Annotated in this window: 53 protein-coding genes and 1 pseudogene (1 of these 54 cut by a window edge); 27 read left to right on the top strand and 27 right to left on the bottom strand. The window is 70.6% G+C overall.

The genetic code is table 11. From position 1 onward, the window contains the following. Positions 1-124: 124 nt before the first annotated feature. The gene (locus QRN27_RS05280) at positions 125-1,696 is read left to right on the top strand and encodes a PucR family transcriptional regulator (RefSeq protein ID WP_285041004.1); all 1,572 of its coding nucleotides are present in this window, start codon (positions 125-127) and stop codon (positions 1,694-1,696) included. A gap of 18 nt (positions 1,697-1,714) precedes the next feature. On the opposite strand, the gene QRN27_RS05275 is transcribed toward QRN27_RS05280, so the two are convergent. Continuing rightward, positions 1,715-2,851, bottom strand: a complete 1,137-nt coding sequence (locus QRN27_RS05275) for an alpha/beta hydrolase (protein WP_285041003.1) — start codon at positions 2,849-2,851, stop codon at positions 1,715-1,717. A 189-nt stretch (positions 2,852-3,040) separates the two neighbouring features. Here QRN27_RS05275 and QRN27_RS05270 point away from each other — a divergent pair, with 189 nt between their 5' ends. Continuing rightward, a complete protein-coding gene (locus QRN27_RS05270) occupies positions 3,041-4,168 on the top strand; it encodes an alcohol dehydrogenase catalytic domain-containing protein (RefSeq protein WP_285041002.1) in 1,128 nt (375 codons plus the stop codon). A gap of 181 nt (positions 4,169-4,349) precedes the next feature. After that, positions 4,350-5,054 carry a hypothetical protein gene (locus tag QRN27_RS05265; protein ID WP_285041001.1) on the top strand — a complete coding sequence of 235 codons (705 nt, stop codon included), beginning with the start codon at positions 4,350-4,352 and terminating at the stop codon, positions 5,052-5,054. 2 nt (positions 5,055-5,056) lie between these two features. On the opposite strand, the gene QRN27_RS05260 is transcribed toward QRN27_RS05265, so the two are convergent. Then, complete coding sequence (locus QRN27_RS05260; protein WP_285041000.1) at positions 5,057-6,001, bottom strand: phosphoribosylaminoimidazolesuccinocarboxamide synthase; 945 nt, start codon at positions 5,999-6,001, stop codon at positions 5,057-5,059. Positions 6,002-6,094: 93 nt separating this feature from the next. Between QRN27_RS05260 and QRN27_RS05255 the strand changes: the two genes are divergently transcribed. Together QRN27_RS05255 and QRN27_RS05250 are read left to right on the top strand one after the other, a co-directional pair. Then, positions 6,095-6,748, top strand: coding sequence for a PadR family transcriptional regulator (locus QRN27_RS05255; protein WP_285040999.1), 654 nt, complete (start codon positions 6,095-6,097; stop codon positions 6,746-6,748). Positions 6,749-6,812: 64 nt separating this feature from the next. Then, the gene (locus QRN27_RS05250; protein WP_285040998.1) at positions 6,813-8,384 is read left to right on the top strand and encodes a DHA2 family efflux MFS transporter permease subunit; all 1,572 of its coding nucleotides are present in this window, start codon (positions 6,813-6,815) and stop codon (positions 8,382-8,384) included. A 27-nt stretch (positions 8,385-8,411) separates the two neighbouring features. Here the strand turns inward: QRN27_RS05250 and QRN27_RS05245 are convergent, their stop codons facing one another. From QRN27_RS05245 to purD, 4 genes are read right to left on the bottom strand one after another with little or no spacing between them, the layout of a single operon-like run. Further along, the gene (locus tag QRN27_RS05245; RefSeq protein WP_285040997.1) at positions 8,412-8,912 is read right to left on the bottom strand and encodes a 2'-5' RNA ligase family protein; all 501 of its coding nucleotides are present in this window, start codon (positions 8,910-8,912) and stop codon (positions 8,412-8,414) included. Beyond that, positions 8,912-9,361, bottom strand: coding sequence for an MSMEG_6728 family protein (locus tag QRN27_RS05240; RefSeq protein ID WP_285040996.1), 450 nt, complete (start codon positions 9,359-9,361; stop codon positions 8,912-8,914). The genes QRN27_RS05245 and QRN27_RS05240 overlap by 1 nt, the downstream gene beginning before the upstream one ends. Positions 9,362-9,413: 52 nt before the next feature. Further along, on the bottom strand, positions 9,414-10,265 hold the full coding sequence (locus QRN27_RS05235; protein WP_285040995.1) for an alpha/beta fold hydrolase: 852 nt from the start codon (positions 10,263-10,265) through the stop codon (positions 9,414-9,416). A gap of 19 nt (positions 10,266-10,284) precedes the next feature. Continuing rightward, entirely contained in the window at positions 10,285-11,550 is a 1,266-nt protein-coding gene (gene purD / locus QRN27_RS05230; protein ID WP_285040994.1) for a phosphoribosylamine--glycine ligase, read from the bottom strand. 38 nt (positions 11,551-11,588) lie between these two features. Between purD and QRN27_RS05225 the strand changes: the two genes are divergently transcribed. Continuing rightward, positions 11,589-11,954, top strand: coding sequence for a sterol carrier family protein (locus tag QRN27_RS05225; RefSeq protein WP_194669114.1), 366 nt, complete (start codon positions 11,589-11,591; stop codon positions 11,952-11,954). 74 nt (positions 11,955-12,028) lie between these two features. Then, a complete protein-coding gene (locus tag QRN27_RS05220; RefSeq protein WP_285040993.1) occupies positions 12,029-13,087 on the top strand; it encodes a glycosyltransferase family 2 protein in 1,059 nt (352 codons plus the stop codon). A gap of 33 nt (positions 13,088-13,120) precedes the next feature. Here the strand turns inward: QRN27_RS05220 and zapE are convergent, their stop codons facing one another. Then, a complete protein-coding gene (gene zapE, locus QRN27_RS05215) occupies positions 13,121-14,266 on the bottom strand; it encodes a cell division protein ZapE (RefSeq protein WP_285040992.1) in 1,146 nt (381 codons plus the stop codon). Between the two features lie 83 nt (positions 14,267-14,349). On the opposite strand from zapE, the gene QRN27_RS05210 reads away from it, so the two are divergent. The 3 genes from QRN27_RS05210 to purF all read left to right on the top strand — a co-directional run bounded on the left by QRN27_RS05210 (position 14,350) and on the right by purF (position 17,454). After that, positions 14,350-14,808 carry a hypothetical protein gene (locus tag QRN27_RS05210; protein ID WP_194669116.1) on the top strand — a complete coding sequence of 153 codons (459 nt, stop codon included), beginning with the start codon at positions 14,350-14,352 and terminating at the stop codon, positions 14,806-14,808. Further along, positions 14,805-15,923 carry a phosphoribosylformylglycinamidine cyclo-ligase gene (gene purM / locus QRN27_RS05205; protein WP_285040991.1) on the top strand — a complete coding sequence of 373 codons (1,119 nt, stop codon included), beginning with the start codon at positions 14,805-14,807 and terminating at the stop codon, positions 15,921-15,923. The genes QRN27_RS05210 and purM overlap by 4 nt, the downstream gene beginning before the upstream one ends. Before the next feature lie 73 nt (positions 15,924-15,996). Then, positions 15,997-17,454: an amidophosphoribosyltransferase gene (gene purF, locus QRN27_RS05200; RefSeq protein WP_056008709.1), complete on the top strand. Its 1,458-nt coding sequence runs from the start codon at positions 15,997-15,999 to the stop codon at positions 17,452-17,454. Positions 17,455-17,532: 78 nt separating this feature from the next. Here the strand turns inward: purF and QRN27_RS05195 are convergent, their stop codons facing one another. Continuing rightward, complete coding sequence (locus tag QRN27_RS05195; RefSeq protein ID WP_285040990.1) at positions 17,533-18,732, bottom strand: 2TM domain-containing protein; 1,200 nt, start codon at positions 18,730-18,732, stop codon at positions 17,533-17,535. 120 nt (positions 18,733-18,852) lie between these two features. Then, positions 18,853-19,068: a DUF3073 domain-containing protein gene (locus tag QRN27_RS05190; protein WP_056008702.1), complete on the bottom strand. Its 216-nt coding sequence runs from the start codon at positions 19,066-19,068 to the stop codon at positions 18,853-18,855. 207 nt (positions 19,069-19,275) lie between these two features. On the opposite strand from QRN27_RS05190, the gene QRN27_RS05185 reads away from it, so the two are divergent. From QRN27_RS05185 to crcB, 4 genes are read left to right on the top strand one after another with little or no spacing between them, the layout of a single operon-like run. Beyond that, complete coding sequence (locus QRN27_RS05185; RefSeq protein ID WP_285040989.1) at positions 19,276-19,860, top strand: HhH-GPD-type base excision DNA repair protein; 585 nt, start codon at positions 19,276-19,278, stop codon at positions 19,858-19,860. A gap of 4 nt (positions 19,861-19,864) precedes the next feature. After that, entirely contained in the window at positions 19,865-20,389 is a 525-nt protein-coding gene (locus QRN27_RS05180; protein ID WP_285040988.1) for a universal stress protein, read from the top strand. After that, positions 20,386-20,856 (top strand): fluoride efflux transporter FluC, encoded by a 471-nt coding sequence (locus QRN27_RS05175; protein ID WP_350224088.1) that lies wholly within the window; start codon positions 20,386-20,388, stop codon positions 20,854-20,856. Before QRN27_RS05180 ends, QRN27_RS05175 begins: the two co-directional genes overlap by 4 nt. Beyond that, entirely contained in the window at positions 20,853-21,233 is a 381-nt protein-coding gene (gene crcB, locus QRN27_RS05170; protein WP_285040987.1) for a fluoride efflux transporter CrcB, read from the top strand. The genes QRN27_RS05175 and crcB overlap by 4 nt, the downstream gene beginning before the upstream one ends. Positions 21,234-21,243: 10 nt before the next feature. On the opposite strand, the gene QRN27_RS05165 is transcribed toward crcB, so the two are convergent. Together QRN27_RS05165 and QRN27_RS05160 are read right to left on the bottom strand one after the other, a co-directional pair. Beyond that, positions 21,244-21,531 carry a hypothetical protein gene (locus QRN27_RS05165; RefSeq protein ID WP_285040986.1) on the bottom strand — a complete coding sequence of 96 codons (288 nt, stop codon included), beginning with the start codon at positions 21,529-21,531 and terminating at the stop codon, positions 21,244-21,246. A gap of 12 nt (positions 21,532-21,543) precedes the next feature. Beyond that, complete coding sequence (locus tag QRN27_RS05160; RefSeq protein WP_285040985.1) at positions 21,544-22,062, bottom strand: VOC family protein; 519 nt, start codon at positions 22,060-22,062, stop codon at positions 21,544-21,546. 60 nt (positions 22,063-22,122) lie between these two features. On the opposite strand from QRN27_RS05160, the gene QRN27_RS05155 reads away from it, so the two are divergent. Then, a complete protein-coding gene (locus QRN27_RS05155; protein WP_285040984.1) occupies positions 22,123-22,947 on the top strand; it encodes an AraC family transcriptional regulator in 825 nt (274 codons plus the stop codon). A 20-nt stretch (positions 22,948-22,967) separates the two neighbouring features. Here QRN27_RS05155 and QRN27_RS05150 read toward each other — a convergent pair whose 3' ends face one another. Then, complete coding sequence (locus QRN27_RS05150) at positions 22,968-24,971, bottom strand: APC family permease (RefSeq protein WP_502929469.1); 2,004 nt, start codon at positions 24,969-24,971, stop codon at positions 22,968-22,970. 261 nt (positions 24,972-25,232) lie between these two features. On the opposite strand from QRN27_RS05150, the gene QRN27_RS05145 reads away from it, so the two are divergent. Then, complete coding sequence (locus QRN27_RS05145; RefSeq protein ID WP_285040982.1) at positions 25,233-25,739, top strand: septum formation family protein; 507 nt, start codon at positions 25,233-25,235, stop codon at positions 25,737-25,739. A 63-nt stretch (positions 25,740-25,802) separates the two neighbouring features. On the opposite strand, the gene QRN27_RS05140 is transcribed toward QRN27_RS05145, so the two are convergent. Then, a complete protein-coding gene (locus QRN27_RS05140) occupies positions 25,803-26,435 on the bottom strand; it encodes a PadR family transcriptional regulator (RefSeq protein WP_285040981.1) in 633 nt (210 codons plus the stop codon). Continuing rightward, positions 26,432-27,283 carry a DUF4097 family beta strand repeat-containing protein gene (locus tag QRN27_RS05135; protein ID WP_285040980.1) on the bottom strand — a complete coding sequence of 284 codons (852 nt, stop codon included), beginning with the start codon at positions 27,281-27,283 and terminating at the stop codon, positions 26,432-26,434. The genes QRN27_RS05140 and QRN27_RS05135 overlap by 4 nt, the downstream gene beginning before the upstream one ends. A gap of 229 nt (positions 27,284-27,512) precedes the next feature. Here QRN27_RS05135 and QRN27_RS05130 point away from each other — a divergent pair, with 229 nt between their 5' ends. Together QRN27_RS05130 and QRN27_RS05125 are read left to right on the top strand one after the other, a co-directional pair. Continuing rightward, positions 27,513-27,917: a hypothetical protein gene (locus QRN27_RS05130; RefSeq protein ID WP_056008676.1), complete on the top strand. Its 405-nt coding sequence runs from the start codon at positions 27,513-27,515 to the stop codon at positions 27,915-27,917. Then, positions 27,914-28,123, top strand: a complete 210-nt coding sequence (locus tag QRN27_RS05125) for a helix-turn-helix transcriptional regulator (protein WP_056008674.1) — start codon at positions 27,914-27,916, stop codon at positions 28,121-28,123. The genes QRN27_RS05130 and QRN27_RS05125 overlap by 4 nt, the downstream gene beginning before the upstream one ends. Before the next feature lie 51 nt (positions 28,124-28,174). Here QRN27_RS05125 and QRN27_RS05120 read toward each other — a convergent pair whose 3' ends face one another. The 4 genes from QRN27_RS05120 to QRN27_RS05105 all read right to left on the bottom strand — a co-directional run bounded on the left by QRN27_RS05120 (position 28,175) and on the right by QRN27_RS05105 (position 31,574). Further along, positions 28,175-28,816 carry a hypothetical protein gene (locus tag QRN27_RS05120; protein ID WP_285040979.1) on the bottom strand — a complete coding sequence of 214 codons (642 nt, stop codon included), beginning with the start codon at positions 28,814-28,816 and terminating at the stop codon, positions 28,175-28,177. 70 nt (positions 28,817-28,886) lie between these two features. Further along, positions 28,887-29,123: a hypothetical protein gene (locus QRN27_RS05115; protein WP_285040978.1), complete on the bottom strand. Its 237-nt coding sequence runs from the start codon at positions 29,121-29,123 to the stop codon at positions 28,887-28,889. Positions 29,124-29,226: 103 nt separating this feature from the next. After that, positions 29,227-29,934, bottom strand: a complete 708-nt coding sequence (locus tag QRN27_RS05110) for a response regulator (protein WP_285040977.1) — start codon at positions 29,932-29,934, stop codon at positions 29,227-29,229. Continuing rightward, positions 29,931-31,574, bottom strand: a complete 1,644-nt coding sequence (locus tag QRN27_RS05105) for a sensor histidine kinase (RefSeq protein ID WP_285040976.1) — start codon at positions 31,572-31,574, stop codon at positions 29,931-29,933. The genes QRN27_RS05110 and QRN27_RS05105 overlap by 4 nt, the downstream gene beginning before the upstream one ends. Before the next feature lie 217 nt (positions 31,575-31,791). Here QRN27_RS05105 and QRN27_RS05100 point away from each other — a divergent pair, with 217 nt between their 5' ends. Then, complete coding sequence (locus QRN27_RS05100; RefSeq protein WP_285040975.1) at positions 31,792-33,114, top strand: cation:dicarboxylate symporter family transporter; 1,323 nt, start codon at positions 31,792-31,794, stop codon at positions 33,112-33,114. Between the two features lie 81 nt (positions 33,115-33,195). Here the strand turns inward: QRN27_RS05100 and yczE are convergent, their stop codons facing one another. Further along, the gene (gene yczE, locus QRN27_RS05095; protein ID WP_285040974.1) at positions 33,196-33,855 is read right to left on the bottom strand and encodes a membrane protein YczE; all 660 of its coding nucleotides are present in this window, start codon (positions 33,853-33,855) and stop codon (positions 33,196-33,198) included. Positions 33,856-33,918: 63 nt separating this feature from the next. On the opposite strand from yczE, the gene yczR reads away from it, so the two are divergent. Continuing rightward, positions 33,919-35,361, top strand: a complete 1,443-nt coding sequence (gene yczR, locus QRN27_RS05090; protein WP_285040973.1) for a MocR-like transcription factor YczR — start codon at positions 33,919-33,921, stop codon at positions 35,359-35,361. A 142-nt stretch (positions 35,362-35,503) separates the two neighbouring features. After that, a pseudogene (locus QRN27_RS05085) lies at positions 35,504-38,704 on the top strand (efflux RND transporter permease subunit); the annotation flags it as partial. Positions 38,705-39,655: 951 nt separating this feature from the next. On the opposite strand, the gene hutH reads toward QRN27_RS05085, so the two are convergent. Further along, complete coding sequence (hutH, locus tag QRN27_RS05080; protein ID WP_285040972.1) at positions 39,656-41,269, bottom strand: histidine ammonia-lyase; 1,614 nt, start codon at positions 41,267-41,269, stop codon at positions 39,656-39,658. Positions 41,270-41,398: 129 nt separating this feature from the next. On the opposite strand from hutH, the gene QRN27_RS05075 reads away from it, so the two are divergent. Continuing rightward, positions 41,399-42,151 (top strand): IclR family transcriptional regulator, encoded by a 753-nt coding sequence (locus tag QRN27_RS05075; RefSeq protein WP_285040971.1) that lies wholly within the window; start codon positions 41,399-41,401, stop codon positions 42,149-42,151. Between the two features lie 56 nt (positions 42,152-42,207). On the opposite strand, the gene QRN27_RS05070 is transcribed toward QRN27_RS05075, so the two are convergent. Further along, on the bottom strand, positions 42,208-42,690 hold the full coding sequence (locus QRN27_RS05070; protein WP_285040970.1) for a pilus assembly protein CpaE: 483 nt from the start codon (positions 42,688-42,690) through the stop codon (positions 42,208-42,210). 99 nt (positions 42,691-42,789) lie between these two features. On the opposite strand from QRN27_RS05070, the gene QRN27_RS05065 reads away from it, so the two are divergent. Then, positions 42,790-43,752 (top strand): helix-turn-helix domain-containing protein, encoded by a 963-nt coding sequence (locus QRN27_RS05065; RefSeq protein WP_285040969.1) that lies wholly within the window; start codon positions 42,790-42,792, stop codon positions 43,750-43,752. 35 nt (positions 43,753-43,787) lie between these two features. On the opposite strand, the gene QRN27_RS05060 is transcribed toward QRN27_RS05065, so the two are convergent. Beyond that, the gene (locus QRN27_RS05060; protein ID WP_285040968.1) at positions 43,788-44,402 is read right to left on the bottom strand and encodes a putative antibiotic biosynthesis monooxygenase; all 615 of its coding nucleotides are present in this window, start codon (positions 44,400-44,402) and stop codon (positions 43,788-43,790) included. Between the two features lie 64 nt (positions 44,403-44,466). On the opposite strand from QRN27_RS05060, the gene QRN27_RS05055 reads away from it, so the two are divergent. Then, on the top strand, positions 44,467-44,952 hold the full coding sequence (locus QRN27_RS05055; RefSeq protein WP_194669138.1) for an NUDIX hydrolase: 486 nt from the start codon (positions 44,467-44,469) through the stop codon (positions 44,950-44,952). Positions 44,953-44,967: 15 nt separating this feature from the next. Here the strand turns inward: QRN27_RS05055 and QRN27_RS05050 are convergent, their stop codons facing one another. Then, the gene (locus tag QRN27_RS05050; RefSeq protein WP_285041400.1) at positions 44,968-46,794 is read right to left on the bottom strand and encodes a glycoside hydrolase family 15 protein; all 1,827 of its coding nucleotides are present in this window, start codon (positions 46,792-46,794) and stop codon (positions 44,968-44,970) included. Positions 46,795-47,039: 245 nt separating this feature from the next. Here QRN27_RS05050 and QRN27_RS05045 point away from each other — a divergent pair, with 245 nt between their 5' ends. Next, positions 47,040-49,418, top strand: a complete 2,379-nt coding sequence (locus QRN27_RS05045) for a DEAD/DEAH box helicase (RefSeq protein ID WP_285040967.1) — start codon at positions 47,040-47,042, stop codon at positions 49,416-49,418. 97 nt (positions 49,419-49,515) lie between these two features. Here the strand turns inward: QRN27_RS05045 and QRN27_RS05040 are convergent, their stop codons facing one another. Beyond that, positions 49,516-51,045 carry a carboxylesterase/lipase family protein gene (locus QRN27_RS05040; protein ID WP_285040966.1) on the bottom strand — a complete coding sequence of 510 codons (1,530 nt, stop codon included), beginning with the start codon at positions 51,043-51,045 and terminating at the stop codon, positions 49,516-49,518. Between the two features lie 98 nt (positions 51,046-51,143). Between QRN27_RS05040 and QRN27_RS05035 the strand changes: the two genes are divergently transcribed. Beyond that, entirely contained in the window at positions 51,144-51,563 is a 420-nt protein-coding gene (locus QRN27_RS05035) for a GNAT family acetyltransferase (protein WP_285040965.1), read from the top strand. 68 nt (positions 51,564-51,631) lie between these two features. On the opposite strand, the gene QRN27_RS05030 is transcribed toward QRN27_RS05035, so the two are convergent. Continuing rightward, on the bottom strand, positions 51,632-52,723 hold the full coding sequence (locus QRN27_RS05030) for an Rv2578c family radical SAM protein (protein WP_285040964.1): 1,092 nt from the start codon (positions 52,721-52,723) through the stop codon (positions 51,632-51,634). A gap of 63 nt (positions 52,724-52,786) precedes the next feature. Between QRN27_RS05030 and QRN27_RS05025 the strand changes: the two genes are divergently transcribed. After that, positions 52,787-53,266 (top strand): GNAT family N-acetyltransferase, encoded by a 480-nt coding sequence (locus QRN27_RS05025; RefSeq protein WP_285040963.1) that lies wholly within the window; start codon positions 52,787-52,789, stop codon positions 53,264-53,266. 45 nt (positions 53,267-53,311) lie between these two features. On the opposite strand, the gene QRN27_RS05020 is transcribed toward QRN27_RS05025, so the two are convergent. After that, a complete protein-coding gene (locus QRN27_RS05020) occupies positions 53,312-54,145 on the bottom strand; it encodes an energy-coupling factor transporter transmembrane component T (RefSeq protein WP_285040962.1) in 834 nt (277 codons plus the stop codon). Then, positions 54,142-55,003: the 3' portion of an ABC transporter ATP-binding protein gene (locus QRN27_RS05015; RefSeq protein ID WP_350224087.1), read on the bottom strand. The gene runs 842 nt beyond the window's last position; the window shows 862 of its 1,704 coding nt (coding positions 843-1,704); its start codon lies off the right edge, out of view; it ends in the stop codon at positions 54,142-54,144. The genes QRN27_RS05020 and QRN27_RS05015 overlap by 4 nt, the downstream gene beginning before the upstream one ends.

The raw sequence follows: 55,003 nt of genomic DNA, 5'->3' as shown, positions 1-55,003 counted from the left end.
TCCTCGACGTCGGCCGCTCGTGATGCAGCCATGCTAGGCAGCGCGGGTCCGCCGGACACTCGACACTTCGTCGATGTTGAGCATCACCATTGGACAGATCGGCACCGCGACGTAGACTCGCGCCATGGCCCCGTCGCTGCAGCACCTCCTCGACCGTCACGCCCTCGGTCTCCGGCTCGTCGTCGCCGGAACGGCAGGATCGCTCGAGCGTCCGGTGGCCTGGGTGTCGAGCTCCGACCTCCCGGACCCGACCCCGTTCCTGATCGCGGACCAGGTCGTCCTGACGACCGGCACCCAGTTCGGCACGGCCGTCTCCGCCACGCAGGTGGAGGCGTACGTCGCCCGGCTCGCGGCGGCAGGGGTCGCCGGCCTCGGGTTCGGGACCGAGGTCATCACCGCCGGCCCGCCGTCGGAACTCGCCCAGGCCTGTGCCGAGCACGGCCTCCCGCTGTTCGAGGTGCCCTACCGCACGCCCTTCATCGCGGTCATCCGCTATGCCGCGGACCTCATCGCCGAAGCCGACCGGGAACGCGACGCCTGGGCCCTCGCCGCTCAGCGGTCCATCGCCTTCGCGGCGCTCCGCCCGGACGCCTCGCGCGCGGTCGTGACCGAGCTCGCCCGAGCGCTCGGTGCCTGGGTGGTGCTGCTCGACGCCCACGCCGCGACCATCGCCGACGCCGCTGCCGACGGAGGGCGGCTCCGCGGCCGAGACCGCCTCGTCGAGCGGGTCGCGGAGGAGGCGCAGGGGCTCCTCCGACGCGGCCAGCGATCCGGGGCGACGTTCACGAGCCCGAGCGGGACGGTCTCGCTGCAGACGCTCGGCCGCCGCGGCGACCTCCGCGGGGTGCTCGCGATCGGCGGCGCCGACGGCCCGCTCGACGCTGCGGCCCAGGGCGTCGTGACCTCCGTCGTCGCGATCACCGGCCTCACGCTGGAACAGGGCGGCGCGCTCGGACGCGCCGGTCGGTCGTTGCGGGTCGGCGTCTGGCGATTGCTGCTCGCCGGTGAGCCCGACGCCGCCAGGGCCGTCGCGGAGGAACTCGCGACCCCACTCCCGACCGGCACGGTCCGTGTCGGTGTCGCGACCGCCGCCGACGACGGCCGTGATGCGCTGCTCAGCGAGCTCGAGCGCGCCGCGGCGCTCGCCGCCGGGGACCTGTTCGTGGCGGAACACGACGGCCGACTGTCCCTGCTCGCATCCGACGCTCCCGGCACGGACGCCGCGCTCGAGGGGCTGTTCGGCGGCACGCCCGGCCGGCACCTCGGGCTGTCGCGTGCGGTCGGACTCGCGGACCTCGACCTCGGCACTGGGCAGGCGGTGTCGGCCCACGCGCAGGCGACGGCCGAGGGGCGGCCGATCGAGCGGTTCGGGGCGGTCGCGGTCGGTGGGATGACCGGTCTCCTCGACGCCGCACGGTCACGTCCGGTCGCCGAGGACCTCCTGGGGCCCGTGCTGCTCGCCGATCGCGAGGAGGGTTCAGCACTCGTCGAGAGCCTCCGGCAGTGGCTCGAGGCCAACGGGCAGTGGGATCCGGCCGCGAAACGCCTCGGGATCCATCGGCACACGCTGCGCAACCGGATCACCAGGGTGGAGCGGCTGCTGGGGCGCCCGCTCGACACCTTCGCGGCACGGACCGAGGTCTGGCTCGCTCTCGTGAGTCTCGACGATGCGGGCTCGGGCACCCCGCTCGACTGATCTGCGTGCCTCCAGCGGCTACTCGGCCGAAGCCGGCGGGTGCTCCTCGTGGAGCGAGCGGAGCGCGGTGACGACGTCGTCGTGCCAGCGGCGCGCGGCCGGCAGCACCCCGCCGAAGATCGGGGTGTCGTGCGTCGCCCCGAGGTACAGCACCCCACTCGCGTCGACACCGTCGGCTCGGAGGGCGGCGAGGTACGCCGCGCCGTCACCGCGCAGCGGGTCGTATTCGGCCGTGAGGATGATCGCCCGCGGGAGGTCTGCGTGCGAGCGGGCGAGCAGCGGCGAGGCGTGGGGCTCCTTCGCCTGACGGCGGTCGAGGAGGTACGTCTTCGCCACGGACCGCAGCTCCTTGATCGCGAAGAAGCGCGGAATACCCATCTCGCGGACGGGTCGGAGGTCGATGTGACCTCCGGTGAGGTCGGTGACGGGCACCTCGAGCAGTTGGAGACGGATCGGGCGCCGGCCGCGCTCACGGTTCACCAGGGTGAGTGCGGCCGCGATGCTGCCGCCCGCCGACACGCCCGCCACAGCGATGCGCTCGGCGTCGACCCCGACCGTCGTCGCCTCGGTGAAGAGCCACTCGAGCGCCGCATGCGCCTGCTCGAGTTGCGTCGGGTACCGGTGTTCCGGCGCGAGCGCGTAGTCGACGGCGGCGATCACGACGCCCGCGTCCGCCGCTCGCCGCCGGAAGCCCGCGTCGGTCGTCGGGTAGTCGATGCCGCCGATCCGGAACGCGCCACCGAAGCAGGACAGGACGGCGGGCACGGGTGTACCGGCGTCGGAGCCCGGCGGGTAGTACAGCCGCACGCGGACGTCCGGGAACCCGGTGACGGGGACGGTGTGTTCCTCGATACGCAACGCCGGGCCGGGCACACCGACCATTGCCAGTTCCTTCTTGTCCCAGTTGAGGGCCGCCTTGCGGTGCTGCTTGCGGGTCTTCTTCCGGCGAGGGGCCGCCGTGGTGGCCTTCGCCGTCGTCTTCGCCGACGGATTCGGCCGACCAGGTTCCGGCGTCGTGCCCGGGGCCGGTTGCGGCTGCTTCACGGTCGTCGTCTTCGGCCGGAGGAAGAACGCCTTCGCCTGCTCGAGCGCACTCGAGATGAGGTAGGCGCGGTGCGTCCGCGCCCGTTCCACGAAGATGGGATCGAGGGGCATGTCAGCTCGCCTGCTCTCGTCGGGACGGTGGGGTCACAGCAGTCTAGAGGCGGCGGCCCGAGCCGTTCGAGTGGTGGCGGAGCGGCCGCCGGTCGCATCCGTCGCCGGTGGTTCACCCGCTGTTCACCGGGCGTCCCGGCCCCGTTCGAGTGCCACTCGTAGCGTGGCGGGGACGCCAACGGGGGAACCATGCACACGACGCTCACCGCTCACGTCGGCAAGGACGTCTTCGTCCGGCCGTCGCCCGTCGCCATGGTCTGGCAGGGGCCCGGCACGCGTCACCAGGCGATGGCCGTCCCGGGTGTCACCCTCGGGTCGGGAGACGTGCTCGTGGAGGTGGAGCTCGCAACGGTGTGCGGCTCCGACGTCCACACCGTCCTCGGGCACCGTGAAGCGGCGACGCCCCTCGTCCTCGGGCATGAGCAGGTCGGTCGTGTCGTCGCGGTCGGCGGCCCGGTGACGGCGATGGACGGCACGCTCCTCGTGGCCGGCATGCGCGTCGTGTGGTCGGTCGTCGTGAGCTGCGGCGTCTGCGACCGGTGCTCCGCCGACCTCCAGCAGACCTGCCGCCGACGCGCCACGTACGGACACGACCGCGTGCATCGCGGGTGGGAGTTGAGCGGCGGGTTCGCGACCCACGTCGAGCTCCTGGAGGGCACGGCCATCGTGATCGTGGGGGAGACGCCGCCCGCGACCGTCTTCGCGCCCGCCTCTTGCGCGACAGCCACCGCGATCGCTGCACTCGACGCCGCCGGGCGCGACCTGACCGGAACCGCGGTCCTCGTCACCGGCGCGGGGATGCTCGGGCTCACGGTCACGGCCATCGCGACGGACGCCGGCGCGCGCGTCGTGGTGAGCGACCCGGACCCGGCCCGTCGCTCACTCGCGGGGCGCTTCGGAGCGGTCGCCACCGTCGACCCGGCCGCCGGCGAGGCCGAGCACCTCGACCTCGCGCGTCTCGCGGCGGGTGTGGAGGGGTTCCCAGTGGCGCTCGAGGTGTCCGGCGAGGCGGGCGGCGTCGACGCCGCGATCGGCGCGCTGTCGATCGGCGGAACCGCGGTGCTCGTGGGCAGCGAGTCACCCGGCGCCCCGCTCGGCATCGACGCCGAACGCATCGTGCGCGGTCTCCTGACCGTGCGCGGCGTGCACGACTCCCGGCCGCGCGACCTGCAGCGAGCGGTCGACTTCCTGACCGGGGCGTGGCGCCGCTACCCCTTCGCCGAGCTCGTCGGTGCCGAGTTCGCGCTGGACGACGTCGACGAGGCGCTCGTCGCCGCCGCGTCCGGTGCGTTCCCCCGGGTCGGGGTTCGGCCCTGAGTCACCAGCGCTCGGAGCCGCGCATGACCTGGTGCGCCGCCCGGCCATCGCCGTCGCACGACGTGACCCCTTCGGGCGCCCCCCATTCCGGGGGCCAGCACACGGGCTTTTCCGCGGATTCCCGCCGATCCCGGGCCTCGAAACGCCCCGGATCACCCACCTTGTGGGGTATCCTCGGGCCATGACGGTCACGACTCGCCACCCCGGTGTGGTCCGGGTGGGTGGCCGCCTCATGGTCGTGGATCCATTCGCGGAACGAGGCGAGCTCACCGCGGGTCAGGAGCGCGTCCACCAGCTCCGACGTCGGATCACCATCCTCCTCGGCACGTTCCTCCTTCTGGTCGGCTTCGTCGTCGGTGCGGCCGTGGGTGTGCTCGTGGAGTGGATGCTCGTCCACGACGAGACCCGGTCCGTCTCACTCCCCGGCTTCGACCCGGAATGGGTCCCGGGACTCGACGTCGTCGGCGCACTGCTCGGCGTGATCCTCGTCGCCGTCCTCCTGCTCGTCTGGGCCGAGCGGCGGAACCACCATCGTCGGCTGGACGGCGGTCACCAGCCGTCGCGCTGGGTCGACCCGCTCAACGACCACCTGATCGGCCTGAGCGACGACGTCTCCTGGACATCGCTCTGGACGCTCACCCGCATGTACGCCACCGCCGAACGGTTGCAGCGCGAGCTCGTGGAGCGCAGCGCGGCTCGTCGCGAGGTGGGGGCCGACGACGAGTGCGACCTCCTCGAAGCGCGGCTCGCTGCCGACGACGCGCGCGACGCGCTCGAGAAGACGGCCCAACTCATGGGTGTCATCGTGCCGGAGGGGCCGCTGCCCGACGCGCAGGCCATCGCGGCCGACGGAGCGCGACTCCGGGCCCGTCGACGGATGCTCTGAGCTCAGCGAGCGGCCGGGAGACCGGTCAAACGCTCGAGGAGTTCGCGGTACCGTGCGGCGGTCTGCGTGACGATCTCGGACGGCAGGGTCGGCGGCGTGGGGGTCGCCTCGTCGTGCTGGTCCCAGTTGTGGGCGAGCCAGTCGCGCACGATCTGCTTGTCGAAGCTAGCCATCCGCTCGGCAGGGTCGTCGCCGGCGAGGTAGACGTCGCGATCCCAGTAGCGACTGGAGTCGGAGGTGAGCACCTCATCACCGAGCGTGATGACGCCGGTCTCGGGGTTCCGGCCGAACTCGAACTTCGTGTCGGCGAGGATCACCCCGTGGCGTTCGGCGGTGATCGACGCCGTCCGGTAGATCTCGAGCGACAGGTCCTTCAGGGCGACCGCGTCGTCCTCGCCGATGAGCTCGACCATGCGACTGAACGAGATGTTCTCGTCGTGCTCGCCGAGCGGCGCCTTGTACGCGGGCGTGAAGAGCGGTTCCGGCAGCTGGTCGCCGTCGCGCAAGCCGTCGGGCAGGGGGATGCCGCAGACCGTGCGGCTGGCGACGTACTCCTTCCAACCGGAGCCGGTGAGGTAGCCGCGCACGACGCACTCCACGGGGAACATGTCGAGCTTCCGGACGAGCATCGCCCGACCGGCGAACTCGGCGGGGATGGTCGACACCGCGACGCCCGAGTCGTCGAGCCGGTGGTCGGGGACGAGGTGGTTCGGCACGTTGCGCAGCTGGTCGAACCACCAGAGGCTGAGGCTGGTGAGGAGCTCACCCTTGCCGGGGATGCCCGGTTCGAGGACGTGGTCGAACGCGCTCACGCGGTCGCTCGCCACGACGAGCAGGACGTCCTCGGGGCCTTCGGCCGGTTCGTACAGGTCCCGGACCTTGCCCGAGTAGACGTGGTTCCAGTCGTTGGTGTCCGAGGATGCGCTCACCCCACCAGTATCGTGCATCGGCGAGCCGGGGGACCGACGGCGGGCTTGCGCGGAACCACGCATCGGCGTATATTCCAGCCGGAATAGTTCGGCCGGAACGCTAGGGGAGTGATGCGCGAGGAGAAGCCGCTCGGCATGCTCGCGGTCGCCGCACTCGCCTACCTGGCCGAGCGACCGATGCACCCCTACGAGATGTACCAACTCGCGCTCCACCGGCAGGAGGACCGCGTGGTCAAGGTCAGCCCCGGTTCGCTCTACCGTGCCGTCTACGCCCTCGAGTCCGCCGGACTCGTCCGCGCCGCCGGGACCGAGCGGGCGGGTGCCAGGCCCGAACGCACCACCTTCGAGATCACGGAGCTCGGTCGCCATCGGCTCGGCGAGCGCCTGCGTCAGCTGCTCAGCACCCCCGCGAACGAGTACCCGGAACTCGGGCTCGCGCTCTCGGAAGCCCACGAGCTGGGCGCGGACGAGGTCCGCATGCTCCTCGAGACCCGGGTCCTCCGCCAGCGGGCCGAACTCGCCGACCTCGAGCGCCGGGTCGCCTGGGCGATCGAACGTGGGATCCCGCGGGTGTACTGGATCAACGTCCCCTACTCGTCCGCGATGCTGCGGGCCGAGGTCGCCCACCTCGAATCCCTCCTCGCCGAGATCGCCGACGGCACCCTCGCCTGGCACGTGCCAGGTGCCCGCGCCCCACTCCACGAGCAGGCGGTCACCCCTCCGGTGTCCACCCTCCGCTCGACCTCCTCCGCCGGAACCGGCTGAACGGTCGGGGACACCTGACCAGCCAGCGCCCGCGACCTCCCTCCTCCCCGCAGAAAGAGACACCATGTCCACCTCCTCGTCCACGCCACCGCAGGGTGTCAGCGGTCCGACCCCGGGAGCGGTGCGGCCGTGGCCGGCCCTCTGGTCCCTGGTCATCGGCTTCTTCATGATCCTCATCGACACCACCATCGTGTCGGTCGCGAACCCCGCGATCATGCGCGGCCTCGACACCGACATCAACAACGTCATCTGGGTGACGAGCGCGTACCTGCTCGCCTACGCGGTGCCGTTGCTCATCACCGGCCGCCTCGGCGACCGCTTCGGGCCGAAGAACCTCTACCTCGTCGGCCTCGTCGTCTTCACGCTCGCGTCGCTCTGGTGCGGGTTCTCCGGCACCATCGAGATGCTGATCGTGGCGCGCGTCGTGCAGGGGCTCGGCGCCGCGCTCATGACCCCGCAGACGATGGCCGTCATCACGCGCATCTTCCCGCCCGACCGCCGCGGCGCGGCCATGGGTCTCTGGGGTGCGACCGCCGGTGTCGCGACCCTCGTCGGCCCGATCCTCGGCGGGGTGCTCGTCGACGGCTTCGGTTGGGAGTGGATCTTCTTCATCAACGTGCCCGTCGGTATCGTCGGGTTCATCATGGTCTGGCGCAACGTGCCCGCCCTCGCCACCCACCCGCACCGCTTCGACATCCTCGGCGTCGTGCTCAGCGGGCTCGGCATGTTCCTGCTCGTGTTCGGCATCCAGGAGGGCCAGAGCTACGAGTGGGGGACGATCGCCGGCCCGATCACCGTGTGGAGCCTCATCATCGCGGGGGTCGTCGTACTGGCCCTCTTCGTCGTCTGGCAGGCCGTCATGAAGGGCGAGCCGCTGCTCCCGCTGGCGCTCTTCCGCGACCGCAACTTCTCGGTCGGCAACCTGGCGATCTCGACGATCGGCTTCACGGTGACGAGCCTGTCGCTGCCGCTCGTGTTCTTCTACCAGACGGTGCGCGGGCTGACCCCGACGCAGTCGGCGCTCATGCTCGTCCCGATGGCCGTGCTGTCCGCCGGGCTGGCCCCGGTCGTCGGTCGGGCCATCGACCGCGTGAACCCGAAGTGGTTCGCGCTCACCGGGCTCCTGCTGCTCGCGCTGTCGCTCGGGTGGTACTCGATCCTGCTGACACCGGAGCAGCCGATCCTCATGCTGCTGCTCCCGAGCGCCGTCCTCGGCCTGGCGAACGGGTTCATGTGGGGTCCGGTCTCGAACCTCACCACCCGTGGTCTGCCGCAGCACCAGGCGGGTGCCGGCTCGGGTGTCTTCAACACCACCCGTCAGATCGGTGCCGTCCTCGGCAGCGCAGCCATCGCCGCCCTCATCCAGGGTCGACTCGCGGCGGAACTCCCGGCGGCTCCCGGTGGGGCGACCGGCGGCGTGAGCGAGGTGACCGGCGGGGAGCTCCCCGAGGCCCTGCATGCGGGCTTCACCGCGGCGATGTCGCAGTCGCTGCTCCTCCCGGCGGGGTTCGCCCTTCTCGGCGCGATCATCGTCCTGTTCTTCCAGAAGCCGAAGGCCGCGGCGTGGTCGACGCCCGAGACCCAGCACGGCCAGGCCGCTGCGGCTGCCGAGGCCGCGCGGGTCGAGACGGAGTAGCCGGGCGCTGCGGCGGCATCGGGCGGGTCAGGGGGCGAGGAGCTCCGTGACCGTCCTGGTGTCGCCGTTCCAGAACCGGAGGCCGAGGACCTCGCCGTCCGGAAGCGGTCCGAGCGAGGCCAGCGCTTCGAGTGCGGCTCCGGTCTGCTCCGCGACGATGCGTCGGGAGAGCGTGACGTGCGGCGTCCAGGCTCCCGGTCGCGTGTGGTCGAACCCACCCTCGACCACGGCGGCGACCCGATGGTGCAGCGCGAGGAGTTCCAGGGTCGGCACGACGCCGAGCGCGAGCACCGCGCCCGATCGGCGCGGGAAGGTCAGCGGCGCCCCGAGCCGGACGGTGAACGGCTCGAAGACCGGTCGCCCGTGCAGGTCCAGTGTCTCCCCGGCGAGCAGGGTGATGTGCGGGCGGTTGCTGGCGCCCTGATGCGTCGACAGGCTCGGCAGCCCGAGGTCCGACAGGGCACGCCAGCGCGCTCGGACGGCCTCATCGAGTTCGTCGTCGAAGGTCAGATCGACGCTGTGCACCATCAGTCCGTCGCCACCGGCCAGACGTAGTCCAGCGTCGCCGGGTCGTCTGGGAACACCTCGGTGTAGAACTCCGGAGCCTTCGCGAGGAGCTTCGACCGGTGCGACCGATGCACCTCGGGTCGCCCGAGCCACGGGGGCAGCGGGAACTCGTCCGCTTCGTAGGCCTCGAGGTCCTCCGGGGCGTCGGCGAGCGCGAGCAGGGTCTTCTCGTGACACGTGTCCGCATGGCCGCGGGCCGTCCAGACCGCGCAGGTGGCGACCTGGTAGTCCATGAGCGCCGGGCGGTACCCGCGCCACATCGCCGTCACCGGGTGGTGCTGCCACCCGTAGCCGGGGACGATGAGCGCCTTCATGACCTGCAGCGTCTCCACCCGCTGTTTCCCCAACCGTTTGTCGTCGAGGACCTCTGCGCTGGCGTGGAAGTCGGGGTACGGGAGGAACGTCTGCACCGCACCAGTCAACACCGGACGGGTTCTCGGCGGCAGGGCTTGCGGTCGGGCCTCAGTCGGCGGGGAAGAACGGGGTGACGGCGGCGGCGAAGGACCGCGGCTGCTCGATCCAGGGGTAGTGACCGCAGCCGTCGAGCACGATCGCCTGGCCGAGCTGGAAGCGCTTCGCGAGATCGAGGACCGGTGCGAGTCCGGTGAGGCCGTCCTCGGATCCGGCGATGACGAGCACGGGTGCCGCGAGGTGACGGAGCGCGTCGCGGAGGTCCTCGACCTCGTCGGGCGTCGGGGTGTACACGAAGGCGTCCTGAGCCGCCGGGTGCCAGGCGCCCAGGCGTTCGTGCTCCTGCGCCGTCTCGTCCCAGTCGCCCCAGGCGATGGGGGCGACCGCGGGGAAGAGCCGGTTGCCGGTCGCCGAGTCCGGCGCGGCGAGGAGCGCTGGGAGTGCGTCGAGGAAGCCCGGGTACCAGTCCGCTGCGGCGTGCCGGGCGATGATCTCGGCGCTGTCGTCATCGGCGTCCACCAGCCAGGTGGCCGGAGGGGTGACGAGGCACAGGCGGTCGAGGCGTTGCGGGTAGCGGGCGGCGTAGCTGATCGCGACCCGCGTGCCGGCGGAGTGGGCGAGCATCTCGAAGCGGTCGAGGCCCAACCACAGACGGACCGCTTCCACGTCCTCGGCGAGTTCCGGCCACGTCGCCGTCGTCCCGGCCGGGCCGGCGTCCGACTCGCCGACCCCGCGCTGGTGGAGGACGATGAGCCGGCGACGTGCGCTCAGGCCGCCGAGGTCGCCGAGGTAGACCGGGTGACGTGCCGGTCCGCCGGCGAGCACGACCAGCGGTGGGAGGGACTCGTCGCCGATGACGTCGACGTGCAGGCGCGTGCCGTCGTGGCTCGTGAGGCTCGGCATGGTGTCGGTCGTCGTCGCGTCAGGAGACGCGGGCGGCGATGTCGGTGCGGTACTGCCCGCCCTCGAGCTCGATGCGCGACAGGGCCTCGTAGGCCCGGCCCCGCGCTTCGGCGAAGGTCGACCCGAGCGCCACCACATTGAGCACGCGTCCGCCGGTGGCGACGAGCCCGCCGTCGACGTCCGCCGTCGCAGCGTGCACCACGTGCACGCCCTCCACGGCGACCGCGGCGTCGAGCCCGGTGATCCCGCGTCCGGTGACCGGCGTCTCAGGGTAGTTCTGGCTCGCGAGCACCACGGTGACCGCGCTGGCTTCCGCGAACGCGGGGCGCGGCTGCTCGCCGAGGGTGCCGGTGGCCGAACCGAGGAGGAGCGCCGACAGCGGTGTCACGAGGCGCGGGAGGACGACCTGCGTCTCGGGGTCGCCGAACCGCGCGTTGAACTCGATGACGCGGATGCCGCGCTCGGTGAGGATCAGTCCGGCGTAGAGCAGCCCCTGGAACGGATTGCCCTCCGAGGCCAGCTGCCGGACGACCGGCACCGCGACCGTCTCGAGCACCTCGTCGACGAAGGCGGTCTCGCTGCCGAAGCGGTTGTCGAGCCAGGGCAGCGGCGAGTAGGCGCCCATGCCGCCGGTGTTCGGTCCGGCGTCGCCGTCGAGCAGGCGCTTGTAGTCCTGTGCCGGGGAGAGGGGGAGGACCGTCTCGCCGTCGGTGATGAAGAAGAGGGAGACCTCCTGGCCGTCGAGGAACTCCTCCACGAGGATGCCGCCATAGCCGAGCCAGTTGGTCGCGTGCTGGATGGCCGCTTCGCGGTCGTGGGTGACGAGGACGCCCTTGCCGGCGGCGAGGCCGTCGGCCTTGACGACGTAGGGGGCGCCGAACTCGTCGAGGGCCGCGATCGCCGCATCGAGGTCCTCGGCACGGACCGCGCGGCCCGTGGGCACACCGGCTTCATCCATGATGCGCTTCGCGAAGGACTTCGAGCCCTCGAGGGCGGCGGCGGAGCGGTTGGGGCCGAAGACCGGGATGCCGGCAGCGCGCAGCTTGTCGGCCACGCCGGCGACGAGTGGTGCCTCCGGGCCGATGACGACGAGATCGACCGCTTCGTCGCGGGCGAAGTCGCGCACGATCGACGGGTTCTCCTGGTCGAGGCCGACGACGGTCACGTCGCCCGCGATCCCCGCGTTGCCGGGTGCGGCGATGATGTGGTGCCCGGCCTCTTCGGAGAGGAGAGCCTTGATGATGGCGTGCTCGCGGGCACCGGAACCGAGGACGAGGATCTTCACCCGTCTAGCTTAAGGCGCAATGCCCTAGCCTCGGATGCATGGTCAGACCCAGGATCACGGACGCCGTCGGCCGTGCCGCGCTCGAGCAGGCGCTCGGTGACGGTCCGGTGGCGCGCACCGACACGGCGACCGCGGTGCGATACCTGCTGGAGCTCCTCGTCGAACGGGCGCCGGGCAACACCGTCGAGGTACGGGTGCCGCCGTTCGGAGCGGTGCAGTGCATCGAGGGCCCGCGGCACACCCGGGGAACACCGCCGAACGTCGTGGAGATGGACGCGTCCACCTGGCTCGCCCTCGCCTCCGGCCGCATCGACTGGGCGACGGCGATGGCCGGAGGGACGGTCCACGCCTCGGGGCAACGGGCTGACCTCTCCGGTCTCGTGCCCCTGCTCCTGCCGCGCTGAGCCCTGCCGCCGACCGCCGACCGACGCGGCTCCAACCCGGGCCGGCTGCGGCGGCGTCCGGGTACATTGGTGCGGTGACCTCCAACATCGACCCCGCGACGAGCCGTCCCGACGACGCCGAGCCCCACGGCGCCCACGATCCCCTCGACGCCGTCGAGGAGACGACGCTCGACGCCACGATCGTCATCCCCACGTACAACGGCGAGATGTACCTCGAGCAGATCCTCACCGCGATCGAGGGGCAGGAGTACGACGGCACCTTCGAGACCCTGGTGATCGACTCCGGTTCGACCGACCGCACCCTCGACATCGTCGCCGCGCACCCGGACGTCCGCCTGCACGTCATCCCGAACAGCGAGTTCGGTCACGGCCGGACGCGGCAGCTCGCGGCCCGGCTCGCCCGTGGCAAGGTCGTCGCCTACCTGACGCACGACGCGATCCCCGGCGACTCGCGGTGGCTGCACGAGCTCACCGCGCCGCTCGATCCCGACGGCCTGGACGTCGTCGCGGTCATGGGCAAGCAGGTCGCCCGCCCGACCTGCTTCCCGCTGCTGAAGTACGAGATCACCGACGTCTTCAACAACTTCGGGCCCGACTTCGGGACGACGGTCTTCGCGAACGACGGCTTCGCCGACGGGAACGGCGGCCTGCTCGATGCCCTGGCGTTCTACTCCGACGTCAACTCGGCCACACGGCGCGACCTCCTGCTCGGCGACATCCCCTACCGCGACCTGCCGTACTCGGAGGACATGGCGTTCGGTGCCGACATCATCGCGGCGGGCCTGCGGAAGGCGTACGCGCCGCGCGGGTGGGTGATCCACTCCAACGACCTCACGCTCGACGAGTACCGCAAGCGCATCTTCGACGAGACGACGGCGCTCCGCCGGATCGGCAAGCCCGTCACCCGGGTGAGCCGGTTCCGCCAGGTGGCGTACACGGTGTTCGGTGCCCTGCGCGACGCGAAGCGGATCGTCCGCGACCGGCAGTACGGCTGGAAGCGCCGTGCGTACTGGTTCGTCATGAACCCCGCGTACCACGCGGCGAAGTGGAGCAGCTACTACGTCGCCTCCCGCGTCGACCTGAACGACGAGGCCGCCATGCGCGCCGGATCGCTGGAGCACAGCCGCAAGTAGTCCGTCGCGTGCTCGCCCGCGGGCGAGGGGCGGTCAGCCGATCTCACGGAGCAGGGCGAGCCGACTGCGCGTCCGGACCGCGTCGCGGGCGAAGCCGCCCCGGCCGAGACCGGGAGCGGCGATGAAGGTCTCCCGGTCGGTCGCCGCGACGACGTGCAGTTCGACGCCGAGGTCGCAGAGGGCGTCCACGAGGTGGACGAACCGGGCGCGAGCCTCACGGGTGAGCTCGTGGGACGCCGGGAGGGCGTCGAGCACCCACCGGTCGTAGTCCGCCGCCCAGGCGAGGTAGTCACCGACGGAGGTCGGACGCTCGAGGAGCTCCGCGCCGGTGAACCAGACGGTGCCGTCGCCTGCGGCGGCCGCGTGGAAGGTGTGCCCGCTGATCGCGAGCGTCGTCGCCTCGTCGGGCCCGGGACGGTTGAGCCCGAGGGCGGCGAGGTGGGCGTCCGCGGCCTCGCCGGCGACGGACCAGCTGCCCCGGGCGAAGCCGTCGCGTCGCAGGATCGGTGAGGAACGACGGTGGTCCGTCGACCCCGCGAGCTCCACCACCGTCATGTTCGCCTCGATCATCGCGATGCCCGGCTCGAAGAGGTGGTGGTACACCGGATCGGGCAGGAGGTCCTGCGGCCGGAAGTTCGAACTCGTCAGCAGGGTCACCTGCCGAGCGAAGAGTGCCTCGAGGAGTCGGATCATGAGCATGCCGTCACCCGGATCGTGCACGTGGAACTCGTCGAAGAGCACGACCTCGACATCGTCGAGCAGCTCGTCGACGGCCTGTTCGACCGCGTTCACGACCGCCCCGGCGGCCGCGCGGGAGCCGGCGCCAGGCTCACCCGTCGCGCGGGCGGCGTCGGCGGCCTCGGTGCGGAGCCGATGGATCGAGGCGTGCAGCCCGCGGAAGAAGGAGTGGAAGTGGACCCGTCGTCTCCGCGGCGTCGGCAGGGCGGCGAAGAACGCGTCGAGCAGCCAGGTCTTCCCGCGACCGGCCGCGCCCCAGAGGTACAGGTGGGCGGGCTCGTCCCCGCCGATCGGCAGCGCCGCCAGCCGACGCACCACCTCGAGCTGCTCAGGTTCCAGGGTGAACCCGGCGTCTCGCGCTGCGGCGTCGACCGCCGCGAGCAGGTCCCGTTCGGACCCGTCGTCGGACGGGATCGCCCCGGCCGTCTCGATCGTGTCCACCGCTCGATCGTAGTCGGCGACGGATGTCGGCCTGCGTTCACCATCGGTTCACGGTGGTCGGGATCGTGGGGGAGAATGGAGTCATGACAGATGCCACCGGGCAGCCAGCGCCGGAAGCTCAGCTCCCCTCCGAATCCGCCACCGACACCGAGGTCGCGACCGTGTACTCCTCGGGGTCCGTCGCCGTCCGCCGCTCGCCCCGCTACTGGCGGTTCCTCGTCATCGGGGCCTTCGTGGGGATCATCGCGGCCCTCGTGCTCACCTTCGCGTTCCCGACGAGCCCCGACTACTCGCTCACCCAGGTCTTCGGCTTCCTGTTGCTCGTGTGCATCGTGGTCTTCGGTGCCGCCGCCCTCGGGATCGGCCTGCTCATCGACCGCTCGATGGCCCGACGGACGCGGATCGTCCGAGCGGATAGAGTTGACGTGCATCCAGCCGGAACCCCCGCGGCAGACGCGGAGCCGACCGGTTCCGCGAGTGCCGAGCCAGGTGAGTCCGGCCCCCCGAATCCACCCACCGCAGAAGGTTCAGGACGGTCATGACCTCATCCACCACCTATCGGGAAGCCGGTGTCGACACCGCAGCCGGTGACCGCGCCGTCGACCTCATGAAGGCGGCCGTCGCCAAGACGCACGGCCCCGAGGTGTTCGGTGGGTTCGGTGGCTTCGCCGGCCTCTTCGACGCGTCGGCGCTCACGTCCTTCCGTCGCCCGCTGCTCGCGACGTCCACCGACGGCGTCGGCACGAAGGTCGCGATCGCGCAGGCGATCGACAAGCACGACACCATTGGTCAGGACCTCGTCGGCATGGTCGTCGACGACATCGTCGTGGTGGGCGCGAAGCCGCTCTTCATGACCGACTACATCGCCTGCGGCAAGGTGCACCCCGAGCGCATCGCCTCGATCGTGTCGGGCATCGCCCGCGCCTGCTCCGACACCGGGACCGCACTCATCGGTGGCGAGACGGCCGAGCACCCCGGGCTCCTCGGGGTCGACGACTACGACGTCGCGGGCGCCTGCACCGGAGCCGTCGAAGCGGATGCGATCCTCGGTGAGCACCGGGTGGAGGACGGCGACGTCATCCTCGCCCTCGCGTCCTCCGGTCTGCACTCGAACGGCTTCTCCCTCGTCCGCCACATCCTCGCCCAGGCGGGCGTCGGCTACGGCGACCACAGCGACGAGCTCGGCACCACCTTCGGTGAAGCCCTCCTCGAACCGACGCGCCTCTACACCCTCCCGCTCCTGCGCCTGCTCGACGCCCCCGCGTTCGCCGGCGGTGTGCACTCGCTCAGCCACGTCACGGGCGGCGGCATCGCCGCGAACCTCGCACGCGTCCTCCCGAAGGGCTCCTGGGCCGAGGTCGACCGCTCCACCTGGAGCCCGGCGCCCGTGTTCCGCACGCTGAGCGACCTCGCCGGCTCCACGCTGGAGTCGAGCGAAGGCACCTGGAACCTCGGTGTCGGGTTCTTCGCCGTCGTGTCGCCCGCCCTGGCGGCCGACATCACCGCGGCGCTCGAGGCCGACGGCATCGCGACCTGGCAGGTCGGCACCGTGCACCTCGGCGCGGACGCCGCCACCCACGACCTCACCGGCTTCGAGCAGGGCGCGAAGGGGGTCGACGGCGGCGCCGTCCGCCTCGTCGGCGCCTACCGCGACTGACGCCACCGCCGCACGTTCCCGCTTCCCTCCGTTCCGTCACTCGCCCAGCACGAACCACAAGGAGTCCCCACGCATGTGCGGCATCGTCGGCATCGTCTCAACCGAGCCTGCCAACCAGCAGGTCTACGACAGCCTCCTGCTCCTGCAGCACCGCGGTCAGGACTCCACCGGCATCGCCACCGCCGACGGCAGCACCTTCCACATGGTGAAGGCGAAGGGGCAGGTGCGGGAGGCCTTCCGCACCCGCGACATGCGCTCGCTGCTCGGCAACATGGGGCTCGGGCACGTGCGCTACGCGACGAAGGGCGACGCCGCCAACGAGAGCGAGGCGCAGCCGTTCTACGTGAACGCGCCCTACGGCATCACGCTCATCCACAACGGCAACCTCACGAACACGCGTGAGCTCAGCAAGGACCTGTTCCACGTCGACCGCCGTCACGTGAACTCCACGAGCGACACCGAACTCCTCCTCAACGTCCTCGCGACGGAGCTGCAGGGGCAGATCAGCGGTCTCGACCTCGACCCCGACCAGGTGTTCAACGCCGTGGAGAACGTCCACGAGCGCGTCGAGGGCTCCTACGCGACGATCGCCCTCATCGCCGGCCACGGGCTGCTCGCCTTCCGCGACCCGTTCGGCATCCGACCCCTCATCCTCGGGAAGCGCCAGACGGGTTTGGTCGGGAACGACTGGGTCGTCGCCTCGGAGTCGCTCGTCCTCGAGGCCGGCGGCTACGAGACCGTGCGCGAGATCGCCCCGGGTGAGGCCGTCTTCATCACCGCCTCCGGCGAGCTCTACTCCCGCCAGTGCGCCAAGAACCCGCGCCTTGTCCCGTGTTCCTTCGAGTACGTCTACCTCGCGCGGCCCGACTCCGTCATGAACGGCATCTCGGTCTACGAGGCACGGCTGCGGCTCGGCAACCGGCTCGCCGACACGATCGCCGAGTACACGCCGATGGGCGACATCGACGTGGTCATGCCGATCCCCGACTCCTCGCGGCCCGCGGCCATGCAGGTGGCGCAGAAGCTCGGCATCGAGTACCGCGAGGGCTTCTACAAGAACCGGTACGTCGGTCGCACCTTCATCATGCCGGGCCAGGCCCAGCGCAAGAAGAGCGTGCGCCAGAAGCTCAACGCGATGGGGTCGGAGTTCAAGGGCAAGAACATCCTCATCGTGGACGACTCGATCGTCCGCGGGACCACCTCGAAGGAGATCGTCGACATGGCCCGGCTCGCCGGCGCCAACAAGGTGACGTTCACCTCCGCTGCCCCACCCGTCCGGTACCCGCACGTGTACGGCATCAACATGCCGTCCCGGCAGGAACTCGTCGCGCACGGGAAGAAGATCCCCGACATCGCGCGTGAGCTGGGCGCCGACAACCTCATCTACCAGGAGGTCGCCGACATGAAGGCCGCGATCCTCGAGGGGTCCGGCATCAGCGACCTGGAGATGAGCTGCTTCACCGGTGAGTACGTGACGGGCACCGTCTCCGAGGAGTACCTCGAGTGGGTCGAGCGGTCGCAGCTCTCCTGAGCGCCTGACCTTCCGCACCTGAACGACGACGGCGCGCGGTCCCCGAGGGGATCGCGCGCCGTCGTCGTGTCGCGGGTGTTACTCGGCCGTGCCCGGCTCGGTGGCCGTCGTCGGAGCCTCGGTCGGCGTGACCTTCGGCTTCGTCGTGCGCGGCTTGGCCGGAGCCTTGGCCGCCGGGGCCTTCGGCGTGCCGTCCGTGGCGGAGGCGGACGTGGCCCGCTTCGTCCCCGTCGCACCGGCGGCCTTCGTGGCCGGAGCCTTCGCCCCGGTCGCCTTCGGTGCGGCGGCGCCGGTGGAGGCGCGGGTCGAGCTCGTCTTCCGGACCGTGGTGCCGGCGGCCGTCGTCGCCTTGGCGGCGGGCTTCCGCGGTGTCGTCGAGCGCGTCGTCGTCTTCCGCGGTGCACTGACCGTTGCGGCGGGGGCCGCAGCTGCGGACGTCGTCGCCCGGTCGGTCGCGCCGTCGGCGGTGCCCTCGGTGGACACGTGCTCGGCCGGCGTCTCGCCGTCCAGTCGTGCCTGCGTCTCGTCGGCGGCCGCCGTCACCGTCTCCGTGTCGCCGGTGGCCGTGGACTCGAGGACGATGGATTCGGCCGGTTCGCTCGGCGCGTGGTCCGTTGCGGTCGGCAGGCCGGTGCCGGAGAAGACGGCGGCGAACTGCTCGGTCGGCGTCGGCTCGGTGGTCCGTGGCGGAGTCGGAACGGCAGCGGCGGTGGTCTCAGGCGACGGCTGCTCCTGCGTGCCGTACTGCTGGGTGCCGGTGTAGGCCTGGGTCGCCGATTCGGGCGACGGCTGGGCGCCGTATCCGGCTGTCGGGCCGGTCTGGTACTGTGCGGTGTCGTACGAGCCCGTCTGGCGCTGGTACTGCGTCGGGTCGTAGACGGGCGCCTGGCCGGTCTGCCCGTTCTGGTAGACGGAGGGGTCGTAGGCGGTGGTCTGGCCACCGGTGTACTGCTGGCCCTGCTCGTACGTGGGCTGGGCGGCGGCCGCACGTGCTGCGGCACGCTGCTGCTGACGGTCGACCAGACGGGCGACCTCGGCGTCGATCGCGTCCTCGGTGATGTGCTTCGACGGCCCGTAGGCGTCGAGACCGACGAACAGGACCGCGATGCCCATCACGAAGATCGGCCAGATCGGCCAGAAGTAGCCCCAGGCGCCAGTGAGGAGCCAGATGACGACGAGGAGGACGGAGACCGCACCCCAGACGGCGAGGAACTGCTTGAAATCGTGTTGCGCCTTCAGGCGCTTCTTGGCGGCACTACGGAGCTCGTCGGTGTTCATCCGTCCAGGCTAGTCTCCGCCTCGTCAGAACTCCATTTGCGCGGGGTCGTCGGAGAAACCCCTCAGCTGCGGGTGGCGGCTCCGGCGACGGACGCCGCTCGACGGACGGGAAGGACGCGACTACGCGCCCTTCGCCTCGCCGTCGGCATACTTGTCGGCGTACTCAGCCCACTTCGCGATCTCGTCGTCGTAGCTCTCGTCGACACCCGTGTTCGGGCCGTCGGCGGAGTGTCCCGTGAGCTCGCGCTCGAGCGCGTTGTAGTTCACGTCCGGGCTGAACGACTTGAGCTCACGAGCGATCTTCGTGTGCTTTGCCTTTTGACGGCCACGACCCATGCGAGACCCCCTCATGATTTTCTGACCGGCCGCGCTTGCGGGGCGTCCGGGGCTTTCGCCTACCAGGGAACGATAAAGACTAGCGTTCAGCTTACCATGCTGCCCGTGGCCGGAGCGCTCGTGCGGGAGGACCCGCGCGGCGGGCGGCCTGCACGGCGTGCCGCGTCGGGGGTGGGCCTGCGCGACGACTGGTGGGACGATGGTGGCATGACCGGAACCCTGCACATCACGGGAGACCAGGACGCCGACCGACTGCTGTCCTCGGATCCGCTCGCCCTCCTCATCGGCATGCTCCTCGATCAGCAGGTCCCGATGGAGACGGCCTTCGCCGGCCCGCTGAAGATCCGCGACCGTCTCGGCTCCTTCGACGCGGCGAGCATCGCGCAGACCGATCCCGAGGCATTCGCCAAGGTGTTCTCGACGAGTCCGGCCGTCCACCGCTTCCCCGGTTCGATGGCGAAGCGCGTGCAGCAGCTGTGCTCCGCGATCGTCGAGCAGTGGGACGGCGACGCCGAAGCGATCTGGACCCGAGGCGGACCGGACGGTCAGGAGGTCCTCACGCGCCTGCTGGCCCTGCCGGGTTTCGGTGACCAGAAGGCGCGGATCTTCCTCGCGCTCCTCGGCAAGCGCTACCGCCTGAGCGCCGACGGCTGGCGCGAGGCGTCGGAACCCTACGGCGAGGATGGCAGTCTGCGTTCCGTCGCCGACATCGTCGACCCGGAGTCGCTCGCGCAGGTCCGAGCTGCCAAGCAGGCGGCCAAGGCGGCGGCGAAGCGCGCCAAGGGCGAGTGACGTCGTGAGTTCCCCGCAGCAGGGCACGGCGATCGTCGTGGGTGTCACGCCGCACCAGCCCGACGCCGTGCTGCTCGAGGCGGCCTCGTTCGCGCAGGCGTTCGGCTGTCGGCTCCTGCTGGCCCACGTCGACGCGAGCCGGTTCGTGGTCGTCGAGAACGCCGACGGATCGGTCACGTCGATGCCCTTCGACGCCGATCTCCACGATTTCGAGCCGGAGCTCGGCGACCCCGAAATCGAGAGCACGGCGCACCGCCTGCTCGACCCCGCCGGGGTGCCGTGGGAGCTGACCCAGCTGGCCGGTGATCCGGCGCGAGCCCTCGGGCGACTTGCGGACTCGGTCGCTGCCCGGGCGATCATCGTCGGTACCCGGGAACGCGGGCTGCGGAAGGGGATCCTGGAGTTCCTCACCGGTTCCGTGGCCGCCGCGCTCGCGCATCGCCAGGCTCGGCCGGTGATCGTCGTCCCGCTCGCCCCGAGCTCTTCCGCGGACCCGCTGTGGGACGCGTCCCTGGGCGAACCGCAGTGACCGCAGGCGCGGCGACCCCACGCCCACCGCATCTCAGACCGGCCGTCATCGCGATGGTCGCGCTGGGCGGTGCCATCGGCACGGGCGCGCGTGAGGCGATCTCGCTCGCCGTTCCACCGGTAGACGGTGTCCCCGTCGCGATCCTCGGCATCAACATCGTCGGAGCGTTCCTCCTCGGCGTCCTGCTCGAGACGCTGCTCCTGCGCGGTCCCGACGTCGGTCGGCGACGCGACCTCCGGTTGTTCCTCGGAACCGGCGTCCTCGGCGGGTTCACGACCTACAGCGCTCTTGCAGCCGACAGCGGGCTCCTGCTGCTCGACGGCCGACCGGTCGTCGGTGGCCTGTACGCGGTCGGCAGCGTGGTGCTCGGAGTCCTCGCGAGCACGCTCGGGATCGCCCTCGCCCGACGGGTCCGTGGTCGGGGCACGACAGCCGGACCGGCGCCTGACGGCGGTGACCTCGCATGACCCCGCTGCTGTTCCTCGGGATCGCCGCGGCCGGCGGCGTCGGTGCGGCGGCCAGGCTCGTGGTCGACGGCGTCATCCGGTCACGGTTCGGCGGTGCGGCGCCATGGGGCACCGCGGTGATCAACGTCACCGGATCGCTGCTCCTCGGGTTCGTGACCGCGCTCGCCCTCGGCGGGGTCGTCGACGACGGCTGGCGCCTCGTCCTCGGCGGTGGACTGCTCGGCGGCTACACGACGTTCAGCACCGCGAGCATCGAGACGGTCCGGCTGCTCCAGGACGGGCGCAAACGGGCGGGCGTCGTGAACGCGCTCGGCATGCTGGTCGTCGCGGTGCTCGCCGCCCTGCTCGGCTACTGGGTCGGTTCGCTCGTCGCCTGAGCGACACCCGTCACTCGAACCGGCGGTTGTGCCGGACGTTGAGCACGATCGGGATACCGAGGGCGACGACGAGCAGCAGGATGCTCCAGAACCCGATCTCCGACCACAGGAGGAACACGCCGAACACGCCGAGGCCGCCGGAGAGTCCGCGCAGGATGATCGTGAACTGGGGGAGCCGCTGCGGCCGCCCCTGCCACATCGGCAGGGGGGAGTCGGGGTTCGCCGCGATGAGTCGCGCCATCGAGAGGGTGCCGAACACGGCCGCGAGGAAGAGCAGCGAGAGACCCCAGGTGAACATGCCCTCAGTCTGTCAGCTCCGACCGGACGCGGCCTGTGCCGCCCAGTCGGCCACGCGTCGGGCGCTCTCCTCCTCGGAGAGGTCCTCGACGCGGGACATGATCGACCAGCGGACGCCGAACGGATCGCGGATCGAGGCGAAGCGGTCACCGGAGACGAAGTCCGTGGCGGGCTCCCTGATCGTCGCACCGGCTGCCGTCGCCGTCGCGACCACCGCGTCCACGTCCTCGCAGTAGAAGCCCAGGGAGTAGCAGTCGGACTCGCCGCCGGGCGCGGGGATCAAGCCGTACTCCGGGTTCGGCTCCCCGAGTTGGAGGCGTCCGTCGCCGAGGTCGAGTTCGGCGTGCACGACGACGCCGCCCATCTCGGTGGCGTCCACCAGTCGCGCCCCGAGGACCGCTCGGTAGAATTCGATCGCCTCGGCGGCGCGAGCCACCACGAGGAACGGGGTCAGGCTCGTCGAGCCGTTGGGCACTCCGGCGGTGGTGTGGTCGCCGGTGATCCCGGTCTTCGATGCAGTGGATTCGCTCATGCTGCGACGGTACGGACCCGGAACACCGGGTGGCTTGAAGATTCGCGACGAGAGGGCCACATGTCCGGTATCGACGACACCGAGGCGTCCATCGATCCCCGCGGCGTGCTCTATCCGGCCCGGTTGCCGACCTTCCACCGGGTCGAGGCGCCGGCCGAGCTCTCCGGCCTCGTCCGGTGGTTCTGGATCCCGGAGTGGCGACTCGCGCCGGGGCGCACCTCCCGCCAGGAGCTGCTGCCGTTCCCCGCATCGAACCTCGTCGTCGGGCCGGATGCGGTGACGCTCGCCGGCCCGACCACGAGCGCGTCCCATCGCGATCTCACGGGGACCGGCTGGGCGGTCGGCATGCTGTTGCGGCCGGCGGCGCTCATGACCCTGGTCGACGATCCCGGGGTGCTCCGCGACGTCGAGGTGCCGTTCGCAGCGCCGTCGCTCCTCCGCGACGTGGTGGCGGCGATGGCCGATCCGGACCGCGACGCCGCCCGCAGCGGCGCGGTTCGCGCCTGCCGGGTCTGGTGCGCCGACCGGTTCGCCTCAGGCGACGACCCCGAAGGCGTGCTCGCCAACCGGATGGAGGAGGTCGTGGCGGGTGATCGCGACATCGTCAGGGTCGAGCAGCTCGCGGAGCGCCTCGGGGTCGGCGTCCGCGCCGTCCAGCGGCTCGCGCAGCGGTCCGTCGGGCTGCCGCCCCTGACGATCATCCGGCGCTATCGACTGCAGGAGGCGGCGCAGCGGCTCCGAGACGATACCGACGTCACGATCGCCCAGGTCGCCGCGGACCTCGGCTACGCCGACCACGCGCACCTGACCTCGGACTTCCGCCGGGTGCTCGGGCTGACACCGACGGGCTACCGTCGTGATCCCGACAGCCGCCCCGACCGATGACGCCCGGCATCGGGCGCGCCTCAGGTCCTGGTGCGGCCCGTGTTGCGGTCGATGTGCGGCTTCCGCTCGATCGGCTTCTTCACGCGCACGATCTCGCCGCGTCGCTCCTGTCCGGGCAGCGGACGGGACCGGCGGCCGTAGATGAGCTCCGAGGAGTCGAGCAACCACGGGACGAGCGCCACGGTGACGCCGTGCACGAGCATGATCTGGTTGCGGATCCGCGAAGCCCGCCGGTTGTGGAGGAGGCTCTCCCACCAGTGGCCGACGATGTACTGCGGCATGTAAACGGTGACGACCTCGGAGCCGTGCTCCGCGCGGTGGGCCTTGATGTACTTCGCGAGCGGCATGGCGAACTCGCGGTACGGCGACTCGAGGATGACGAGCGGCACGTGGATGTTCTGCTCGATCCACTGCTGCTCGAGCAGCTTCGTGGACTCGGGGTCGACCGAGATGTGCACGGCCTCGAGGCTGTCGTGCTTGGCCGCGATCGCGTAGTCGAGCGCTTTGAGGATCGGCTTCTGCATCTTGCCGACGAGGACGATCGCGTGGTCGCCCGTCGCTCCGAAGGTGGTGGTCGGGTCGACCTCGACCTCCTTCTCGACGTCGCGGTAGTAGCGGTTGACGCCCAGCATGAGCACGAAGAGGATCGGCATGAGCACGAAGACGAGCCACGCGCCGTGGGTGAACTTCGTGATCGTGACGACGATGAGGACGCTCGCGGTGAGGAGTGCGCCGAACGCGTTGATCGCGAGGCCGCGGTAGACGGAGCCCCGGTTGTCGCAGCCCTCCCGGAGCATGCGCAGCCAGTGCTTCACCATGCCGGTCTGCCCGAGGGTGAACGAGACGAAGACGCCGATGATGTACAGCTGGATGAGCTGCGTGAGGTTGGCCTGGTAGACCACGAGGATCGCGCAGGCCGCGAGCCCGAGGATGATCATGCCGTTCGAGAACACGAGGCGGTCGCCGCGGGTGTTGAGCGACTTGGGGGCGTAGGAGTCACGCGCGAGGACGGAGCCGAGGAGCGGGAACCCGTTGAACGCGGTGTTCGCGGCGAGGAGGAGGACGCAGGCGGTCGCCGCCTGGATGAGGAAGAACGGGATGCTGTTCGCGCCGAACACGGCGGTCGCGACCTGCGCCATGAGACTCGGCTGCGGCGTGGTGGCGCAGTTCGCGAAGCCTTCGAGGTGGCAGGCGTTCTCGGCGTAGTGCACGCGGGAGATGAGCGCGAGGGCGGTGAGTCCGACGAACAGCACGATGGCTGCGCCGCCCATGAGGACGAGGGTCTTCTGCGCGTTCTTGATCTGCGGGCGTCGGAACGCGGGGACGCCGTTCGAGACCGCCTCGACGCCGGTGAGCGCGGAGCAGCCGGAGGAGAAGGCGCGGAGGAGGAGCAGGATGAACGCGGCCTGCGTGAGGCTCTCGCCCTGCACCGTGAACTCCGCGCTCGACGCGACCGGTGCGTCACCGAGGAAGGTGCGCGCGAGCCCGGCGACGATCATCACGAGCACGCTCGCGATGAAGAAGTAGGTGGGGATCGCGAAGGCCTTGCTGGACTCGCGGACACCACGGAGGTTCACGGCCATGAGCACGAGCACGAAGCCGACGGCGAGTTCCACGCGCCACGGGTTCAGCCCGGGGATCGCGGAGATGATGTTGTCGACGCCGGAGGCGACCGACACGGCGACCGTCAGGACGTAGTCGACGAGCAATGCCGAGGCGACGACGAGGCCGGCCTTCTCGCCGAGGTTGCGGTGCGCGACCTCGTAGTCGCCACCGCCCGAGGGGTACGCCTTGATGAGCTGTCGGTAGCTCGCGACGACCACGACCAGCAGGATCACGACGCACGCGGCGACCCAGGGCGCGAAGCTCAGGAACGCGAGCCCGCCGAGGGTCAGGATCATGAGGAGTTCCTGCGGAGCGTAAGCGACACTCGACAGCGCGTCGCTCGCGAAGATCGGCAGCGCGAGGCGCTTGGGGAGGAGCTGGCCCTCCAGGTTGTCGGTCGGCAGCGGGTCCCCGATCAACCAGCGTTTTGCTGATCGTGGTTCTGTCCCGGGCTCTCGACCCTCAGTTGTCACGAGCGGCGATATTACTCCTTCGCCAAGGGGAGTCAAGCGGAGATGAGCTGGATGGACAGGCATCGTCACCCGACCGTGACGCAGTGTTCATCGAGCGGGGGAGTGGCGGGCCAGGATGGCCGACCAATATCCTGAACGACGGCTGTTGCCTGGCTGTGAGCCGGGAGCGCCGCCCGTGATCGACCACCCACCGCAAGGACCTTCATCGTGACCACTCGCCGTCGTCTCCTCCCGCTCGCGATCGCCGCCCTGGCCGCGGCCCTCATGCTCTCCGGCTGCAGTGTCGTCGAGGGCATCCTCCCGAAGCCGGCCGAGACCCGCGACGCGCAGTCCGGCGAGATCGTCGGAGGCGGCACCACCGACGTCTTCACGCTCTCCATCGGCGACTGCCTGAACGACGAGTCGTCCTCGGAGGAGGTCTCCGAGGTACCCACCGTGCCGTGCTCCGAGCCCCACCAGTACGAGGTGTACGGCGAGGTCACCCTGACCGGCGACGAATGGCCGGGTGACGAGGCGGTCACGCAGCAGGCCGACGACGGCTGCTCCGCGCAGTTCCAGCCGTTCACCGGGATCGCCTACGAGGACTCCACGCTCGAGTTCAACTACTACACCCCGACGAAGGGCAGCTGGGAAGAGATGGACGACCGGCTCGTCACCTGCGTGATCTTCGACACCGCCGCGACCACGGGCTCGCTCGCCGGCGCCGCGCGCTGACGCGAGGACGACGAAGCGCCCGCCTCCCGATGTGGAGGCGGGCGCTTCGTCGTCCGTCGATCGTCAGGAGCTGCGGAGTCGCTCCTGCAGGCGGTCGCGGACGGCGACGAGGTCGGCGCGGAGGGCGGAGACGGTCGCCTCGTCGAGGACACCACCGCGTGCGACGTGTTCGCGGAGCTCAGCACGGACCGCCTGCCGGAACTCGTTGATCGACACGTCCGTCTCGTGGAGCGCCAGGCGGCCCTGCACCTTCTGGTCCGCACTCTCCTCGGAAGCGGTCGTCCAGCTCGGCCCGGGCTTCGACGACTGCTTCGCCTCACGCGCCGCGGAGGCGAGATCGGCGCGGAGGCTCTTCATGGCCGCCGTCACCCCGCTCCGGACCTCGTCGGCGATCCGGCGCACGGAGTCGGTGAGCTGGTCCTCGATGCCGTCGAGTTCGCCGGCGCGTGCCGCGAGTTCCGCACGGCCGGCCTCGGTGATCTCGTAGACGGTCTTGCGGCCGTCGCTCGTCTTGGTGACGAGGCCCTCCTCCTCGAGTTTCGCGAGGCGGGGGTAGATGGTGCCGGCGCTCGGACTGTAGGTGCCGCCGCTGCGGTCCGTGAGTGCCTGGATGAGCTCGTATCCGTGCTTTGGCGACTCCTCGAGGAGGCTCAGCAGGTACAGGCGCAGACTGCCGTGCGCGAAGACGGGGCTCATGCTCCGGCCTCGCTCCCGGCCGTCGCCGTGGCGGGCTCGGGCGTCGCACGACGGAGCACGGTGACCGCACCGCCGACGGTGTTGAGGCGCACCTCGGCGAACTGACCGGACAGGGCGCCGGTGTGCGAGCTGTAGCCGCCGCCGCGCAGCCCCTTGAGGACGACGCCGTCGATGGCGAGGCGGCCGCCGACGGAGTTCGCCGTGTAGCGCGCGGCGAGGTCGTCGTCGAGGCGGACCGTGATCGCGCCGCTCACGGTGTTCAGGTCGAGCTGCTCCGCGGCGCCGTGGATGTCGAGGAGGAGGTCGGAGGACACCCCGTCGACGGACGCCCTGGTGATGTCGCCGGAAACGGTGACGTCGCCGGACACGGTGTGGGCGTTGATGCGGCCGGTGTGGTGCTGGACGGTGACCTCACCGCTCACGGAGTTGAGGTCGAGGCGTCCGGTCATGCGGTCGGCCACGAGGTCGCCCGAGACGGTGTTGAGCTTCACGTCGGCAGCGAGTCCGGAGACGAGGGCACCGGCGCTCACGACGCCGAGCGTGAGGGCGATGTCGCGCGGGACGAGCACGCTGACCTGGGCGGTGGCGCGGTTCGCACCGAAGTTCGAGAAGACCTCGAGGAAGTTGTCCCAGCGCAGCTGCGGGTGGTCGATCTCCGCGACGTCGCCGTCGATGGTGATCTTGAGGTCCTTGCCGGTGACGGCGCCGACCTCGATGCGCGCACCGGGCTCGTCGTGCCCGATGATGTCGACCTGGCCGCCGATGAGGCCGACCTTCAGTCGCCTCACGAGCTCGAGGTCGATGATGCGGCTCTCGCCGGGGGCGATGATCCACTTCTCCTGTGCCATGGTGCGCTTCCTTCCGATTGAACGCGATATATCGCGTTGAGCTGAAACTCACGATATATCGCGTTCCATCGCCTGGCAACCCCGGGAACCTCCGGGATCACCCTGAGTCGACCCTAGGATCGGCTGCGGTCGCGACCGCGGCGTCTGCGGTCTCCCGTGTGTGGTCTCGGGTTCGCGACTCGTGATGTACAGTTTGCTATACGCATAGTTCGCTATACATGGAGGAAACATGATGATTCGCTGGTTCGTCGCCGTCCTGATCGGAGCGGCGGTCTCGACCCTCGCCGGGGTGGTGGCCTGGGCGCTCTCGCCGATCGCCGCCGGTCTCTCGGGGATCGTCTTCGCCCTCGCCGCCCTTCCGTTCGGCGTGATGCTGGGCTGGATCATCGCCGTGGCCCCCAAGAGCCAGCCCTCGCCGCACACGTCCGAGACTGCGGAGGCGACCTGGATGAACACGGCGCTCGCCGGTACGGCGACCGACGTGGTCCTGGCGGTCGGGCTCGGGCTCGCGGCGATCTCGATCGTGCGGTCGGAACTGCCGACACAGCTCGTGCTGCTCGGCGTCCTGCTCGTCGCCTTCGCCTCGACGGCCACGCGGTACGCGATCGCCCGCACGCGTGCAGTCCGGGCGTGAAGAACTCGCTCAGGGAACGTCGTCAGGACGCCGGTTGGTCGCAGGCCCACCTGGCTGAACTGGTCGGCGTCACGCGTCTGACCGTCATCTCGATCGAGAAAGGGCGATTCGACCCCAGCCTGCCCCTCGCATTCCGCCTCGCGGCGCTGTTCGGGATCCACATCGAGGACCTCTTCGAACCGGATGGCGAACCTCCCCGGCGATGAGCCGCACCTCAGCGGTCATCGTCGGACGAGTCGGATCATGATCGCCGCCGTTCAGTACCAGCGCGAGATGTTCAGCTCGTCGGGGAGTGGGACGTTCTCCGGAGGTGGGGCGTCCTCGCCGGGAGCCGGCGCGGTGTCGAGGCAGCTGTCGCCTGACGCGACGGGGGCGGTCGGCCGCCACGGATCCGCATCCTCATCGTGGAACGGCGCGTAGGCCACGCGGTCGGTCAGTCGGAGGGACACGTGCGACTCGAACGCTGCGGTGAAGTCACCGAGCTCCTTCACGGCGAACACGCGCGCCGCCCCGAGCTCGCCGGAGCGATCGAAGGAGCAGGAGACGGCGACGGGTGTCCACCCGGCGTCCCGGACGGTCGCGAGCAGGGAGCGGGCCTCCTCCAGGGTCGCCCCCGGCACGACCGTCCCGTCGTCGGCGAGTGGTGCCTCCCACTCGTCGGAGCCCGTCACGCTGCCGCGCTGCACCGTGACGTTCGCCGAGGTGTCGGGTGCGTGCGCCTCCTGCACGACGCCGCCGGCGAGCAGGGGATCGGAGGCGAGCCGCATGAGTCGAGCGTCGTCGACGGCGTTCGGCTCCACCGCCGGGCGTCCGATCCCGCAGCCGGAGCACAGGGCGGCGAGGACCACGATCGTGATGGCGGAACGCACCGCACGTCCCCGGGTGTCGCGATGGGTCATGTCGTGTCTCCCGTCGTCGGCACGCTGGTGGTCACCACGCTAACCGACTCCCTGCGCGACCCGCCCGGGATCAGGCGAGCCGGTTGCGCCGACGGGTGATGAGGATCGCTGCTCCGACGGCGAGCAGCATCGCTCCGGGCAGGGCGACCGCGAGCGGGACCCCGAAGGGGACGTCGAGCATCGCGGCGACGGCGAGGGCGATGGCGAACCCGAGGCCCACGCCGGCGCCGGTCATCGCGCTCATGAAAATGGGGTCGATGCGGGCGGGTCGAGCGGACCGGGGTGAGGAGGTCGTCTTCGAGATCATGGTCCGAGCCTAAGCAGCGCGCCCTCATCCGACATCCGTCGGCTGGTGGAGCGGTCGGACGAGATCGACTCCACCGAGCGGCGGAGGCAGGGGCCGCGCCGCGTCAGCGCCAGCGGTACTCGAGCTCCGGTCGCCCCGGGGTGCCGTACCGCGGTGAGCGTTCCACCGCACCGGTCTCCGCGAGGTACTCGAGGTAGCGTCGCGCCGTCACCCGCGAGAGCGAACCGGCGGTGGCGGCCTCGCTGGCGGACAACGGATCGTTCGCCTGTCGCAGCAGCTCGGACACCAGCCGGAGGGTGTCCTCCGACAGCCCCTTCGCCAGTTGCGGCCGCGACGACGGCGCTCGCAGCGTGGCGAGGGTGAGGTCGACCTCGTGCTGACTCGCGACGGCACCCTCGGCGGTCATCGTGCGACGGAAGGTCCGGTACGCCTCGAGCTTGTCGGCGAACGCCGGGAAGGCGAAGGGCTTGATGAGGTACTGGACGACCCCGGCCGACACCGCCGCCCGCACGATCCGCAGGTCGCGCGCCGCCGTGATGGCGATGACGTCGACGTCGATCCCCGCGGTCCGGATGCGCCGGCACAGTTCCAGACCGTGCGCGTCGGGCAGGTTGAGGTCGAGGAGGACGAGGTCGACGCGGTCGTCAGGCGAACGGTGGGCGTCCGCGGCCCGCAGCAGGTGCATCGCGGTGGCCGCATCCCCGGCGACACCGGCGAGGGTGAAACCGTCCACCCGACGCAGGTAGGCGGCGTGGGCCTGCTGCGCGATGGGTTCGTCCTCGACCACCAGGACGCGGATCGGCTCGCTCATGCCGTCGCCTCGTCCCGGACGCCGACGGCCGCCGGCAGCGTCACGACGAACGCCGAGGCCGGCTCGCGCACGACCTCGATGGTGCCACCGAGCCGGGTCACGGCCTGGCGGACGAGCGCCAGTCCGAACCCGCGACCGTACCGGCCGGGCTCCTTCGTCGACCACCCGCGCACGAAGGCGAGGTCGAGCGCCTCGGGATCGAGCCCGGGACCGCTGTCGGTCACCTGGATCACCAGTTCCGTCGCATCCGTTCCGGACGTCTGCTCCGCGCCGGACGGATCGGCCAGCCCCTGCCCGAGGTAGACCTCCACCCAGGGGCGCTCGCCGGACGCCGCGTCGATGGCGTTGTCGATGAGGTTCCCGAGGATCGTGACGACGACCGCCGGATCCACACGGACCCGTCCGAGCGCCGGGTCGCTCTCCAGGTGCAGCTCGACCCCCTGCTCGGCGGCCTGCGCCGTCTTCCCGAGGAGCAGGGCGGAGATCACCGGTTCCTGCTCGGCGGCGAGGACCCGGTCCGTCAGGCGCTGGCTGGCGCCGAGACCCTGGGCGGCGAGTTCGAGCGCCTCGTCGCGGCGATCCAGTTCGATGAGCGAGACGATCGTGTGCAGGCGGTTCGCGAACTCGTGCGTCTGCGAGCGCAGGGCGTCGCTCATGGTGCGCATCGAGGCCAGCTCGCCGCTCAGATGTTCGATCTCGGTGTGGTCGCGCAGCGTCATCACCCAGCCCCTCGGGTGCGGGCCGCCGGTGTCGTCCGGGCCGACGGCCGACTCCTGGTTCACCACGAGCACGTGGTCCGGTGTGAGGTGGATCTCGTCGACCGCCTGTCGTCCGCTGCCGAGGAGCTCGCGTAGGCCGGCGTCGATCGGCAGCTCGTCCACCGGGACCGCTCCGGGGGAGCGGTCCCCGAGCGGGAGCCCGAGGAGCTCGGCGGCCTGGTCGTTGACGAGCACCAGGCGCCGGTGGCGGTCGACGAGGACGAGTCCCTCGCGGACGGAATGGAGCACGGACTCGTAGTAGTCGAACATGCGCGCCAGGTCCTCCGGCCCACGGGAACCGGTGACCCGCGACAGGTATCGGCGGAGCATCCAGGAGGCGATGCCGCCCACGACGAGGACGAGCAGGGCCGTACCGAGCAGCCACGGTACCCGCGTCTCGAAGGTCTCGGACACGTTGCTCACGGTGACCCCGGCGGCGACGAGTGCCACGACGGTGCCGTCACCGTCCCGGATGGGTGCGACAGCCCGCACCGAGGGGCCGAGGGTGCCCGTGTACGTCTCGGTGAAGGTGCGCCCCTCGAGTGCCGGGGCGATGGTGCCGATGAACGGCTTCCCGATCTGCTCGCGCTCCCGATGGGTGTAGCGGGTGCGGTCGGGAGCCATGATCGTGACGAAGTCGACGCCGGTGTCACGCATGAGCGCCTCGGCGTAGGGCTGCAGGGTGTCCTGGGGGCGCGGGGTCGTGACCTGGGCGACGACGAACGGGTTGTCGGCGATGCCGTTCGCGACGTCGAGGCACTTCGCGACGGCGCGTTCCTCCGTCTCGGTGCGGGCCTGGAACCAGAGGAGGACGCCGGCGACGAGGGTCATGGCGACGACCGCGACCAGCTGCACGAGGAAGAGGCGTGAGGCGATGCTCATGGACCGACCGGCCATCGTGCCACCTCCGTCTGCTCCGTCGCGTCGACCCTCCCAGTATCGCGGGGTGTCGGCTCGGCCGCGGCCGTCGTCGGCGACCAGTACGACCACAAGCGGTCACTACGACCACAACCGGGGCGCGACGGCGGACCGGTCGCAGAGTGGGGCCACTCGACCACCCGCTGCCGCACTGACGCGACACCGACGAAACGGATCCGGAATGGCAATGACGCTCTCCTCCCTCAAACGGCTGGACAAGACCCACTACCTCTACCTCGCGGTGATCCTCGCGGTGCTCGCCGGCATCGTCGTCGGCCTCACCGCGCCGGAGTTCGCGAAGGGGCTGAAGCCGGTCGGCGACGCGTTCGTCGCCCTCATCAAGATGATGATCGCCCCGGTCATCTTCTGCACCATCGTGATCGGCGTCGGCTCCATCGCCAAGGCCGCGACGGTCGGCAAGGTCGGCGGCCTCGCGATGCTGTACTTCATCGTCATGTCGACCTTCGCCCTCGCAATCGGCCTCGTCGTCGGCAACCTCATCCAGCCGGGTGCCGGTCTGAACCTCGCTGAGACGAGCTACCAGGTGGAGGGGGAGGCGAAGAGCACCACCGAGTTCATCCTCGGCATCATCCCCACCACACTCGTGTCGTCGCTGACCGGCGGCAACATCCTCCAGGTGTTGTTCGTCGCCCTGCTCGTCGGGTTCGGCCTGCAGAAGATGGGCGCGACGGGTGAGCCGATCCTCCGCGGGATCAAGCTGATCCAGGCGCTCGTGTTCCGCGTGCTCGCGATGATCATGTGGATCGCGCCCATCGGGGCCTTCGGTGCGATCGCCGCCGTGACCGGATCCGCCGGCGCCAGCGCGCTCGTCGGGCTCGCGACGCTCATGATCGCGTTCTACATCACGTGTGCGGTGTTCATCGTCGTGGTCCTCGGCGGCGTCCTGCGGCTCGCCACCGGGTTCAACATCTTCGCGCTCATGAAGTACCTCGGCCGTGAGTACCTGCTCATCGTCGGCACCTCCTCCTCGGAGGCCGCCCTGCCACGGCTCATCGCGAAGATGGAGCACCTCGGCGTCTCGAAGCCCGTCGTCGGCATCACCGTGCCGACCGGCTACTCCTTCAACCTCGACGGCACCGCGATCTACCTGACGATGGCGTCGATCTTCATCGCCGACGTCATGGGGGTGCCGATGAACCTCGGCGAGCAGATCTCGCTGCTCGCGTTCATGATCATCGCGTCGAAGGGTGCGGCCGGCGTCACCGGTGCCGGGCTCGCGACCCTCGCCGGCGGCCTGCAGGCGAACCGTCCCGACCTCGTCGACGGCGTCGGCCTCATCGTCGGGATCGACCGTTTCATGTCGGAGGCACGCGCCCTCACGAACTTCACCGGCAACGCGGTCGCGACGATCATCATCGGCACCTGGGTGAAGGAGGTCGACCGGGCGCAGGTCGTCGAGGTCCTCGCCGGTCGGTCGCGGTTCGACGAGGCGACCATGAGTGTCGACGACCACACGGGTGCGGTGGCGGTGGCGAAACGCTGATCGAACCCGTCGACAGGCTCAGGGACCGGACCTCCGGTCCCTGAGCCTGTCCGCGTCCCGGTCCCTGAGCCTGTCGAAGGGCTAGTTCGCCGGGGAGTCGACGATCGGCTTCGACGGCGGGGTGTCGCCCTCGAGCGTCGCCTCGCCGGCGGCAGGGCGCCCGGTGCTCGGCGCGATCCGGAACAGCGGGATCGTGTAGCCGCAGATCGGGCCGATCAGGACGGCGAACAGCACCGTTCCGATGCCGACGTTGCCGCCGAGGAGCCAGCCGATGCCGAGGACCACGACCTCGACGCCGGTGCGCCCGACCCAGATGGGCCACCCGGTCACCCGGTGGATGCCGGTCATGAGGCCGTCGCGCGGGCCGGGGCCGAAGTTGCCGCCGATGTAGAGCCCGGAGGCGACGCCGAGCAGCAGCAGTCCGCCGGCGAACAGGAGGATGCGCGCCCAGAGGTCAAGGTCGGCGGGGATGAGGGCCAGCCCGATGTCGGCCGAGGGCCCGACGAGGAGGACGTTGAGGACGGTGCCGACACCGGGGCGCTGCTTCAGCGGGATCCAGGCGAGGAGCACGACACCGCCCACGATGATCGTGATGAGCCCGAACGTGAGGCCGGTGCGCAGGTTGAGCCCCTGGGTGAGGACGTCCCAGGGGGCGACGCCGACAGCTCCGCGCACGATCATGGCGATGGCGATGCCGTACAGGAAGAGGCCGATGAGGAGTTGGAGCACACGACGGGTCATGGTCGACAATCCAATTCCACGATTGGCTTTGGCGCTAGAGGCCAATCTGGCTATCGTGGTTCAATGGCCTCCATCACCCTGAGCGCACGCTCGCTCGCCGCCCTGCTCGGGCAGTGGAAGAGCGCTGCGCCCGCATACCGCGGTCTCGCGGACCGCATCCGCCTCCTCGTCCTCGACGGCCGTATCCCCGTCGGCACCCGGCTCCCCGCCGAGCGTGAGCTGGCCGAGCGGCTCGGGTTGAGCCGCACCACGGTGACCGCCGCCTACCGGGAGCTACGGGAAGCGGGGTATCTCCGCAGCATCCGCGGCTCGGGCAGTGTCACCCTCCTGCCGTCCGCGCCGGTCTCGCTGGCCCCGGTGCCGCAGGGCGGATTCCTCGACTTCAGCAAGGCCGCCGTGCCGCCGTGCCCGGAGATCATCGACGCGGTCCAGGCCGCCGCCGCCGAGCTCCCGCGCTACATGCACGACTTCGACTACGACCTCGTCGGCATGCCTGAGCTCCGGCAGGCGATCGCCGACCGCTACACGGCTCGCGGCCTGCCCACCGACCCCGACGAGATCATGGTGACCGTCGGCGCGCAGCACGCCATCGCGCTCATCGCCCGCACCCTGCTGAGTCGCGGCGACCGCGTGCTCGTCGAGATGCCGAGCTACCCGCACGCCTACGAGGCGCTCCGGGCGGCAGGAGCCAGGCTCGGCGCGGCCACGGTCTCGTCCGAGACCGGGTGGGACGTCCGCGAACTCGAGCAGTGGTTCGAGCGCACCAGTCCGGCCATGGCCTACCTCATGCCCGACTTCCACAACCCGACCGGCGCCTCGATGCCGCTCGAGACCCGCCGACGCGTCGCGGCGGCCGCCCAGCGCCACGGGACGGTCCTCGTCATCGACGAGACCACGGCCGAACTCGACATCGACCGGCCCACGGGCGAGGGCCTGGACGGCACCCCGTTCGCCGCGCTCGCTGGTGCGCCGGCGTCGATCGTCACGATCGGGTCCGTCGGCAAGACGATCTGGGGCGGCCTGCGCATCGGGTGGATCCGGGCTGAGCGGGGCACGATCAGGAAGCTCGTCTCGGCGCGGTCGCTGGGTGACCTCGGCACACCGATCCTCGACCAGCTGACGGTCCAGCAGTTGCTGCCGGCGATGGACGGCATCGTCGCGCGACGTGGCCAGGCGCTCGGCGAGACCCGCGATCGTCTCGTCGACCTGCTGACCGAACGGCTGCCGGACTGGACGGTGCCGCGCGTCGACGGCGGCATCGCCACGTGGGTGAACCTCGGCGAGGCGGCGTCCTCCCAGCTCTCCCTCGCGGCTCGCGGCCACGGGCTCGTCATCGTCGCGGGACCGCGGTTCGGCATCGACGGTGCGTTCGAGCGGTATCTGCGCATCCCGATCAGCTATCCGTGGGCCCAGACCGAGCAGGCCGTCGAGCTGTTGACCGAGACGTGGAACTCGGCCATGTTCGGTCACGTCCCCGCTTTGGACTATCTGGAGGACGTGGTCTGACCCGTCGTCGGGAGCACGGGATCGCTCCACAAGACACGCGGATGCACGCCCTGTCCACCGTCTGCGCGAGACCGCGGTCGGAGCGTTCTGCGGTGACATACTTGCAGAGTCGGCACCTCTCGCATCAACCGAAAGCGGCTCCGTGCATCTGCTCTCCGTCCTCAGCATGAAGAACCGCGCGTTGATCGCGCTCGTCACCATCGTGGCCGCCGTGTTCGGCGTCCTCGCGGTGGGTGGTCTCAAGCAGGAACTGATCCCCTCGGTCCAGTTCCCGCAGCTCGCGATCATCACGAGCTACCCGGGTGCAGCGCCCGAGGTCGTCAACGACGACGTCTCGACGCCGATCGAGACGGCGATCCAGGGGGTGCCCGGCATCGAGTCCACCTCGGCGACCTCGAGCACGAACACGAGCCTCATCTCCGCGACCTTCACCTACGGCACGGATCTCGCCACCGCCGAACAGAAGATCACCCAGGCCATCAACCGCATCAAGTCGACCCTGCCCGACACGGTCGACCCGCAGGTGGTCAGCGGCAGTCTCGACGACCTCCCGGTGATCCAGATCGCCGTCTCCGGCGCCGCTGACCAGGACGGTCTGGCCGAGGTGCTGTCGAGCTCGGTCGTCCCCGACCTGAAGGACGTCGAGGGTGTGCGCGACGCCGCGATCGTCGGCGAGGTGGGCAAGCGGGTGACGATCACGCCCGACGACGCGAAGCTGGCCCTCGCCGGGCAGACGAGCCGGGTCATCGGCACCACGCTGCAGCAGAACGGCTCCCTCCAGCCCGCGGGCGACATCACGGAGGACGACAAGACCTTCTCCGTGCAGACGGGCACGAAGCTCACCTCCGTCGACGACATCGCCGCCCTGCCCATCACGGGTGCGTTCGCCGCCGACGGTTCCGTGCTCACCATCGGCGACGTCGCGACCGTCGCGTTGACGGACGACCCGATCACCTCGATCTCGCGCGTCGACGGCGAACCGGCGCTGACGATCGCCGTCACGAAGCTTCCCGCCGCGAACACCGTCGAGGTCTCGCAGGGAGTTCGCGACATCCTGCCCGAACTCGAACGGACCATCGGCACCGACGCGAAACTCACCGTCGTGTTCGACCAGGCCCCCTACATCGAGCAGTCGATCGAAGCGCTCACGACGGAAGGCCTCCTCGGTCTCGTCTTCGCCGTGCTGATCATCCTCGTCTTCCTCCTCGACGTCCGGGCCACGATCGTGACCGCGATCTCCATCCCGACCTCGGTGCTCATCACCTTCATCGGGCTCCAGGTCGCCGAGTACTCCCTCAACATCCTCACCCTCGGTGCACTGACGATCGCCATCGGGCGCGTGGTCGACGACTCCATCGTCGTGATCGAGAACATCAAGCGGCACCTCTCGTTCGGAGACAACCGCACCGGGCCGCAGCGCGTCGCGTCGATCCTGAGCGCCGTGCAGGAGGTGGCCGGCGCGATCACCGCCTCGACCGTCACCACCGTGGCCGTGTTCCTCCCGATCGCGTTCGTCGGCGATGTGACCGGCGAGCTGTTCCGGCCGTTCGCCCTGACGGTGACGATCGCGCTGCTCGCATCGTTGCTCGTCGCACTGACCATCGTGCCGGTGCTCGCGTACTGGTTCCTCCGCGCCCCGAAGGCCAAGCGGGCGGCCGCGGCTGCTGCGGAGGATGCTCCGGCGGCGTCGACCGAATCCGTGCGGAGCCGACGCGAGCGCCGCGTCAGCGTGCAGGACGAGGACGACCTGGAGAAGCCCTCGCGGCTCCAGAAGGGCTACCTGCCGATCATCCACTGGACGCTCAAGCACTCGGTCACCACGCTGGTGCTCTCAGCGGTGGTCCTCATCGGCACCTCCGCGCTCATCCCCTTCATGAAGACGAACTTCCTGGGAGACTCGGGCCAGAACACGCTGACCGTCACCCAGACCCTGCCGGTGGGCACGAGCCTCGACGCCCAGGACGCCGCGGCCGAGCAGGTCGAGACCAAGCTGCGCGACATCGACGGCATCGACACCGTCCAGCTGTCGATCGGATCGAGCGGCAGCTCGGTGCGCGACGCGTTCTCGGGCGGTGGCGGCGGTGCCATCACCTACTCCATCACGACGTCCGAGGACGCCGACCAGACCGCGCTGCAGAAGACGGTCCGCAAGGACCTCGCCGGTCTCGACGACGTCGGTGAGATCGAGGTCGCGGCCTCGGCGGGCTTCGGCGGCTCGAGCGACATCGAGATCGACATCACCTCCGCCCGGCAGAGCGACCTGGCCGAGGCCGCCGACGCGATCCAGGACGCGGTCACCGGGCTCGACGGCGTCGACCAGGTCACGAGCAACCTGAGCGAGTCGCGACCCTTCGTCCAGGTGGCGGTCGACCGCGACGCCGCTGCCGCCGCCGGGTACAGCGAGGTCGCCCTCGGTGCCTACATCTCCCAGCTCATGCAGCCGACGACCGTGGGGTCCATCGTCATCGACGACACCACCCTCACCGTCTACCTCGACGCACAGGACCCGCCGACGACGGTCGACGCGCTCGCCGCCACACAGGTGCCCACGGCCACCGGCCCGCGTCGCCTCGACGCCCTCGCAACGGTCTCCGAGGTCGACGGCCCCTCGAGCATCTCCACTGTGAAGGGGCTGCGTTCGGCGACCATCAGCGCGACGCCGGCGAGCGACAACCTCGGCACGGCGAGCGCCGAAGTCCAGAACGCCATCGACGACGTCAAGCTGCCCGCCGGCACCACGGCGACCCTCGGCGGTGTCACGGCCTCGCAGAGCGATGCGTTCGGCCAGCTCGGCTTGGCGCTCCTGGCCGCCATCCTGATCGTGTACGTGGTCATGGTGGCGACGTTCCGCTCGCTGCGTCAGCCGCTGGAACTGCTCGTGTCGGTCCCGTTCGCCGCGACGGGCGCGATCGGACTCCAGATCATCACCGGCATCCCGCTGGGCGTCCCGTCGATCATCGGCGTGCTGATGCTCATCGGCATCGTCGTGACCAACGCGATCGTGCTCGTGGACCTCGTCAACCAGTACCGTCGCCGGGGCATGACCGTCGCCGAGGCGGTCGAGCACGGTGCCGCCCGCAGACTGCGCCCGATCCTCATGACGGCACTCGCGACGATCTTCGCGCTCACGCCGATGGCGATGGGGCTCACCGGCCACGGCGGATTCATCTCCCAGCCGCTCGCGATCGTCGTCATCGGTGGTCTCGTCTCCTCGACGGTGCTGACCCTCGTCGTGTTGCCGTCGCTCTACAACCTCGTCGAGGGCTTCCGCGAGCGCCGTGAACTCCGCCGAGCAGCGGCGGAGAAGCCCCGGGCGCGTTCCGTGGCCGCGATCGAAGGCCCGCGGGCGACGACGCCGGTCGAGGAGCCCGCGCTCGTCGGCGCGGGTGTCGGCAGCGTCGATGCAGCAGGGCGTCCGGCCACCACTGAGACCGTATCCAGCGAGTCGACCGCGTCGACGGTCACGACCGGTCCGATCGATGCGACGGAACCGACCGAGGTGACGGCGCCGACCGACACGGTTGCAATGACCGATGTGACCGAACCGACCGACACTGCCAGGACGACCGAGACGGTCGAAACGGCCAGCCCGGCCACGGACGCCGAACCGATCGATGATGGCGCAGCCGCGGACGCAGGCGAGCCGACAACGTCCACGGCCCACGAGGTGCACGGAGCACACGTCGCTCTCGGCGACGAGCTTCCACGGACCGAAGCGATCACCCTGCCGGACGCCACCGCCGAGGCGGCAGCGGCCGAGGCGCCGCACCACGGAGAGCACGTCGCCGACCGCGCACCGACGGACGCCGCACCCGCCGCGGACGCAGCGTCGACCACCCAGGTGGATCAGGCCGCCGACGTCGAGCCGTCGACGGACGCTGAGCCGTCGGTGGACGCTGAGCCGTCGAGGGACATTGCGCCGTCGACGGACGCCGAGCCGCTGACGGACCCGGAGCCGACCGCTGCGGGACAGCCGGCGACCGAGGTCGCGCCGATCGCCGAGGAGCAGGCGTCTGAGGCGCCGTCCATGGATGCCCCGTCCGCAGACGAGCCGTCCTTCGAGGCGGCCTCCACAGACACCCCGTCTTCTGACGCGCAGGTGTCTGAGACGCCGTCCACGGATGCCCCGTCCACGGATGCCCGGTCCGCTGACGAGCCGTCGTCCGAGCCGTCGGCAACGGATGCGCCGGCTCCCGACGCGCCGTCGTCCGACGGACCGCAGCGGCCCAAACGCCGTCGGGCCCAGTGGCCGTGAAGCAGCGGGCGTGAGCCCCCTGCGCTGAGCCCTCCCGGCTCAGCGCAGGGCGCCCACCGCCTCCGTCGCCGCCTCGACGACGGCTCCGGCCTGCACCAGGGCGACGACGGCTTCGATCTCGGGTGACAGGAAGCGGTCGGGTCCTGCACCCGCGACATCCGCGCGGACCCGGCGGACCACAGCGCCGGTGCCGGTGCCCGGACGGAGCGGCGCCCGCAACTCGATGCCCCGTGCAGCGGTCATGACCTCGATCGCGAGGACCCTGCCCAAGCCGTCGATCGCCCGACGCAGCTTCCGCGCCGCAGCCCACCCCATCGACACATGGTCCTCCTGCATGGCGGACGACGGGATCGAGTCCACCGATGCGGGATGCGCCAGGCGTTTCAGCTCGCTCACGATGCCCGCCGCCGTGTACTGCGCGATCATCAGACCGGAGTCGACCCCGACCTCGTGCGCCAAGAACGGCGGAAGCCCGTGGCTCCGCGAACGGTCGAGGAAGCGGTCCGTGCGGCGCTCCGACATGGAGGCGACGTCGGCCACGACGATCGCCAGGAAGTCCAGCACATAGGCGACCGGCGCACCATGGAAGTTCCCGTTCGACTCCACCCGCCCGTCCACCGTCAGCACCGGGTTGTCGACGGCACTCGCGAGCTCACGCCCGGCGACCAGCTCCGCATGCGCGACCGTGTCGCGCGCGGCACCGTGCACCTGCGGCGCGCACCGCAGCGAGTACGCGTCCTGCACCCGGGTGCACTCCGGGCCGCGGTGACTGGCCACGATCGGCGAGCCGTCGAGCATCAGGCGCAGGTTCGCGGCACTGTCGGCCTGACCCGCCTGCGGGCGCAGCGCCTGGAGGTCGGCGGCGAACACCGCATCCGTGCCGAGCAGACCCTCGACGCTCATCGCCGCGGCCACATCGGCGGTCTGCAACAGTGTCCGGAGGTCGTGCACGGCCAAGGCCAGCATGCCGAGCATGCCGTCGGTGCCGTTGATGAGCGCCAGCCCCTCCTTCTCAGCGAGCCGTACCGGTGTGAGGCCGGCGGCCGCCAATGCCTCCCCGGCGGGACGGCACACGCCGGCGGCATCGACGACCTCACCCTCTCCCATCAGTGCGAGGGCGGCGTGCGCGAGGGGCGCGAGGTCACCGGAGCATCCGAGCGAACCGTACTCGCGCACCACCGGGGTGATGCCGGCGTTCAGCATCGCCACGTATGCCCGGACGGTGTCGACGCGGACACCCGTCCGACCGGTCATCAGGGTGGAGAGCCGGAGGGTCATCAGCGAACGCACGACCTCCGACTCCACGGGTTCGCCGCTGCCGGCCGCATGCGAGCGGACGAGGCTGGCCTGCAACTGCGCCCGCCGGTCGGGGTCGATGAACGTGGTCGCGAGCGCGCCGAAGCCGGTGGAGATGCCGTAGTGGGGCTCCGGATCGGACGCCAAGGCCTCGACGATCCGGCGGGAGGCCGCGACGCCCTCGAGCGCCGCCTCGTCGAGGTCGATCCGGGCGCCGTGTCGGGCGATCGCGACGACGTCCTCGATGGACAACGGCCCTGCACCGAGGAGGACGGACCGGCCGCGCCCGTTCAGCCGACCCCCGCCCGGTGTCGTCGTACCGTCTCGGGTCTCCGTCGTGCCTGGGTGCATGTCCATCCTCCGATGCAACACCCGGTGGCCAGGCGGGGCGGTGCGCGTAGAGTCGTCCGTGTCTGGGATGCCAGACGCCCGGCACGGAGCAGTGCGGAGCCGCGCCAGGGCGCGCGGGCGAGGGAGGATCGGGTCATGAGTCAGGTACCGGCAGCGGACGCCACCCTGCGCGTGCTGAGCCACCTCGCGGCGGCCCGTGGTCCGCTCCCGGCGGCGGCCATCGCGTCGGCGCTCGGCCTCCCCCGATCGACGGTCTACCACCTGCTCGGTGTGCTGCAGGAGCACGGCTTCGTCGTCCATCTGCCGGAGGCCCGCCGCTACGGACTGGGGGTCGCGGCCTTCGAACTCTCCGGCGGCTACGCCAGGCAGGAACCGCTCAGCATGCTCGGCCGGCCGCTGTTGGCGGAGCTGGTCGATCGCCTGGGCGAGAGCGCCCACCTCGCGGTGCTGCACGGTCGTGACGTGCTGTACATCGTCGAGGAACGGGCCCCTCGGCGGCCGCACCTCGTCACCGAGGTGGGGGTCCGGTTGCCCGCCCACCTGACCGCGAGCGGGTGTGCGATCCTCGCCGCGCTCCCGGCCGGCCAGCTGCGTGCGTTGTACCCGGACCAGGCGGCGTTCGTCGACCGCACCGGCCACGGGCCGAAACGGTACCGGGAGCTGCGCCAGCTCCTCGCTCGGACGGCCCAGGACGGCTTCGCGCGGGAGGAGGGCGGTGTGACGGTCGGCCTCGCGAGCGTGGGCGTGGTCGTCCGTGACCACACCGGATGGCCGGCTGCGGCGATCGCCGTCACCTACGACGCGGACGACGGGCCGGACCCGGCATGGTTGGCGAAGGAGATCGGGCCGGCCGCCGCCGAGCTCTCCCGTCGCATCCGCGGTCGCTGACTGGCTGCTCGGGTCGGAACGGCCAGGACCTCGGCAGCAGGCCGCCCGGTCGCGGGTCAGTCGACGGAGCGCAGGATGAGTTCGAGCAACGCGGTCGCGTAGGCGTCGGGGGCGGTCGCCGCACTGAACCGACGCAGTTCGCCGCCGAGCTCGACGACGACCGTGTACGCCTCGGCGTCACCGAGGGACAGCAGGACGTCGAGTTCGTCGTCGAGGGTCTGCTCCGCATCGGCGGGGTTCGGCACGGACACCGCCCGCTCGAGGGACCGGAACGATCCGCGCAGCAGGGCACGCAACTGATGCTCCGAGGGCAGCCAGAGCGTCTCCTCCTGGTCGACCGAGTCGAGCGCCCACTCGGTCGTGCCGTTGAAGCCGAAGCTGCGCCCGCCCGGGTGCTCGTGCACCTCGACGGTCATCTCGCTCACGGTGAAGACGTCGCCGGCGAGCTCGCCACCGTCGATCGTGAAGCGGTCGCCGGGTTCGGGCGTCCAGCGGAGACCGGCGGTACGGAGCGCTCTGGCGAGTTCAGCGGAGATCATCCGTCCAGTATCGCCGACCACGGTCCGACGGAACCCGCAACCCCTCGATTCGGAGGGTTCGCTCTGCGAGGGTGGGTGTCCTGTCCGAAGGGTCCGATGATGCCCGAGCACGATGACCGCCAGCTGGCGCGTTGTCCTGCGCGCGGACGCATCACGACCACCCGGCTCTCGGGCGCGGCGGGCATGCAGGAGGCCTCCGGCGCCATCCGCTTCGTCGACGTCGACCCGGACCGCTTCTCCATGACCATCGACGCCGTGGCGCTCGGTGACTACGTGGTCCACCGCAATCGCGTCGGTCCCGGCACCTTCGACGTCCTCGACGCCGCCGGATCGGAGGAGCCGGTCGCGATGATCGTCCTCCTCACCGACGGCGCGGTGAGTCTGATCCACGGTCGGCAACAGCTCGATCTGCATCCTGGCGGCGGCGCGCTCGCCGTGTCCGAGGAGGTCTACCGCACGACCGTCGACGAGCACGCGAGCTACCTGCACGTCTTCGTCCCGCTGCGGGCGCTGCGTCGCCTGGGTATCACGCCGACGCCGTTCGGGGCGCTCGCCCCGTCACCGCTGTTGCGGGCGATCGCGGCCTTCTTCGAGGAGGTCGTCTCCGGTTTCGAGCCGATCGGTGGTGCCGCGCAGTTGCGCCTGTGTCGCGTGATCGACACGATGCTCGCCACGCTCTACGCCGAGAACGACCTCTTCCAGGCGGACGCCGATGCCGGACGTGTCCCGATCCGGTTGCGGATCATGGAGCACATCGCCGTCTCGTTCGCGGAACGCGAGCTGCGCCCGGAGACGCTCGCGCGCCGCTTCAACATGTCGACGCGGTCCCTGCAGCGGGTGTTCGAGGGCTCTGGCACGAGCGCGGCCGGCGAGATCGCCGAACGCCGACTGCAGCTCGCCCTCGCGCTCCTCTCGGACCCCGACCACCGGACGTTGTCGATCGCGGAGGTCGCAGCCCGCTGCGGGTACCACTCGCAGGCACATCTCCGTCGCGCGGTCGTGGTGCACACCGGGTTCAGTCCGACGCAGGTGCGAGAGCAGTCGACGGCGGGCGGCTCCTGATCGACCCCGGTCCGTCTGTCCGGTGGTGCCGGCGGTCAGCTCGCGGGACGCCGGACCCGGCGCGGCGCCGTCAGCCACGGGCGGAGCATCCTCGTGACGAGCGGCAGGAGCCAGTAGGTCATGATCGGCGTGAGGATGAGCGTCGAGATGAGGACGTGCAGGAAGACGCCGAGCGGTTCCCATCCGGGAACGAGGGTCGTCACCAGGAGCGTGAAGACGAGGTTCAGGGGGAAGAACCCCAGCCAGATGCTCACCGCCTGCTTCCACCGTGGGGGCGCGGGCGGCACGGGGTCGGGATCGTTCGACCGTTCGGCCTCGTCGACGCGCAGGATGCCCTGGGGTGCGTCGAACCATCCCTCGATCCCGCTCCGCCGCTCCACCCGCGACTGCTCCATGAACTCCCGCCCGCTCGACAACCACCAGGCGCGCTCCTTCGACTCCTCCCAGTCGGTGAGGGTCTGCTCGTCGGCGAAGCGGTAGAGCATGTACCAGACGTCGCTCTCGGCGCCCGCGCGCACCCAGCCGGAGCCGAGGAAGCCGGGGTAGCGGTTGGCGAGGTTGATGCCCGCCTGCACCCAGATGGTGGCCTCGGAGATCGACGCCGGGTTGACGCGTCGCTCGATCGAGACGGTGATGGGATCGTGTTCCATCCCTCCAGTAGACCGCACTCGTGTTTCGATCTCGTGTCCCGGTCGTGCGCCGTAGAGTCGAGGCATGGCGACTCCTGACTTCGTACTGGCCCTCCGCGAGCGGATCGGTCACGCGCCGCTCTGGCTGACGGGGGTGACCGCCGTCGTCCTCCGTGGGCTCGGGACACCGGGTGCCGAGGTGCTGCTCGTCCGGCGAGCCGACAACGGTGCCTGGACGCCCGTCACCGGGATCATCGACCCGGGGGAGGAGCCTGCGGTCGCGGCCGAACGCGAGGTGCTCGAGGAGGCCGCGGTGGTCGCCGTCGCCGAGCGGCTGTCGCAGGTGCAGGTGCTCCCGCAGAACGTCTACGAGAATGGCGACATCACCCAGTACATCGACCTCGTGTTCCGTTGCCGGTACGAGTCCGGTGAGCCCTACCCTGCGGACGGCGAGAACTCCGAGGCGCGCTGGTTCCCGCTCGATGCGCTGCCGGCCGAGGTGTCGCAGAACTTCCGCACCCGGATCGCCCTCGCGGCCTCGGACACCCCGGAAGCCCACTTCGTCCGCTGAGGCGACCTCGGCCGGTCAGTGAGCGGCGGCGATGGCGTCGGCTGCGCGGACGAGTCCGAGGTGCGACAGCGCCTGCGGGGTGTTGCCGACCTGCCGGCCCTCCTGCACGTCGTACTCCTCGGACAGCAGGCCCAGGTCGTTGCGGAACGACAGCAGGCGGTCCATCAGCGTCCGGGCGTCGTCGAGCCGTCCGGACGCCGCGTACTGCTGGACGAGCCAGAACGAGCACGCCAGGAACGGGTGCTCGTCGCCCGGGAGTCCGTCAACGCCGCTGGTGGTCCGGTAGCGGAGGAGGAGGCCGTCCTGCAGGAGGTCCTCCTCGATCGCCGCGACCGTCTTGAGCATCCGTGGGTCGTCCGGCGCGACGTATCCGATCTGCGCGAGGACGAGGAGCGACGCGTCGACCTCCGTCGTCCCGGCGTGCTGCACGTAGCAGCCGCGGGCGTGGTCGACGTTCTCGCGCTCGATGGTCTCCCGAAGGGTCTCGCGGAGGGCCTCCCAGCGCTCGACGGGACCGTCGAGGCCGTGCTCCCGGACCGCTCTGACGCCGCGGTCGAGCGCCGCCCAGATCATCGCCCGCGAGTGGGTGAAGTGCTGTTCCTCGCCGCGGACCTCCCAGATGCCGCGGTCCGGACGGTTCCAGTGCTCCTCCAGCACGCCGAGCAACGCGCGCTGCAGGCTCCACGAGAAGTCGTCCTCGGCGAGCCCCACCGAGCGCGCCTCGTCGAGGGCGATCATGACCGAACCGAACACGTCGCCCTGGTACTGCGTGTAGGCGCCGTTGCCGACGCGAACGGGCGCGGCGCCGAGGTACCCGGGCAGGCTGTCGAGCTCCTCCTCGACGAGATGGCGTTCACCCGCGAGGCCGTACATGATCTGCAGGTCGTTCGGGTCGCCGGCGATCGCGCGCAGCAGCCACCCCCGCCAGTCGTGCGCCTCCTCGGTGAACCCGTGTTGCATGAGGGCTTCGAGGGTCAGGGACGCGTCGCGCAGCCAGACGTAGCGGTAGTCCCAGTTGCGGACCCCGCCGAACGACTCGGGCAGGCTCGTGGTCGCGGCGGCGACGATGCCGCCGGTGTCCTCGTGCGTGAGGGCCCGCAGCACCAGCAGCGAGCGGACCACCGCCTCCTCGTATTCGGCGGCCGGGTCGCAGCGGGCGGCCCAGTCCCGCCACCAGTCGGCCGTGTGGTCGATCCGACGGTCGACGTCGACGGGCTCCGGCACGTCGCGGTGCGAGGGGTACCAGGTGAGTGTCAGGTCGACGGTGTCACCGGCGGACACCTCGATGGACGCCGAGTGGGCGTGGTCGGAGGCGGTCAGGCGCACCCCGCGGAGGACGACGGCGTCAGGGCCGGCGACCGCGACGATGCCGGATCGGTCGGGCAGCTGGCGGACCCACGGCACCGCGTCGGCGTACCCGAAGCGGATGCGGACGTCGACGTCGACGGTCACGGTGCCGCGGACGCCCTCGATGCGGCGGATGACGTCGGCTCGGCGGTCCCCGTGCGGCATGACGTCCGTGACGCGGATCTCGCCGTCGCCCGTCGTCCAGGTGGTCTCGAGGACGAAGGTGTCGTCGAGGTAGCGGCGGGTCGCGCCAGCGTCCGCGTCGGCCGGGCGGACACTCCACCGGCCGTGGTCCTCGGTACCGAGCAGGGCGCCGAACATGGAGGCGGAGTCGAAGCGGGGGAGGCAGAGCCAGTCGATGCTGCCCTCCGTCGAGACGAGTGCTGCGGTGTGGCAATCGCCGATGAGGGCGTAGTCCTCGATGGGGCTGGGCATGACCCCATGCTGCCACGCCTCGTCGGGAGCGCCTGGGAGCGATGCCCCGTGACTTCTCAGGGTCGATCAGGTAATGTAGCGAAGTCGGCTCTAGACACCGCGTTTGTACCGCGGAGGGTTATGTCAGTCTGGTGGGCCGGTTTCGTCGGAGAGAACTCCGCGAACACACACACGATGTGAACGGTCCCGGCCATTGATCGCCCGGGTATGAGCATGCCGCAGCGCAGCCGAGGTTTCGGATGGCGCTGTGTGAGTCATGCAGGTCGTTCATGCGAACGAGTTATAACCCGGAAAGCAATTCCCCCATGCCCAAGAACAACACCCCCGCCGGCAAACGCCCGGCCAAGAACTTCGACCCCAAGTCCAAGTACGGCGAGAACAAGCGCCCCTTCGGCTCGCGCCCCGGCGCGAAGTCCGGCAGCAAGAGCGAAGGCCACCGCGGCTACCGTCCCGACGCCGGTGGAGCGCCGCAGAAGTCCCGGTGGAACGCCGACGAGCGCGCCGAGCGCGCCGCCCGTTTCGAGTCGGAGGAGCGCGGCGACCGTGCACCCCGTGGCGACCGCAACGAGCGTCCGGCGTACAACCGTGGTGGCGACCGCAATGAGCGTCCCGCGTACAACCGTGGTGGCGACCGCAATGAGCGTCCCACGTACAACCGCGGTGAGCGCACGGAGCGTCCGTCGTACGGTGACCGCAATGAGCGTCCTGCGTACAACCGTGGTGAGCGGTCCGAGCGTCCGTCGTACGGTGACCGGAACGAGCGTCCGGCGTACAACCGTGGTGGCGACCGCAATGAGCGTCCCGCGTACAACCGCGGTGAGCGCACGGAGCGTCCGTCGTACGGTGACCGCAATGAGCGTCCTGCCTACAACCGTGGTGGCGACCGCAATGAGCGCCCGTCCTACAACCGTGGTGAGCGGACCGAGCGTCCGTCGTACGGTGACCGGAACGAGCGTCCCGCGTACAACCGCGGTGGCGACCGCAACGAGCGCCCGTCCTATAACCGTGGCGAGCGCACGGAGCGTCCGTCGTACGGTGACCGGAACGAGCGTCCGTCGTACAACCGTGGCGAGCGGACCGAGCGTCCGTCCTACGGTGACCGGAACGAGCGTCCTGCGTACAACCGCGGTGAGCGTTCCGAGCGTCCGTCGTACGGTGACCGCGCCGAGCGTCCCGCCGCCAACCGTGGTGGCGACCGCACCGAGCGTCCCTCGTACGGTGACCGCGCCGAGCGTCCGTCGTACGGCGACCGCCCCGCACGCCAGGGAGACCCCCGCCAGGCGAACCGCACCGATCGTCCCGCGCGTTCGTTCGACGACCGTCCGAAGCGCAGCTTCGAGGAGCGCCCGGCCCGTTCGTACGACGACCGCCCGAAGCGCAGCTTCGACGACCGCGGCACCTCCGACGCGAGCCGCGGCAGCGACTACTACCCGAAGCGCGATGCCGGCTCGTACACGCCCCAGGACGACGTGGTGCTCGAGCGTCTCGAGGCCGACGCCATCCAGGCCGCCGACGTCGAGGGTGTGACCTTCGAGAGCCTCGGCCTCGGTGGCAACATCGTCCGTGCGCTCGCCGAGCTCGGCGCCGCCAGCCCGTTCCCGATCCAGGCGGCGACCATCCCGGACGTCATCGCGGGTCGCGACGTGCTCGGCCGTGGCCGCACCGGCTCCGGCAAGACCATCGCGTTCGGTGCTCCGCTCGTCGAGAAGCTCATGGAGAACGGCGGCGGCAAGAACCGCAAGCCGGGTCGCAAGCCCCGCGCACTGATCCTCGCCCCGACCCGTGAGCTCGCGCTCCAGATCGACCGCACCGTGCAGCCCATCGCGCGCGCCGTCGGCCTGTTCACCACGCAGATCTATGGTGGTGTCCCGCAGGGTCGCCAGGTCGGTGCGCTGCAGCGTGGCGTCGACATCATCGTCGGTACCCCCGGCCGCATCGAGGACCTCATCGAGCAGGGTCGCCTCGACCTCTCGCAGGTCACCGTGACCGTCCTCGACGAGGCCGACCACATGTGCGACCTCGGGTTCCTCGAGCCGGTGCAGCGCATCCTGCGTCGCACCTCGCCCGACGGCCAGAAGCTGCTCTTCTCCGCCACCCTCGACAAGGGTGTCGCCGCCCTCGTCAACGAGTTCCTGCCGAACCCGTCGGTGCACGAGGTCGCGGGCGAGGACCAGGCGTCCTCGACCATCGACCACCGTGTCCTCGTGGTGGAGCACAAGGGCAAGGACCGCCTCATCGAGGAGCTCGTGAACCGCACCGAGAAGACCCTCGTGTTCGCTCGCACCCGCGCGTACGCCGAGCGTCTCGCGGAGCAGCTGGGTATGGCGGGCATCCCCGCCGTCTCGCTCCACGGTGACCTCAACCAGGCGCGCCGCACGCGCAACCTGGAGAAGCTCACCTCCGGTCGGGTCAACGTGCTCGTGGCGACCGATGTCGCCGCCCGCGGCATCCACGTCGACGACATCACACTCGTCGTCCAGGCCGACGCCCCGGACGAGTACAAGACGTACCTGCACCGCGCCGGTCGCACCGGTCGTGCCGGCAAGATCGGTCGTGTCGTGACGATCATCCCGAAGGCCCGTCGCCGTCGGATGACGGAGATGCTCGACCGTGCCGAGATCGAGGCCGCGTTCGACGATGCAGCCCCCGGCGACCAGCTCGTCGAGGACATCGCCACCGCGTAGTCCTCCGCTGCAACGGAACGCCCGTCGAGCTCACGCTCGGCGGGCGTTCCGCGTGTCCGGTAGGCGGTCTTCGGCGCCGACCGCCGCCAGCGGACCGCTACTGCGTGAGTGCGGCGCGCTCGTCGTCGCGTGGCGCGAGGACGACGGCGTCGTCGACCCCGTCGAAGGTCCGGACCGGGCGGGAGGAATCCCACCGCTGCCAGCCGGGATCGCCGGTCGTCGCGAACGCGACCCAGGCGTCGTGCATCGCGGTCGCGAGGGACTGCGGTGCGTCGCGACCGGCCATCCGGATCGACTCCGCGGAGTCGATCCGGTCGAACACGAACCCGATCTCCATCGCGTGCGCGGCTCCGAGCGCCCCGTTGCCGTCTTCGCCGACGGGGCTCCGCCAGGCGAACTCGTACACCCAGGTGTCCGCCCCGGCGGCGGCTCGGGCGTCGGCAACCCGGTTCAGCGGGACGCGCAGCAGGACATCGGTCGCGATCGCGCCGAGGATCTCGCCGGTGGACGCTTTCGGGCGGTTCCGGCGGAACGTGCGGACCGTCGCCGCGGAGATGCCGAGCTTCAGGCGCGCCGCCAGCAGGTGGACGCGCTTGATCGTGGGCAGGAGCCCAGCCGGCACGAGCCACAACCGGTACTCCTCGGTGGTGCTGCCGATCAGGACGGGGATCCCCGCCGCCTGCCCCGCGAGCAGGGCGTCGATCGGGCTGCTCGGGACGAGCGCGCCGTCCGTTGCGAGAGCGAACCCCGCGCCGCCGTTCAGTGGGTTGCCGCCAGCCATGACCCGTTCCTGCGCGGCCACGAGCCCCTCGGGTGGAATGCGCCGGAAGCCGGCGCGCGTGGCCGGGACACCCAGGTCCTTCGCCATGAGCTTCGTGATCCGGCCGGCGCGCTCACGCGTCTGCGCATCGAGCGGACCGCTCTGGACGATCGCCCGCCGCATGAGCGTCGGGGCATCAGGGTGGGCGAGCAGCGTCGCGACCGAGGCTCCGCCAGCCGACTCGCCGAACACCGTCACCTGGTCGGGGTCGCCGCCGAAGCGCGCGATCTCGTCCTGCACCCACGTCAACGCGGCCAGCTGGTCGGCGATGCCGAGGTTCAGCGGCACATCGTCGAGCACTGAGAACCCCTCCGAACCGAGGCGGTAGTTGACGGACACGAAGACGACCCCGTCACGGGCGAACGCGGTGCCGTCATAGGAGTCGAGGGCGTTCGAGCCGTGGACGAACGAGCCGCCGTGGATCCACACCATCACCGGGAGCGCCTCGGCCGCCGCGTCGACCACCGCTCCGGCCGGTGTCCACACGTTGACGTTCAGGATCTCGTTCCCGGGCACCGTGACGGTCGAGAAGAGCTCGCCGACCGCGCCGGAGTACGGGGCCTGCGGTGCCGTGGCTCCCGGGCGGGTCGCGTCGCGTGGCTCGTCCCACGGTTCGACAGGCTGGGGGAGTCGGAACCGGTCGTCGCCGAACGGAGCCGCCGCATACGGGATGCCGAGGAACCGGGAGATTCCGGCCTTGGTGCGTCCGGTGACCGGGCCGCTCCCCGTATGCACGGTGACGGGTGTCGGTCCGCCGTTCGGCAGGGTCTCGTCGCCGGTCGGTTCCAGCGCAGGCTCGATGCTCATTCGGGTCCGTTCGTCGATGCTCGGGTGACCAACTGTATCGACGGCACTCGCAGGCGTGCCTGTGCATCGGGCGAGAGGCGGTGCGCGAGACTGGATCGATGCAGATCCGTCCGTTCACCCGATCCGACGCCGACGCCGTCATCGCCCTCTGGCACGAGGTCGGCCTCACCCGACCGTGGAACGACCCCGCGGCGGACATCGAACGCAAGCTGACGACGCAGCCCGAGCTGTTCCTCGTCGCTGAGGAGGCCGGCGCCGTGATCGGGACGGCGATGGTCGGGTACGACGGCCACCGCGGGTGGGTGCACTACCTCGCGGTGTCGCCGGACCAGCAGGGTGGCGGCCTCGGACGCGTCCTCATGGAGGAGGCCGAGCGTCTGCTCATCGAGCTCGGGTGCCCGAAGATCAACCTCATGGTCCGGACGGGCAACGACCGGGTGATCGGGTTCTACGAGGCGCTCGGGTACGGCACCGACGAGGTCGCCCTCCTCAGCAAGCGACTCATCCCCGACGTCTGACGTCGGTTCATTCGCCCATGTTCGGGCGATTGAGCGTTCGCTCGCCCGCAACTGGGCGAATGAACGGCTCAGAACAGGGTCGGTTGGACCTGGAGGCCGGTGGTGACGAACTCCGGTGCGCGCTTGCGCAGTTCGGCCCGCTCCCCGTACCCGTCGCGCAGCATGCCGAGCGCCGACGAGCGGACGCCCCCGGTGGCCGGGTCCTCGGTTCCTCGCTCGAGCCCGTGGTCGCGGATCATCGGCCGGATGCGGGCCGCGAGCCACTTCCGGTACTCCTTCGGGGCGTAGACGCCGTCGGCGTACATCGAGGTGTACCGGTCCACGAGCTCGGGGTGCTCCTTCGCCAGCCACTGCATGAACCAGGGTTTGACGCCGGCTTTCAGGTACAGCGTCGAGAACAGGACCGTGCTCGCGCCGGCCTCACGGATGCGCGACAGGGCGAGGTCGAGGTGCTCGACGGTGTCCGTGAGGTACGGGAGGATCGGCATCATGAACACCCCGACGTCGAACCCGAGATCGCTCGCCGCGCGGACGGTCGAGAGTCGGGCCGCCGCCGTCGGGGTGCCGGGTTCGATCGACTGCTGCAGTTCGTCGTCGAAGATGGCGATCGACATGGCGAGGTCGACGGGCACGCGCTGGGCGACCTCGGCGAGCAGCGGCAGGTCGCGCCGGAGCAGCGTGCCCTTCGTGAGGATGGAGAACGGCGTCCCGGAGTCGGCGAGGGCGTTGATGATGCCGGGCATGAGCCGGTACTTGCCCTCGGCGCGCTGATACGGGTCCGTGTTCGTCCCGAGTGCCACGGGGTGCCGCCCCCAACTGGCCTTCGCGAGCTCCTTCTGCAGGACCTCGGCGACGTTCACCTTCACGATGAGCTGCGAGTCGAAGTCCTTCCCTGCATCGAGGTCCAGATAGCCATGGCTCGGCCTGGCGAAGCAGTACACGCAGGCATGCGAGCATCCCCGGTAGGGGTTGATCGTCCACCCGAACGGCATCACCGACTGGCCGGGGACCCGGTTGAGGGCCGACTTCGCGAGCACCTCGTGGAAGGTGATCCCGGCGAACTCCGGCGTCTGGACGCTGCGCACGAGGTTGTTCAACTTGGCGAGGCCGGGCAGCGCCGACGTCGCTTCGACTCCGAGTTCCTGTCCGCTCCACCGCATGCACCCATTAGAACATACGTTCGATCGTCTGACGTCGCCCGAGACGATGAGAGACTGACATCGATGACCATCCACACGGCACGGACGACACTCGAACCCATCTCCCCGGCGCTTGCCCGACGGATCGTCGACCGCGACGAGCGGGACGGCGACGCGTGGCACCCGGAGTATCCGCTCGCCGACGAACGGGGTCCACTCCGAAGCCACGCCGCATCGACCGACCACGATCCGGTGTTCACGCTCTACCTCGTCCGCGACGCCGCGGGACTGGCCGTCGGAGGGTTCGGCTTCTTCGGCCCGCCCGACAGCTCCGGTGCGGTCGAATTCGGCTACGGCCTCATCCCGGCGGCGCGTGGCGTCGGGCTGGCGACCGAGGTCGTCGCCGCAGCCCTCGCCGTGGCGAGCGCGCATGGCGCGTCGCGGGCGATCGCCGACACCGACGTGGCGAACGTCGCGTCGCAGCGCGTCCTCGAGAAGGCCGGTCTCGCCGAGGTGGGGCGTTCCGGTTCGACGGTTTACTTTGCCGGTGAGCTCGGCCCCTGAGCGCCGGGCCGTCGACGGGATGGCCCCGCCAGGGTGCTCAGCGGTTCACCCGCGCGTGACCGGGCCAGGGCCGGCGGTGAGACTCCACCACACGATGGTGGCGCTCACGAGCCAGAAGAGGACCATTAAGATCCAGTCGCGCGCGCGGAACGGGACACGGTACCGCTCCGTCCGCGTCCGATGGGCCCCGAAGGCGCGCGCGTCCATGGCGAGGGCGACCCGCTCCGCGTGCCGGATCGCCCCGGCGAGCAGGGGCACGACGTACCCGGCGGTGCGGCGGACGGCGGCGATCGGGCCGCGCCCCTCGGCCATCCCGCGAACCCGGTGCGCCGAACGGATGACCTCGAGTTCGTGGCCGAACCGTGGCACGAACCGGTAGGCCGCGAGCGCCGTGTACCCGATCCGGTACGGCACGTGCAGCTGCTGGATCATCGCGCGGACCACGTCCGGTCCGGTGGAGGTGAGTCCGCCGATGAGTGCCAAGACGAGCAGGCTCGCCAGCCGGAGGGCCGTCGCGAGTCCGACGAGCAGCGCCCCGAGGAAGAAGCGGTAGTCGCCGATCTGGAACAGGAGGACGGACTGATCGACCTTGCTCGGGTCGGTCCACAGGCCGAAGCTGAACGACATGATCCCGACGACGACCGGGAGCCCGACGAACAGGAGGAGCGCGACCGCCTTCGTCAGTCGAGCGCCGACGAGGATGATCACGACGGCCAGGGCGATGCAGAGCGTCGGTGTCAGGAGGTCCCTCGTGAACGCGAGGACCGCCATCAGCGGGAGGGGGGCACCGAGTTTCGCGAGCGGGTTCAAGCGGTACAGGAACCGGTTCGCCGGGTGCGTCGCGTTCGTCGCGTACGGGTTGATCGACGTCGCGCTCACGGGAGGTCCGTCCCCGGCAGATCGGCGAGCCGCGAGAGACGCCGCCACTCGGGGTGGTGTTCCAACGCGCGCATGGCTCTCGCGAGCGGCGGCGCACGAAGGCCGGCCCGCTGGATGAGGTCGTCGTCGGCGAGGACGGCGCCGGTCGGGCCATGAGCGAGGAGCCGCCCGTCGGCCATCACCGCCACGTGGGCGGCGTGGTCCGCGACGAGCTGGAGGTCGTGGGTCACGACGATGACCGTCGTGCCCTGGGTGTTGAGCTCGGCGAGCAGGTCGAGGAGTTCGTTCGCCCGCGCGCGGTCCTGCCCGAACGTCGGCTCGTCGAGCGCGAGCACCGGGGCTCCGGCGATGAGTGCGCTCCCGACCGACAACCGTCGCTTCTGACCGCCCGACAGGAGGAACGGGTGCACCTCACGCGCCGACTCGAGCCCGAAGCGGCGCAGCAGCTCGGTGACGCGACGCTCGACCTCCGGTTCGTCGACGCCCCGGATCCGCAGGCCGTGCGCGAGTTCGTCGTGGACGGTGTGGGTGATGAACTGGTGCTCGGGGTTCTGGAAGACGAACCCGATGTGCGCGGCGACCGTCCGGACGTCGCTCCGGCCGGGGTCGATCCCGCCGACGTCGATGCGGCCTCGAGGGGGTTGGACGACGCCCGCGATCGCTTGGAGCAGCGTCGTCTTGCCGGCGCCGTTCGTGCCGATGACGGCGAGGAAGTCGCCGGCGTCGACCTCGAGGCTCACCTCGTGCAGGATCCGCGTCCGGTGCCGCCCCCTGCCGCGCTCGACGCTGAGACGGTCGACGCGCACCGCGACGGACCGATCGGCGCCGACGGGTGCCGCGACGGCGGTCGGGGGTGCC

It is taken from the genome of Plantibacter sp. LMC-P-059a, assembly GCF_030209505.1.
Lineage (GTDB): Bacteria > Actinomycetota > Actinomycetes > Actinomycetales > Microbacteriaceae > Plantibacter.
Note: the sequence above shows the minus strand (reverse complement) of the source record. Positions and strands in the feature narration are given on the sequence as shown.

Excerpts from the sequence above, each read along its gene's own strand:
- QRN27_RS05280 (WP_285041004.1), top strand. The coding sequence starts at position 125 with ATGGCCCCGTCGCTGCAGCACCTCCTCGACCGTCACGCCCTCGGTCTC.
- QRN27_RS05275 (WP_285041003.1), bottom strand. The coding sequence starts at position 2,851 with ATGCCCCTCGATCCCATCTTCGTGGAACGGGCGCGGACGCACCGCGCC.
- QRN27_RS05270 (WP_285041002.1), top strand. The coding sequence starts at position 3,041 with ATGCACACGACGCTCACCGCTCACGTCGGCAAGGACGTCTTCGTCCGG.
- QRN27_RS05265 (WP_285041001.1), top strand. The coding sequence starts at position 4,350 with ATGACGGTCACGACTCGCCACCCCGGTGTGGTCCGGGTGGGTGGCCGC.
- QRN27_RS05260 (WP_285041000.1), bottom strand. The coding sequence starts at position 6,001 with ATGCACGATACTGGTGGGGTGAGCGCATCCTCGGACACCAACGACTGG.
- QRN27_RS05255 (WP_285040999.1), top strand. The coding sequence starts at position 6,095 with ATGCGCGAGGAGAAGCCGCTCGGCATGCTCGCGGTCGCCGCACTCGCC.
- QRN27_RS05250 (WP_285040998.1), top strand. The coding sequence starts at position 6,813 with ATGTCCACCTCCTCGTCCACGCCACCGCAGGGTGTCAGCGGTCCGACC.
- QRN27_RS05245 (WP_285040997.1), bottom strand. The coding sequence starts at position 8,912 with ATGGTGCACAGCGTCGATCTGACCTTCGACGACGAACTCGATGAGGCC.
- QRN27_RS05235 (WP_285040995.1), bottom strand. The coding sequence starts at position 10,265 with ATGCCGAGCCTCACGAGCCACGACGGCACGCGCCTGCACGTCGACGTC.
- QRN27_RS05225 (WP_194669114.1), top strand. The coding sequence starts at position 11,589 with ATGGTCAGACCCAGGATCACGGACGCCGTCGGCCGTGCCGCGCTCGAG.
- QRN27_RS05210 (WP_194669116.1), top strand. The coding sequence starts at position 14,350 with ATGACAGATGCCACCGGGCAGCCAGCGCCGGAAGCTCAGCTCCCCTCC.
- purM (WP_285040991.1), top strand. The coding sequence starts at position 14,805 with ATGACCTCATCCACCACCTATCGGGAAGCCGGTGTCGACACCGCAGCC.
- purF (WP_056008709.1), top strand. The coding sequence starts at position 15,997 with ATGTGCGGCATCGTCGGCATCGTCTCAACCGAGCCTGCCAACCAGCAG.
- QRN27_RS05195 (WP_285040990.1), bottom strand. The coding sequence starts at position 18,732 with ATGAACACCGACGAGCTCCGTAGTGCCGCCAAGAAGCGCCTGAAGGCG.
- QRN27_RS05190 (WP_056008702.1), bottom strand. The coding sequence starts at position 19,068 with ATGGGTCGTGGCCGTCAAAAGGCAAAGCACACGAAGATCGCTCGTGAG.
- QRN27_RS05185 (WP_285040989.1), top strand. The coding sequence starts at position 19,276 with ATGACCGGAACCCTGCACATCACGGGAGACCAGGACGCCGACCGACTG.
- crcB (WP_285040987.1), top strand. The coding sequence starts at position 20,853 with ATGACCCCGCTGCTGTTCCTCGGGATCGCCGCGGCCGGCGGCGTCGGT.
- QRN27_RS05165 (WP_285040986.1), bottom strand. The coding sequence starts at position 21,531 with ATGTTCACCTGGGGTCTCTCGCTGCTCTTCCTCGCGGCCGTGTTCGGC.
- QRN27_RS05160 (WP_285040985.1), bottom strand. The coding sequence starts at position 22,062 with ATGAGCGAATCCACTGCATCGAAGACCGGGATCACCGGCGACCACACC.
- QRN27_RS05155 (WP_285040984.1), top strand. The coding sequence starts at position 22,123 with ATGTCCGGTATCGACGACACCGAGGCGTCCATCGATCCCCGCGGCGTG.
- QRN27_RS05140 (WP_285040981.1), bottom strand. The coding sequence starts at position 26,435 with ATGAGCCCCGTCTTCGCGCACGGCAGTCTGCGCCTGTACCTGCTGAGC.
- QRN27_RS05135 (WP_285040980.1), bottom strand. The coding sequence starts at position 27,283 with ATGGCACAGGAGAAGTGGATCATCGCCCCCGGCGAGAGCCGCATCATC.
- QRN27_RS05130 (WP_056008676.1), top strand. The coding sequence starts at position 27,513 with ATGATGATTCGCTGGTTCGTCGCCGTCCTGATCGGAGCGGCGGTCTCG.
- QRN27_RS05120 (WP_285040979.1), bottom strand. The coding sequence starts at position 28,816 with ATGACCCATCGCGACACCCGGGGACGTGCGGTGCGTTCCGCCATCACG.
- QRN27_RS05115 (WP_285040978.1), bottom strand. The coding sequence starts at position 29,123 with ATGATCTCGAAGACGACCTCCTCACCCCGGTCCGCTCGACCCGCCCGC.
- QRN27_RS05110 (WP_285040977.1), bottom strand. The coding sequence starts at position 29,934 with ATGAGCGAGCCGATCCGCGTCCTGGTGGTCGAGGACGAACCCATCGCG.
- QRN27_RS05105 (WP_285040976.1), bottom strand. The coding sequence starts at position 31,574 with ATGAGCATCGCCTCACGCCTCTTCCTCGTGCAGCTGGTCGCGGTCGTC.
- QRN27_RS05100 (WP_285040975.1), top strand. The coding sequence starts at position 31,792 with ATGGCAATGACGCTCTCCTCCCTCAAACGGCTGGACAAGACCCACTAC.
- yczE (WP_285040974.1), bottom strand. The coding sequence starts at position 33,855 with ATGACCCGTCGTGTGCTCCAACTCCTCATCGGCCTCTTCCTGTACGGC.
- yczR (WP_285040973.1), top strand. The coding sequence starts at position 33,919 with ATGGCCTCCATCACCCTGAGCGCACGCTCGCTCGCCGCCCTGCTCGGG.
- hutH (WP_285040972.1), bottom strand. The coding sequence starts at position 41,269 with ATGGACATGCACCCAGGCACGACGGAGACCCGAGACGGTACGACGACA.
- QRN27_RS05075 (WP_285040971.1), top strand. The coding sequence starts at position 41,399 with ATGAGTCAGGTACCGGCAGCGGACGCCACCCTGCGCGTGCTGAGCCAC.
- QRN27_RS05070 (WP_285040970.1), bottom strand. The coding sequence starts at position 42,690 with ATGATCTCCGCTGAACTCGCCAGAGCGCTCCGTACCGCCGGTCTCCGC.
- QRN27_RS05065 (WP_285040969.1), top strand. The coding sequence starts at position 42,790 with ATGCCCGAGCACGATGACCGCCAGCTGGCGCGTTGTCCTGCGCGCGGA.
- QRN27_RS05060 (WP_285040968.1), bottom strand. The coding sequence starts at position 44,402 with ATGGAACACGATCCCATCACCGTCTCGATCGAGCGACGCGTCAACCCG.
- QRN27_RS05055 (WP_194669138.1), top strand. The coding sequence starts at position 44,467 with ATGGCGACTCCTGACTTCGTACTGGCCCTCCGCGAGCGGATCGGTCAC.
- QRN27_RS05045 (WP_285040967.1), top strand. The coding sequence starts at position 47,040 with ATGCCCAAGAACAACACCCCCGCCGGCAAACGCCCGGCCAAGAACTTC.
- QRN27_RS05040 (WP_285040966.1), bottom strand. The coding sequence starts at position 51,045 with ATGAGCATCGAGCCTGCGCTGGAACCGACCGGCGACGAGACCCTGCCG.
- QRN27_RS05035 (WP_285040965.1), top strand. The coding sequence starts at position 51,144 with ATGCAGATCCGTCCGTTCACCCGATCCGACGCCGACGCCGTCATCGCC.
- QRN27_RS05030 (WP_285040964.1), bottom strand. The coding sequence starts at position 52,723 with ATGCGGTGGAGCGGACAGGAACTCGGAGTCGAAGCGACGTCGGCGCTG.
- QRN27_RS05025 (WP_285040963.1), top strand. The coding sequence starts at position 52,787 with ATGACCATCCACACGGCACGGACGACACTCGAACCCATCTCCCCGGCG.